Raw genomic sequence first — 57,002 nt, forward strand, 5'->3', positions numbered from 1 at the left:
ATGCCTTCTCGCCCAGGGCCAGGGTCTGCGCATAGGAAGTGCCCCAGTCCGGCACGTCCGTGTGATAGAAGGTCGGTTCGAAGAACTTGTACTCCAGCACCAGGCGCTGGTCCTCGCCCAGGGCCGCGTAAATCTCCCGCAGCGACTCCGCCAGCCGGTCCTGCCGGCCGCGCATGTCATCCTGGCCCGGGTAATTCGTGCCGTCCGCGAGCCAGATCTTCAAATCCCTCGACCCCGTGGCATCCATGATCCCGATGCACTCCAAATGATGCTCAACCGCCCGGCGCCGCACCGCCTCATCCGAGGACGTCAGGGACCCGAACTTGTACTCATCATCCTGGAACGTGTTCGAATTAACCGTCCCCAACCCCACGCCCAACCCCGCCGCGTACTCCCGCAACGCGGCGTAGTCATCGACCTTGTCCCACGGAATATGCAGCGCCACCGTCGGCGCCAGACCCGTCAGCTCGTGCACCTTCGCCGCGTCCGCCAGCTTCTCCTGCACCGTCCGCGGCGTCCCCGGAGTGCCAAACACCCGGAACCGCGTCCCCGAATTTCCATACGCCCACGAAGGGACCTCAATCGCAAGCTCCGAAAGCCGGGCCAAGGCCGATGCTGTGTTGTTCATGATCTTTCTTTCTCGAGCAGCTCCGAGTGGACTGACGAGCGGAAACACGCCAGCGTGACCATCTTGTGGATTATTGAGTGAAGCCTGGTTGCTGGTCCGGGATGCATTCCTGTCACCACACGGACCAGCAATCAGTTAGAAGTTGAACTGATCAACGTTCTCTGCGGTGAAGACCGTGGGATCTCCGAGCAGGACAACCCCGTTGGCTCCCACTTCGAATTCGCCCATGTCGCCGGCCTTGAACTTTTCTCCTTCAGCGCCAGTGATCTGGCCGGAAGCGAGGGCTGCACCGGCGTAGGCGGTGAGGTAGCCAAGCTTTTCGACGTCCCACAGGGCGAAGGACTTCATGGTGCCGTTCTTGACGAACTCCTTGAGGTGGCTGGGGAAGCCGAGCCCGGTGAGCTGGACCTTGCCCTTGTATTCGGATCCGGAGAGGTACTGTGCTGCGGCGGCTACACCCACTGTGGTGGGGGAGATGATTCCCTTGAGGGTGGGGTGCTGCTGCAGCAGCGCCTGGACTTCCTGCTGGGACTTCTGGGCGTTGTCATCACCGTAAACCGTGGCCACCAGCTTCAGCTTGGAGTACTCCGGCTTTTCGAGTTCCTTCTTCATCAGCTCGATCCAGGCGTTCTGGTTCGTCGCGTTGGCAGTGGCGGACAGGATGGCGATGTCGCCGCCGTCGGCTCCGATGGCTTCGGAGATGAGCTTCACCTGGGTTGAGGCGATGCCTTCTGCCGTTGCCTGGTTGACATAGATGTCGCGGCATTCCGGGTCGGTGTCGGAATCGAAGGTCACAACCTTGGCCCCGCCGTTGCGTGCCTCGTCCAAGGCGGAGCAGATGGCCTTGGGGTCGTTGGCGGAGGTTGCGATGATATCCGCTCCCTGCTGGGTGAGCGTGTTGATGTAGCTGACCTGGCTCGAGGCGCTGGCCTCGGACGGCCCGACCTCGGAGAAGGTGCCCTTGAACTCAGATACGGCAGTCTTGCCACCACGGTCTGTGACCGTGAAGTAGGAGTTGTTCAGCTGCTTCGGAAGGAAGGCGACCTTCAGGCCTTCCTTCAGCGGCGCATCCGGGTTCGCCGACGCCGACGCGGTGTTCTCGCCGCCGCCGCTGGATCCTGAATTGACGGTCGTGCCGCCGCACGCTGTGAGTGCCAAAGACAGCCCGGTGACGAGGGTGACGAAAACCGGGGCGGCCTTGCGCGTTCCGGACTTGGAACTGAGTTTCATTGGTTTGCCTTTCAACTGAACGTCGTTGTTGTTGTGGGTGGTGGGGTGGTCTCAGGTGATGCGGGGGTGCCGGGAAAGCGTGCGGGCCCAGGTGATTGCGTTGGGGGCCACAACCGCCAGAATCAGGAGGCCTCCAGTCAGCATGGACAGCGTGTCTTCGGGGACGCTGGCCAGCTGGAGCGCGTTCCGGAGTATGGCGAGCAGCGCGACGCCGGCGATGACGCCGGGAAGGTTGCCCTTGCCGCCAAAGATGGAGACACCGCCGAGGAGAACGGCTGCGATGACGGACAGCTCCAGGCCCGTGGCGTTGTCACCGCGGGCGCTGCCGTAGCGCAGGGTCCACCAGATGCCCACCAGCGCGGCTACTGCGCCGGAGACGAGGAAGAGCCAGAACTTGGTTTGCGCCACCCGGATGCCGGCGAAGCGGGCCGCCTCTTCGCTGTAGCCGATGGCAAACAGTGACCGGCCGAATCCGGTGAAGTGGAGGATGATTCCGAAGATGATGGCGAGGATTATTACCGGGATGATCCAGACCGGTATGCCTGTCGCTCCGATTTTGGCCTGCAGGCCGCTGGTGATGGCCCGGGGGAAGCTGGTGACAGCTTGATCGCCCAGGACGACGAATGCCAGCCCGCGGTACAGTGCCAGGGTTCCAATCGTGACTGCGAGGGAGGGCAGCCCCAGCACGGAAACCAGGAGGCCGTTCACCGCACCTGAGATGGCTCCCAGGACGAGGCACAGGGGGACGATGACTTCCAGCGACAACCCTGCATTCCACAGTGCACCGAAGACGCAGCTGACAAATCCTGCGATGCTGGCCACCGACAGGTCAATCTCCCCGGTGAGGATGATCAGCGTCATGGGTAAGGCGAGCAGGAGGATGGGGATCAGGTCGATAAGGAGGAAGCCGGCGTTGCGGGGGGAGGCGAACCCTGCCACCGTTGCTGCCGCGACCGCGATGCTGAGGAGGACGGCGATGATGATCGCGGTGTCCCAGCTGCGGAGGAAGCCGAGGCGGGGGGCTGCTTCACGGACGGGGACGGGCCGTGTGCTTTCAGCCAGCATGTTTGTCGTGTCCTCTCAGGCGGCGCTCGGTGCGCAGAGCCAGGTATCGGTCGAGGGCGATGGACGCCAGGATGAGGGCGCCGATCATAGCTCGCTGCCAGAACGGTGAGACTCCCAGAACCGGCAGTGCCGAGGTGATGGTCGTCAGGAGGACGGCACCAATCGCCGCCCCGTAGACGGTGCCAACGCCGCCCGCGATGGCTACGCCTCCGACGACGGCCGCTGCGACGACGTTGAGCTCAAGGCCTTGGCCTGCCGTGGCGTCGAGGTTGCCGTACTTTGCCGCATAGATGACGCCGGCTAGTCCGGCCAGGGCTCCGGAGATGGCGAAGGCGGCGAAGACTTTCCGGCCGACGCCGATTCCGTACAGCCGTGCTGCCATAACATCTGAGCCGATGGCGTAGAACTCGCGTCCTGACCGATAGTTCCGCAGGTAGAGTCCGAAGGCGATGACGACAACGAGGGCAATAAGGGCCAGGTAGGGCAGGCCGAGCACGGCGCCGCTGCCGAGGGCCAGGAAGGCCTCGGGCAGGTTGGACGGGCTGATCTGCTGGCCCTGTGCCCAGGCGAAATCGACGCCGCGGAAGATGTACAGGGTTCCGAGCGTGACGACCAGGGACGGCACCTTAGCCACCGCGATCAGGGCGCCGTTGACTGCTCCGAGGAGGGCTCCAAGGCCGATGCCTATGGCCAGCATGGCGATGACTGGAAGGTCAGGCAGTACGACGAAGATCTTGCCGGTCGCGAAGGCAGTCAGCCCCAGAACAGAGCCGACGGAAAGGTCGACGTTCTTGGTGACGATCACGATGGCCTGCCCAACGGCGAGGATGACAAGGATCGAGGAATTGAGGAGCAGGTCCTTGGTGCTTTGTGCGCTGAGGAACCGCGGATTGGCCGCCACTGTTGCGGCGATAAGGATCGCAAGGGCCAGGAACACGCTGAACTCCCGGGAGCGGGTCAGCGTTCCAAGCCACGCCATCGAGGGCTGGCGGTTCAGGGCTAGTGTTGTCACGCGGGTGTCTCCTTGCCGGATGACTCAGCTCCGGTGGCAGCAGTCATCACCGTTTCCTCTGTCGCTTCGCTGCGGCTCAGCTCCGCGGTAATCATTCCTTCGTGCATGACCAGCACGCGGTCGGACATGCCCAGGATTTCCGGAAGTTCGGAGGAGATCATCAGGACTGCCAGACCTGTGCCGGCGAGCTCCGAGATGAGTCTGTGCACCTCGGATTTGGTGCCGACATCGATGCCGCGGGTGGGCTCGTCGATGATCAGGATCCTGGGCCCGGTGGCGAGCCATTTTCCGAGCACCACCTTCTGCTGGTTGCCGCCCGAGAGCGTCGAGATCGGGGAAGTGGGCGCTCCTGCCTTGATCTGCAGTTTCCTGGCCCATTCCTTGGTGGACTGGGCCTCGGCCTGGTTGGTTAGGAGCCCGAACCGGCTGAGTTTCTTGCGCAGCGTCAGGGTCAGGTTGCGGCTGACGTTCAGTTCCATGACCAAGCCCTGCTTGCGCCGGTCTTCGGGAACGAAGCCCAGGCCGGCCGCCATGGAGTCGCGCGGGGAGAGCGGTTTCAGGTTCTGGTTGCGGACCAGGATTTCGCCGGAATCGTATTTGTCGATGCCGAAGATGGCGCGGGCAACCTCAGATCGCCCGGCGCCGACGAGGCCACTCAGCCCCACGATCTCGCCGGCCTTGACGTTGAAGGAGATGTCGGAGAACACGCCCTTCCGGCTGAGCCCCCTGACCTCAAGGGCGACGTCGCCGATGACGGTTTCCTGTTTGGGGAACAGTGATGCGACGTCGCGCCCGACCATTTGCCTGATGACCTCGTCGACGGCAAGCTCAGCCGCCGGAGAGGTTGCCACGTGGGCGCCGTCGCGCATTACGGTGATCCAGTCCGCCAGCGCGAAGACCTCTTCGAACCGGTGCGAAATGAAGAGAACCGCCGCCCCTCGTTCCTGCAGGGTGCGCGTCACGGCAAAGAGTCGGTCCACCTCCACTCCGCTGAGCGCCGCCGTCGGCTCGTCCATGATCAGGACCCGGGCATTGAGGCTGATGGCCTTGGCGATTTCCACGACCTGCTGGTCAGCGATGGACAAACCCTGTGCGGCCCGGTCGGGATCGATTTTGACGCCGAGCTGGCGGAACAGCTCAAGGGCCTGCTGGTGCATTGCTTTCCGGTCGATGCGCCGAAGAGACCGGACAGGCTGACGGCCCATGAAGATGTTTTCGGCGACCGTTAGATCGGGAAACATTGTCGGTTCCTGGTAGATCACTGCAATTCCGGCCTCACGGGAATGGAGCGGGTCGCGGAAGGACACCTCTTCACCGTCCAGGAAGACCTGTCCGCGGTCCTGCTGATGAAGGCCGGCGAGTGTCTTGACCATGGTTGACTTGCCGGCGCCGTTCTCGCCGACCAGCGCCGTGACCTGTCCCTTGTGAAGGCTGAGATTTGCGCCCTGCAGCGCCTTAACGGCGCCGAATGACTTATGGATATCGCGCAGCTCCAGCACGGGGACCCCGGGGGCTGCGGTTTTCGGGCTGCTTTGGAGGTCGACGTCGTAGGTGTCGTCCATAGCCTTACTCCTTTTTATGAATCGATTCATCTGTGAATCTCCTCACACGCTAGGGCACCTCTCGTGCGCCTGTCAAGAGTCCGGACATCAGGGGAATCGGCAGCGATTTTCGGCGGCTCTATCGGGAAAGCGATTGCCCGTGCTTACTATGGTGCGCAGAATGATTCGATTCATAAAGGAGTTTGCCGATGTCGACGGGGCCGAGCGTGAAAGACGTTGCAGCGCTGGCGCAGGTCTCGGTGGGAACGGTTTCGAATGTGCTGAACCGTCCCGATCAGGTCACGCCGGACAAGAGGAAGCGCGTTCAGGCGGCCATCGCCCAATTGGGTTTCGTTCGCAACGAGTCTGCAAGGTCCCTCCGCTCGGGCTCGAGCCGAAGCCTGGGAATGCTGGTTCTGGATGTGCGCAATCCGTTTTTCACCGATGTTGCCCTGGGCGCCGAGGATGTTGCGGAGGACCACAAGTACTCGTTCATTCTGGCCAACAGCAGTGAGGACGCGCGAAGGGAGCAGACCTACCTGGATTTGTTCGAGGAACAGCGTGTACAGGGCATCCTGATTACTCCTTTTGGAGATGTTCTCCAGCGATTGGAGGCGATGCGTGCGCGGGGCATACCGTCGGTGCTGGTGGACCGGTTGGCGGGTTCCGAAGATTTCTGCTCCGTGTCCGTCGATGATGAAGCCGGGGGCAGGACAGCCATGGAACATCTCATCGCTAGCGGAGCCGAGCGGCCGGCCTTCGTGGGGGGTCCCTTCACGCTCCAGCAGGTGGCCGACCGCCACGCCGGCGCCCTTGCGGCCGCGGAAGCCGCCGGTGTCGCTTTACAGGTGTTTGAAACCCCGAACCTGAAATTTGAACGCGGGCGGCAGATTGGCGACATCATCGGCGATCTTCGCCAGTCCAGACGCCCCGATGCTGTTTTTGCCGCAAATGACCAGCTCGCGCTGGGCCTCCTCCAATCCTTTACGGCCAAGGGAATACGGGTACCTGACGAGATTGCCCTTATCGGGTTTGACGACATCGACTTCGCTTCGCAATCAAGCATTCCGCTGTCCTCAATACGGCAGCCGCGGCAGCTGATAGGGGAGCGGGCCGCCCAGTTGCTGTTCGATGAGATCGAGAACCCGGGCGGGCACGGACACCAACAGATCGTGTTCACACCCGAACTCGTTGTGCGGGCAAGCAGCCGCCAGGGGTAGGGCCACCAAGGATCAGCTACTGCGGGTCCGGAGTCACGGCCCGGCACCTACACGAGCGGCCACGGGTAACGCATGCCGGTCGGGTCAACAGGCAGCACCCCTTCCTGCAGCAGGCGCCGCACCCGCCGCTTCAGGGCGGTCACCTCCGCGTCGTCGAGGAGCCCGGCCACCGCGGGCGGCACGGCCTCCGCGAGCGGGGTGATGTCCTCGAGCAGCGCACCGGGGATGGGTTCGCCCGCGAAGTCCCAGATCACGGTGCGGAGTTTGAAGCCCGCCGAGAAGCACAACCCGTGGTCGATGCCCCATACCCGTCCGTCGTCGCCGCGCAGGACGTGTCCGCTCTTGCGGTCCGTGTTGTTGGTGACGCAATCGAACAGGGCGATCTGCAGCAGGATGCGGTGGGTCTCGGGTGAGTCTGCGTAGAGGGTGAAGTAGTGCTCATGCTGGTCGCCTGCAACGAACCACTGCAACGATCCGATCCCCAAGGGAGCTTCAGCGCGGATCACGGTGGGCGGCACGATTCCCCACTCCAGGTACTCACTCAGCAGGTAGGCAGCGCGTTCCCGACGGTACAGCCCCGGCTCGAAATCGTAGAGCGGCCGTTCCCCGGCCTCCGGCTTGTACACCGCCCACGCTGCCTCGTCGCCGCAGGAGACCTGGGCGAGGAGCGTCGCATTGCTGCCGCGCGGGATGCGTCCGAGCAGCTCGACACGGCCCTCGGTGAGCAGCGTCAGCTCCCGCCCGGACACCGTCTGCCTCTCGTCACGGCGCCCTCTTCACGAGGCCCTCAGCCGACTCAGGGGTTCCGACGTCGAATTCACCATGAGCACGGCGGGCGCCTGACCCTCCACATACGAGATGGCCGAAACCGACCCGGGGCTAATGACAATCCGCTGGAAGAGGTCCAGATGAGTGCCCAGGGCGTGGGCGACGGCGGCCTTGATCGGGTCGGCGTGCGAAAAGCACGCAACCACGCCTCCGGCGTGGGCCGCACACACTGCCTCGAGCGTTCCGACCATCCGCGCCTGCATCTGGGCGAAGCTTTCCCCGTTCGGGAAGCGGAAGGCTGACGGCGTGTGTTGCACGGTCTGCCACTCCGGAAGGCTCACCAGTTCCGCGAGCGCGGCGCCGGTCCACTCGCCGAAGTCGCACTCGATCAGGCCGGCGTTTTCGTTCACCCCGAGCCCGGCGGAGGTTGCGGCGGGCTCTGCAGTCTCCCGGGTGCGCTCCAGTGGTGAGGAGTAGACGGCGTCGACCGTAAGGCCCAGAAGCCGTTCCGCGACCCGTTCGGCCTGGGCCCGGCCCCGGTCGGACAGATGCAGTCCCGGTGCCCGCCCGGGCAGCACCGCGCCCGTGGTGGGAGTTTCCCCGTGGCGCACCAGAAGGAGGAGGGTGCTCTCCGGTCTCCGGGGTGCCGGCGCTGTTGGTGCAGTCATCAGAATCAAGCGTAGCGGCTCTGTTGCAGCAGCCCGGGCGGGGGAATCTTGGGGATTTCCTCGATTCGCCGCACGTTCGAGGACTACCGTAGAGGGGTGAGTGATCGTCCCGATATCTTCACCGTTGGAGAACTGCGTGCGGCCGGCCACGTCCACAAGGACCTGCGCCACGAAATCCGCGATAACCTGCTCGCCGCGCTCGCCGGCGGCCGCGATCCCTGGCCCGGAATGTTCGGGTTCAGCCGGACCGTCCTGCCGCAGCTCGAGCGTGCCTTGATCGCCGGGCACGACGTCGTCCTGCTCGGCGAACGGGGGCAGGGCAAGACCCGGCTGCTCCGCACCCTGGCCGGGCTGCTGGACGAGTGGTCGCCGGTGATCGAGGAATCGGAGCTCAACGAGCACCCGTACGAACCAATCACCGAGCAGTCCCGCGCCCGCGCCCTCACCGAAGGGGACCGGATGCGCGTGGCCTGGCGCCACCGCACGGAACGCTACGTCGAAAAGCTCGCGACGCCGGACACCTCTGTTGCCGACCTTATCGGCGACGTCGACCCCATGCGCGTGGCCGAGGGCCGCCGGCTCGGGGACCCCGAAACCATCCACTACGGCCTCGTCCCGCGCTCCAACCGGGGGATCATCGCCATCAACGAGCTGCCCGATCTCGCAGAGCGGATCCAGGTGGCGATGCTCAACGTGATGGAGGAACGCGATATCCAGATCCGCGGCTACGTGCTGCGGCTGCCGCTTGATGTGCTCGTCGTCGCGTCCGCCAACCCGGAGGACTACACGAACCGCGGCCGGATCATCACGCCCCTGAAAGACCGCTTCGGCGCGGAGATCCGTACGCACTACCCGATCGAACTTGAAGACGAGGTGTCCGTCATCCGGCAGGAGGGGAAGCTGGTGGCCGACGTCCCGCCCGTCATCCTCGAGATCCTGGCCCGCTACACACGGGCGCTGCGGCAGTCCCCGGCCATCAACCAGACCTCCGGGGTCTCCGCACGGTTCGCCATCGCGGGCGCCGAAACCGTCGCCGCGGCGGCCCTGCGCCGGGCAAGCATACGCGGCGAGGACGAGGCCGTGGCGCGGATCATCGACCCGGAGCCCGCAGCCGAAGTCCTCACAGGGAAGATCGAGTTCGAGTCAGGTGAGGAAGGACGCGAGCAGGGCATCCTCGACCACCTCCTGCGCACAGCCACCGCCGAAGCCGTGCGGGCGCACTTCCACGGCATCGACATGGGCCCACTCGTCGCGGCACTCGACGGCCACACGACCGTGACCACCGGGGAACAGGTCACGGCACGGGAGTTCCTCGAGAATCTCCCGCCCCTCAACGGATCCACTCTCTACGACAAAATCAGTGAGCGCCTTGGCGCGAAAAACGACGGACAGCGCGCCGCCGCCGTCGAACTTGCATTGGAAGGGCTTTACCTCGCCCGGCGGATCTCCAAGGAGTCCGACGACGAGGAAACGGTCTACGGCTAACTACAGTTTCGGCTCGGTACAGGAGGCATCATGAGCGTTCACAACCGGTCCAGATACGGCCGGTACGCCGGAGGGCCGGACCCGCTCGCACCGCCGGTCGACCTGGCAGAGGCGCTGGACGCGATCGCCGAGGACGTCATGGCAGGGTACTCGCCCCGGCATGCCCTGCAGGAGTTCCTGCGGCGCGGCGGCCGGGACCGCGAAGGGCTCGACGACCTGTCCAGGCGCGTTCAGCAGCGCCGGAGTGAACTGCTGGGCCGCCACCGGCTGGACGGCACCCTCAACGAAGTCCGGAAGCTGCTGGACACTGCGGTGCTGGAGGAGCGCAAGCAGCTGGCCCGCGACGCCATGATGGACAACACCGACCGCGCCTTCCGGGAGCTGCAGCTGCAGAACCTGCCCAAATCCACGGCAGCGGCGGTCAACGAACTGGCCTCCTATGACTGGCAGTCGAGCACCGCCCGGGAAGCCTACGAGCGGATCAAGGACCTGCTGGGCCGCGAAGTCCTTGACCAGCGGTTTGCCGGCATGAAGCAGGCGCTGGAGAACGCCACCGACGAGGACCGCGCGGCCGTGAGCGAGATGCTGCGCGACCTCAACGAGCTGCTCGGCAAGCACCGGCGCGGTGAAGACACCGACGCCGATTTCCAGGAGTTCATGGCCAAGCACGGCAGCTTCTTCCCGGAGAATCCGCAATCAGTCGAGGAGCTGGTGGACGCCCTCGCCAAGCGCGCGGCCGCAGCCCAGCGGCTCCTGCAATCCATGTCCCCCGAGCAGCGCGATGAGCTGATGCGGCTGTCCGCCGAGGCGTTCGGCTCACCCGAGCTGATGGCCCAGCTCAATCAGCTCGACGACAGCCTGAGGGCGCTTCGCCCAGGCGAGGACTGGTCCGGCTCCGAGCGGTTCGAAGGCCAGGAAGGACTCGGGCTGGGTGACGGAACCGGGGTGCTGCAGGACGTGGCCGAGCTCGACGAGCTGGCTGAACAGCTCTCGCAGTCGTATAACGGTTCGCGGCTCGACGACCTGGACCTGGATGCCCTCGCCCGCCAGCTGGGGCAGAACGCCGCCGTCACCGCACGTACCCTCGCTGACATTGAGCGGGCCATGCAGGACGGCGGCTACCTGCGGCGCGGTGCGGACGGCGATCTCCGGTTGTCCCCGCAGGCCATGCGGCGGCTCGGAAGGTCACTGTTACGGGACACTGCGAAGCAGCTGTCCGGGCGGCAGGGGCGCCGGGACACGCGCGTCGCGGGCGCCGCCGGTGAGCAGACCGGCTCCAGCCGCCAGTGGGAGTTCGGCGACGCCGAACCGTGGGACGTCACCCGCACCATGACAAACGCGATCCGCCGCACGATGGCAGACGGCGGTGATCCCGGACGCGGAGTGCGCCTGGGGGTGGGTGACATCGAAGTGGCCGAGACCGAGGCGCACACCCAGGCCGCCGTCGTCCTGCTTGCTGATGTGTCGTTCTCGATGGCCGCGGAGGGGCGGTGGGTGCCGATGAAACGCACCGCGCTTGCCCTGCACCATCTCGTCTCAACGCGGTTCCGCGGGGACCGGCTGCAGCTGATCACGTTCGGCCGTTACGCGCAGTCCATGGACATCGGCGAGCTCACGGCCCTGCCGGCCCTGCGGGAGCAGGGGACCAATTTGCATCACGGCTTACTGCTGGCCAGCCGTTTCTTCCGCCAGCACCCGTCGATGCAGCCTGTCCTCCTCGTCGTGACCGACGGCGAACCCACCGCGCACCTGCTGGCCGACGGCGAATCCTGGTTCTCCTGGCCACCCGACACGGAGACCATCCGGGTCACGGTTGCCGAGCTCGACCGCCTCGGGCGGGCCGGTACGCAGGCCACCTTCTTCCGGCTCGGCGATGACCCCGGCCTCGAGCGGTTCGTCCAGCGCATGGCCCGCCGGATCGACGGCCGGGTTGTTACGCCGGAGGCCGGGGACCTGGGGGCGGCCGTTGTGGGGGAGTACCTCCGCGCTCATTTCCGCGGCCGCCCGTACGACGACGCCGACTGGGCTTTATAGATACGTATCGGCCACAGAGAGTGCTTCGTCGAGGATGGTCAGGCCCGCGGCGGCGTCGGAGTCGGTCACGTTGAGGGGCGGGGCGACATGGAGGCGGTTGCCCAGGACCAGCGGCAGCAGCCCCCGTTCCCTGCACGCTTTGGCCACGGCGACCATCGGCGCGTTCCCGGCTGCCGTGGCGCCTGCGGGCACGAGCGGCTCCTTGGTCAGTCGGTTACGGACCAGCTCGAGGCTCCAGAGGCCGCCGATGCCGCGCACGTCCCCGACGGATTCGTGCTTCCCCGCAAGCTCCCGCAGTGCCGGCCCCAGGATGTCAGTGCCGAGACGGGCAGCTGCCGCAATGGTGTGTTCTTCGTGCATGGCGTTGATGGCGCCGACGGCTGCCGCGCAGGCAAGGGGGTGGCCGCTGTAGGTCATGCCTGCCGGGTAGGGGCGTTTGGTGAACAGCTCGTAGATCGCGTCGCTGACCAGTACGCCTCCCAGTGGAACGTACCCGGAATTTACACCCTTCGCGAACGCCATGAGGTCAGGTGCCACACCATCGTGGTCCACGCCGAACCATGCTCCCGTGCGCCCGAAGCCGACCATCACCTCATCGGCGATGTAGACCATGCCGTGGCGGTCGCACAGCTCGCGAACCCCGCGCAGGTAGCCGGGCGGCGGCACAAGAACACCCGAACTGCCGACGACCGATTCCAGGACCAGGCCTGCGATCGTCGAAGGGCCTTCCAGGAGGATCACCTGCTCCAGATGGGCCAATGCGCGCTCGCACTCTTCCTCGGGAGTCCTTGACCCGAACGCCGATCTGTACAGGAAAGGACCAAAGAAGTGGACGGCGCCCGCCGCGCCCGTGTCGGAGGCCCAGCGGCGCGGATCGCCCGTGAGATGAATCGAGGTGGTCGTCGAGCCGTGATAGGAGCGGTAAGCCGCGAGCACCTTGGGCCGGCCGGTGTAAAGACGCGCCATCCGCACCGCATGCTCAATGGCCTCCGTGCCGCCGGTGGTGAACAGCACGTGCCCCAGGCGCTCCGGTGCGACCTCAACGATCAGCCGTGCTGCTTCGCTCCGGATATCCGAGGCGTGGCCGGGTGCAAGGGTGCACAGACGGTCAGCCTGCGCCTTGATCGCCGCGACGATGCGCGGATGCTGGTGACCGAGGCTGGTGAACACCAGCTGCGAGCTGAAATCCAGGTAGCGCCTGCCGCTTTCGTCGACGACGTAGCTCCCGGAGCCGCCGACCAACGTGGGCACGTCGCGCGGCCCCTGCACAGCCCAGGGATGGAAGACCAGATCATCCGGATCCATGACATCCTCCGTTGCTTGAGGGCCGCACCGTTCACCCCATTGCTTCACATTCGCACCTCCCGCCAGCAGCGTCCAGAGCATAGTTGTCCTGATCCCGCCGGCCTGGCGAGACGCGCGAAGCGCAGGCCACCCAACGCAATGCACCGACCACCCCTGTTGACGCCGGGCTGTAACGCAGGTTACAGTTTCACCTGTCGGTTATACGAATAACTGATACGAATAACCCGAGGCCCGAGGAGGTGCCCATGGCCCGCATTAAACGATCGTCAGGCCCCACGATGCATGACGTGGCGGCCGCGGCTGGCGTGTCGCAGGCCACCGTGTCCCTGGTCCTGAACTCCGCCTCGGGTGCCCGCTTTTCCGAGGACACGAGGCAGCGGGTGAAGGACGCCGTGCAGCAGCTCGGTTACCGGACCAACGCCCACGCCAAAACCCTGCGCGAGGGAGTGTCGGGCATCATCGGCTTTGTAGGTGACGCCGTCGCCACCACGCCCTTCGCCGGAAAAATCATCGAGGGCGCCCAGGAACGGGCCTGGGAGGACGGGCTTCTCCTGCTCACCATGAACACGGGCGGCGATAAGGCGCTGGAGGCAGCCTCGCTGGATTCCATGCTGTCCTACAAGGTCGCAGGAGTGGTCTATGCAGCCATGTATCACCGCCGCCTTGAAGTCCCGAAAGCACTGGCCGGCGTACCTTCGGTGGTGCTGAACTCGCAGGACAGGGACCGCCGGCTGCCGAGCGTGGCACCGGACGAGGAGCTGGGCGGCTACGCCGCTACCCGCCGCCTGCTCCAGGCGGGGCATGAGCGGGTGGGGATGATCAACATTGAAACGCTGGAAAGCGGCCTTCCTGCCGCCGTCGGACGTTACGCCGGCTACGTGAAGGCAATGACCGAAGCGGGCCTCCCGGTCCGGCCGGAACTGGTGCGGTTCGGCAGCGGCAACGAACTGGACGGTTTCACGCATGGCACCGAACTGCTGAGCGCCGGCGACCCGCCCACCGCCATCTTCTGCGCAAACGACCGCACCGCCTGGGGCGCCTACCAGGCCGCCACCGAGCTGCATATTTCGATTCCGCGTGATGTATCCATTATCGGCTTCGACAACCAGGAGACCCTGGCCCAGCACCTGCGGCCGGGGCTCACAACCCTCGAGCTGCCCTTCGTGGAAATGGGGCGGCGCGCGGTTGACCTCATACTGCAGGGCGCCGAGCCCGACGGGCGGGTCGAGTTCATGACCTGCCCGCTGATTGAACGAAATTCAGTGACACATCCAAAGGAGAAGCAATGATCCGCACATTGGCTGGGCGCACACCGGCATCGCCGCCGGCGTCCCCGCCGGGGCCGAGGAGCAGGAAGCCTCTTTCGCTGCGCCTAAAAAGGGCCGGCAGGTCGTGGCAGTTATACGTATTACTAGTTCCGGCGCTGGTCTACATCGCAGTCTTCAAGTACTGGCCTATGTACGGGGTGCAGATCGCCTTCCGCAACTACAACCCCGTGGACGGTTTCACCGAAAGCCCCTGGGTGGGCCTGCAGCACTTCGTCCGGTTCATCAACTCGTACCAGTTCGGCCAGGTAGTGGGGAACACGCTCTGGATCGCCGTCCTCGGACTGCTGGTCGCCTTTCCCATTCCCATCATTCTTGCCCTCCTGGTCAACCAGCTGCAAAGCGAGCGGTTCAAGAAGTTCACCCAGACGGTCCTGTACTCGCCGGCGTTCATCTCGACGGTGGTTGTGGTCGGCATCATGTTCGTGCTCCTTTCACCGCGGTCGGGTCTGGTAAACAACGCCATCCAGCTCGCAGGAGGCGAGCCCGTCTTCTTCATGGGTTCCGCCGAGTGGTTCAGGCCCATCTATGTGATCTCGGATGTCTGGCAGAACGCCGGCTTTGCCATGATCGTCTACCTCGCGGCACTGTCAGGGATCGACCCCGCGCTGCACGACGCCGCCAAGGTGGACGGCGCCTCCAAGCTGCAGCGGATCCGCCACATCGACCTGCCAGGCATCATGCCGGTCATCACGGTCCTGTTCATCCTGGCCATCGGCAACCTTCTCAACGTGGGTTTCGAAAAGGCCCTGCTGATGCAGACCAACCTGAACCTGCCGACGTCGGAAATCATCCAGACGTACGTTTACCATGCGGGCCTGCAGCAGGCGCAGTTCAGCTACTCGGCCGCCATCGGCCTGTTCAATTCCGTCCTCAACCTCGTGTTGCTGCTGACCTTCAACTGGGTAGCGCGCCGGGCCAACCAAGCAACCCTCTGGTGATGCCGCTATGTCTCTGAACACCAAACCGCTGGCCGCCCCGGCCCCCGCCACCCAGGCCGCTCCTGCCCCGAAGCGCACCTTCTCGTTCCGCGACAGGTGGGCGGACTCGGCCTTCAACGTTGCCGCTGTCACCATCCTCACGGCGTCGATCATCGCGGTGGTCTACCCGCTGTATTTCATCGTCATCGCGTCCGTCAGCGACCCCAACGCCGTCTATGAAGGCAAGGTGTGGCTGTTCCCCTCCGGCGTCACCCTTGAGGGATACCAGCGGATCTTCGCGGACAGCCGGATCTGGAACGGGCTGGGCAACACCATCGTCTACACCGTCCTGGGCTCGGCGATCAGCGTGACCACCATCCTTTTCGGTGCCTACGCCCTGTCCCGCAAGGACATGCCCGGGCGGAAGATCCTCATGCTGCTGTTCGTCATCACGATGTTCTTCGACGGCGGCCTGATCACCAAGTACCTGGTGGTCCGTGACCTGGGCATGCTGGACACGGTCTGGGCGGTTGTCCTGCCCGGAGCGGTGGGCGTGTGGAACCTGATTATTGCCAGGTCGTTCTTCGAGCACACTATCCCCGGTGAGCTCCGGGAGGCCGCCCAGATGGACGGCGCCAACGATTTCACCTTCTTCTTCAAGATGGTTCTGCCACTGTCCAAACCGCTGATCATGCTGATGATCATGGTCCATGTGGTGGCGCACTGGAACTCGTTCTTCGACGCCCTGATCTTCCTTAACGACGACACCAAATACCCCCTGCAGCTGGTGCTGCGAAACATCCTCATCCAGTCCGATGTCTCCTCTGCCGGCACCACCGGCGGCGACATCGAGTCCTACGCGGCGGCGCAGAGAATTGCCGAACTGACCAAGTACGCCATGATCGTCGTCTCCAGCCTTCCGCTGATGATCGCGCTTCCGTTCATGCAGAAGCACTTCACCAAGGGCACCATGATCGGTGCCGTCAAGAGCTAGCGCTCAGCCTTAATAGAACGCCCGACGGCGGAACCGCTTCCGCCACCACCCCACCCTCCTCCCCGCAACCCAGAAAAGGAACGACCCATGGCTACCAGCCGCAAACTCGCCGTCCTCGGCGCCGTAATGGCAGGAACAATGCTGTTCACCGCCTGTTCAGGCAGCTCCAAGGGCACAGCCGAAATCCAGGACGCGTCCGCCGACTTCGGTTTTCAGGAAACCGGCCTCCCGATCGTCAAGGACACGCTGACCCTCAAGTTCTCCGGCACGAAATCAGCCCTCGCCCCCGACTACAACACCATGTCCCTGGTGCAGCAGTGGGAGAAGGACACCAACATTCACGTCGACTGGGAGAACCTCCCGGAGACCGTGTTCAAGGAAAAGAAGAACCTTATCCTCGCGAGCGGAGACCTGCCGGACGCCTTCTTCAACAGCGGCCTCACTGATGCGGAAATCGGCACCTACTCCGCCAGCGGCACGCTGATTCCCCTCGAAGGCCTGCTCGAGAAGAACGCCCCCAACCTCTCGAAAATCCTCGCAGACCGGCCGGACATCAAGGCCGCCATCACCTCCTCTGACGGGCACATCTACTCCCTGCCCTCCATCGAGGAGCTGGGCCTGGTCCAGTTCCCCAACGAGATGGCCATCAACACCGCCTGGCTGGACAAGCTGGGCATCGCCATGCCCAAGACCGTGGATGAGCTACACGATGCCCTGCTGGCCTTCAAGACCCAGGATGCGTCCGGCACCGGCAAGACAATCCCGTTGAGCTTCATGCCCGGATCCTGGTGCGGGGACATCGTTGACCTGATTGCCGCCTTGGGCGGTGTCCCGGACAATATGGACCACCGCATTGTCCAGGACGGAAAGGTCATCTACACGGCCACGCAGGACGGGTACAAGAAGGCCATCCAGACCCTGCACGAGTGGTACCAGGAGGGCCTGATCGACCCGGAGTCCTTCTCCCAGGATGACAAGGCCTACCTGGCCAAGGGCAAGGCAAGCACTGAAAACCTCGGCTCCTTCGTCTGGTGGGAAATCAAGGAAATGGTCGGCGCCGACCGGGCCGGCAACTACGGGCTGCTGCCAGTGCTTGAGGGTGTGGACGGCAAGCGGCTCGCCAGCCAGTCCAACAACCAGGAAATCGCGCGCGGCGCCTTCGCCGTTACCCGTGCCAACAAGTACCCGGCCGCAACCGTCCGTTGGGCCGACAACCTGTACGACCCCATCCAGTCCGCGCAGGCCAACTGGGGCCCCATCGGCGAAACCCTGCAGAAGGACGCAGCCACGGGACTGCTGACCCAGATCCCCGCCCCGGCAGGGACCAGTGAAGGCGAGCGCCGCCAGAAGGTGGCGCCGGGCGGGCCCAAAGCCAACACGGCCGAAAACTTCGAGAAGGTAGTGGCTCCCGAGCCCCGGGCGGCCGAGCGGCAAAAGACCGTTGAGGACAACTACAAGCCCTTCGCAGCCAACGACGCCTACCCGCCCGTTCCCCTCTCCAACGAAGAACTCCAGCAGATCGGCACCATCGAGACGGACGTCGCAGCCCTGGTGAAGCAGAACACGGCCAAGTGGATCGTTTCGGGCGGCATCGACGGCGAGTGGGACGGGTACGTCTCCCAGCTGAAGAACATTGGCGTCGACACGATGATCGAGGCCTACCAGCAGGCTTACGACCGGTTCCAGCAGAACTCCTGACCAGCCCCCACGAAACGAGATACCGATCCATGAACACCGTCACGTCCACCCTTGAGGCTTATCGGCCGGCGATGCACTACGCCAGCAAGGACACTTGGCTGAACGACCCCAACGGCCTGGTCTTCCACGAGGGCATTTACCACCTGTACTACCAGAACAACCCGTTCGGGAACGTCCACGGCAACCTGTCCTGGGGCCACGCCACGTCTACTGACCTGGTGAGCTGGGAGGAACAGCCGGTGGCCATCCTGTGCGACGAAACGGAAGAGATTTTCTCCGGCAGCATCGTGGTGGACCACGGCAACACCTCGGGCTTCGGGGAGGACGGCACTGCGCCGCTGGTTGCCGTTTACACGAGCGCCTACAAACCCGGCTCCCTCCACCAGGGCACGCAGGCCCAGTCGATCGCCTGGAGCACCGACGGCGGCTACACCTGGACCAAGTACGCCGGAAACCCGGTCCTGACCAGGAACTCCCCGGAATTCCGCGACCCCAAAGTCTTCCGCTATGAAGGCCCGGCGGGCAGCTACTGGGTGATGGCCGCCGTCGAAGCACTGGACTTTGCGGTGCTGCTCTACCGTTCCGATGACCTCAGGAACTGGAGCTACCTCAGCACGTTCGGTCCGGCGAACGGCACCGGAGGCGTCTGGGAATGCCCGGACCTCTTTCCGCTTCCGGTGGACGGTGACGCAGCAAACACCAAGTGGGTCCTCACCGTCAACATGAATCCCGGCGGCCCCAACGGGGGATCGGCCGGCCAGTACTTCGTGGGGGAGTTCAACGGCGTGAGGTTCACCTCCGAAACGACAGTCACCGAAGGACTTCAGGACGACGCCCGCCTGGCTGAGTACGACTGGCTCGACTGGGGCCGGGACTACTACGCCGCAGTGTCATTCAGCAACGTCCCGGACGGACGCCGGCTCATGATCGGATGGATGAACAACTGGCAGTATGCGAACCACATTCCCACCGCCCCGTGGCGCAGCCCCATGAGCCTGGTGCGGGAAATCTCCCTCACCTCTGCGGACGGTCGGCCGCGGCTGGTACAGCAGCCCGTGCATGAAGGCGCCGCCGGTTCAACGGCCGGACAGGCGCAGTTCCTGAGCGTGGACGGTAGCCGCACGCTCGACGGCGGCACGGCGGTGCAGCTTCTGGAGGTCGCCTTCACGCCCGGAACAGCAGGCGAGTTCGGCCTGGTGGTCCGCGGCTCCGGCGACGGATCCACGGGAACCCGGATCGGGATCCGGCCCGGCGCCCACCAGCTCTTCGTGGACCGGACCGCTTCCGGAGACACCGCCTTCCACGATGCCTTCGCTTCAGTGGATAGCGCTCCGCTGCGCCTCGTGGATGGGCAGTACGCCCTGCGGATCTTCGTCGACCACTGTTCGGTGGAGATCTTCGCCGAGAACGGGCAGGTGGCCCTGACCGACTTGATCTTCCCGGATCCGGCGAACACGGCCGTTTCGCTGTACTCCACGGGAGGCACCACCGAAGCGTCCCTGAAGCTCACCGCACTCGCATCAGGACGGTACTGACCGAGACCGGAAGTCAGCTCTTGATGGTTTTCATGGTGAATCGGGAGCTGACTTTCGGGATCAAAGCGGGGGCCGGTCCACGGTGACCGTCCGCGGCGCCTGGAAGGACAGAAGCCTGATCCACTCGGGCTGGTGGTCCCGCAACCGGATCCCGGGCAGCGCAGCAGACGCTTCCTGGACGATCACCGCCGCTTCCAGTTCCGCAAGCTTGGCTCCGAGGCAGCGGTGGATACCGGAGCCAAAAACCAGACCGTACGCCGCTTTTTCAGCGCTCCCGGCCGCCTGCCCGGGCGGCCAGGAACGACCCTGTCCTGGAGCCGTTACCTGGTTGCCACTCAGCTCGAGGAGGATCTCGGTGCCGGCCCCTACCGGCATGCCGCCAAGGTCCGTCTCGAGGGCTGCCACGCGGCGCCAAGTGGGAACGGATGATTCGGTGATGAGCACGTGCCGGACCACGGACCGGGAGCCCGCCTCCGTGGCGGCGTCATCCCAGCCAACCGGCGCTGATCCCTCCAAGAGCCGGAACAGGGCGGTGCTGATCAGCTGGGTGGTTGTTTCCTGGCCGGCGATCAGCAGGAAGTAGCCGAGCGAACACATCTCCGGCCCGGACAGGCCGTGCTCCGCCAGTGATTTGAACAGGTTGCGCCCCGGAGCAGCCAGGGATTCTGCCACGAGCTTGCGCAGCCAGACGTAGAAATCGGCCGCGCTGCGGGCCAGTTCCAATTGCCGGTCCTTGCCGGGCCAGCCCCAGAACAGTTCCATGGAATCCAGACCCCACCGCTTGAGTGCCGGAATATCGCGGACGGGCAGGCCGAGGAGTTCGAGCATCACGACCGCCGGGGGAAACGCCGCCACTGCCTGGACGAGGTCCGCGTGGCCGGACCCGTCGAGCTGATCGGCCGCATTGTGCGCCGCTTCCCGGGCAAGTTCCCGGATCCGCGGCTCCATGCCGGCCACTGTGGCCGGCGTGAAGAATCCCGCCACCACCTTGCGGATCCCGGCGTGCGTCCCGGTGTCATTGCTGGCCAGCACCGGAGGCAACGCAAAGCCCACCCGCTGCAGCACGCGCAGGGCCGGCCCTTCCAGCGGGGTCACCGCCTCGAGCGCATTGGCGGGACTGAAGTCCGCGGCCCGGTGCAGGACTTCCCGCACCGTGTCCGGCTCACGCACCACCAGGTAGGGGCACCGGGCCTCGCCCGGACTTTCAGTCAGCTTCTCTGCGGGTCCCGCCGACCCGACAGCGGTCATCGCCGGGTTCATGCGGGCAGGCCGTTCAGCCAGGCTGCTGCGCCGGCACGGAAGTCAACCGGGGACAGTTCCGAGGCCCGCTCGGGGAGGGCTCCGAGAAGGGGCACCGGCAGCGACCCGAGCACCTGCCGGTTGCTGTGGTGCACGGTGTCCGGGATGCCCGGCCAGGCTCCCAGGACGACGCCCAGCACCTTCAGCTTCCGCGCCTTCAGTGCTTCGAGGGTCAGGGCCGTGTGGTTCAGGGTGCCGAGGGCCGGCCGGGCGACGAGCACAAATGCCGCCGCCAGGAGCGAGCCAGCCAGCGAGCCGGCCAGGACGGTTCCAAGGTCAGCGAGGGTCCCGCCGTCGGAATCCAGCTCCACCAGCAGGCCGCCGGCGCCCTCCACCAGGACGTGGTCGTGGGATCCGGCAAGTTCGCGCACCCGCCGGGCGTGCGCCGCCACCGCGGGGAGCAGGGTTCCGTCGACGGCCGCAGCGGCCACGGGCGCCAGGGGCTCCTGCAGCACAACACCCGCTTCTGCTGTCACGACGCCGGCGAGCCGGACAATTTCGGCCGCGTCGGAATCGCCGGCCGCAGCACCTGACTGGCACGGCTTGTATACCGCGACGCTGCGCCCAATTCCGCGGAGGACGGCGGCGAGCGCGGCCGTCGTGATGGTTTTGCCGACGCCGGTGTCCGTCCCGGTGACCAGGATGATGGGGGGCAGTTTCATGAAAGTTCCTCCAAAATACCGCGCAGCACTGCGCAGCTCTCTTCGATTTCCTCGGGCTTCAGGGTGGCGCGGGCGGTGAGCCGCAGCCGCGAAATTCCGTCGGGAACGGACGGCGGGCGGAAGCAGCCGATCCGGACGCCGGCAGCATGCGCGGCCTCAGCGGCGGCGAACGCCGATTCAGCCGACGGCATCGCGATGGACTGGACAGCCCCCGCTGTCCGCTCGGCATTGGCGCCGAGGACTGCGAGTGCCGGAGCGAGCCCGGCGGCAAGCGCCGCGGCGTTGGCTTGGACGGACGCCGCCCGCCAGGGTTCGTCGCGGACGATCCGCACGCCGGCGAGGGCCGCTGCGGCGGAGGCGGGCGCCAGGCCGGTGTCGAAAATGAAGCTGCGGGCCCGGTTGACGAGGTGTTCGCGCAGCAGGGCGGACCCCAGCACAGCTCCGCCCTGGCTGCCCAAAGCCTTGGACAGCGTCACCGTAACGATCACGTTCGGATGCCCGGCAAGGACAGTTCCCGCCACGGACCCGCGGCCCTGAAACTCACCGATGCCGGTGATTCCGAGGCTGTGGGCCTCGTCGATGAGCAGCACGGCGTCGTACTCCTCGGCCACGGCCAGCAGGTCAACGAGCGGTGCTTCATCGCCGAGAACGCTGTAGAGGGATTCGACGGCGATGACGGCCCGCGGTTCCGACCGGCCGGCCAGCAGGCGGCGGGCTTCCGCCACGCCGTTGTGCGGGAACGATTCGATGCGGGAGCGGCTGAGCCGGAACCCGTCGATCATCGAGGCGTGGCAGTGTTCGTCCGCGATGATCAGGGTCCCGGGTCCGCCGAGTGCCGTGATCACACCGATGTTTGCCAGATACCCGGACGAGAACACCAGCGCGGCCTCCATGCCCGTCAGCCTGGCCAGTTCCTGCTCCAGGTCCAGATGCAGCCGGGTGGTTCCGGCCACCAGGCGCGAGGAGGTTGCGCCGGTTCCCCACAGCGAGGCAGCCGCCGCGGCCGCCCCGGTGAGGCGCGGATCCGCGGACAGGCCCAGATAGTCGTTGCTGGCCAGATCGATGGAGCGATCGTCGGCAGCCCGGGTGAGCGGGCTGCGGACCAGGCCGCGGCGGTCGCGGACTGCGGCCTGCCGCACCAGCCATTGGTTCATCGAGGCACTCATGCCGCGCCCCCTGACCGGGCCGGGACGCGCTCGTGGACTTCGGCGACGGCCGCTGTCATGCCCGCCGTGATCTGCTCAACATCCGCTGCGCTGCTGATGTACGGGGGCATGGTGTAGACGAGGTTCCGGAACGGCCGGACCCAGACACCGTGCCGAATGGCGGCAGCGGTGACCGCGGTGACGTCCACGGCGTCGTGCAGTTCGATGACCCCGACGGCGCCCACCGTGCGGACATCCCGGACGGCCTCCAGTTCCCGCGCGGGGGCGAGCCCCGAGGCCAGGCCGGCGTTGATCCTGGCAACCTGTGTCCGCCAGCCGCCGTCGCCGATGATGCCCAGGCTCGCGTTGGCCACCGCACACGCCAGCGGGTTGCCCATGAAGGTCGGGCCGTGCAGCAGGGCTCCCGCACCGCCGTTGGTGACTGCCATAGCAACGTCTGCGGTGCAGAGCATGGCTGCGAGGGTCAGGTACCCGCCGGTCAGGGCCTTGCCCACGCACATGATGTCGGGAACGACGCCGGCATGATCGGCCGCGAACAGCTCGCCGGTGCGCCCGAAACCGGTGGCGATCTCATCGAAGATGAGCAGCAGACCGTGCCGGTCCGCCACCTGCCGCAGCGTTGTCAGGCATTCCGCCGGGTACGCGTGCATCCCGCCGGCGCCCTGGAGGACCGGCTCGACGATGATCGCGGCCAGCTCCCCGGAATGCGCTGCCGCGATATCCCCGAGCTCTGACGCCCATGCCCGCACGGTATCCGGCGTCGCGGTCGCCGCCGCCGGGGGACGGGGAGCAAATACGTTGCCGGCCAGCAGCCCCGGGAAAGCGGAGTGCATGCCGTCCACGGGGTCGCAGACCCCCATCGCGGCGACGGTGTCGCCGTGGTATCCGCCGCGGATGGTCAGGAACCGCTGGCGCCGCGGATACCCGGACGCGGTCTGGAACTGCACGGCCAGCTTCAGCGCGACCTCCACGGCGACCGAGCCCGAGTCCGCCAGGAACACCCGCTCCAGGCGGGACCGTCCCGGCGCGGCAGGAACCATCTCCACCAGCCGCTCGGCCAGTTCCACCGCCGGCGCATGCGTAAGCCCACCGAACATGACGTGGCTGAACCTCTCCAGCTGCGCCTTGGCAGCAGCATCCAGCACCGGGTGGCGGTAGCCGTGGACCACCGACCACCACGAGGACATCGCATCGACCACCTCGTGGCGGGTGCCGTCCTCGCCGCGGAGCCGGAGCCGCACGCCGTCGGCCGCCTCCACCTCCCACAGCGGAAGGTCCGGCGACGCCGGCGCGTACGGGTGCCACAACCGTGCGCGGTCCCGCTGGATCAGGTCCGTCTGCTGCGCATCCTGCGTCACGGGACCAGCACCCCGTGGCGGGAGCATTCCGCCGACCAGCCCAGCGGCGTGACCTGGACCTTCATCCGACGGCGGCAGCTGGGGCAGTAGCGCGGAGGTTCCAGCGCCATGAGCTCACCGCAGCGGCGGTGAATGCACGACGCCGGACCGGTGCCGCCGTCGTCGGGCTCGCCGCAGTGACCGCAGAAGCCGCCGGCTTGGCTCCCGGCGGTGGTTCGTTTGGGGAGGGCTGCCGCGTTCATAGCGTCTTCTGGAGTTCCTTGATGGGCATGTTCAGTTCGACGAGCAGGTTCAGGTCCGCCGTCGCCGGGCGGCCCAGCGTGGTGAGGTAGTTGCCGACGATGACCGCGTTGATGCCGCCGAGGAGGCCTTCGCGGGTGCCCAGGTCGCCGAGGGTCAGTTCACGGCCGCCGGCATAGCGCAGAACAGTCCTGGGCATGGCGAGGCGGAAGGCGGCGATGGCGCGCAGGGCGTCCCTGCCGTCCATGATGCCCTGGTTCTCGAGCGGCGTCCCGGGGCGCGGGTTGAGGAAGTTCAAGGGGACTTCGTGGGGTTCCAGCGCCGCGAGCTGGGCGGCGAGTTCGGCGCGCTGCTCGAGGGTTTCGCCCATGCCGATCAGGGCGCCGCAGCACAGCTCCATACCGGCGGCCTTGACCATGTTGCAGGTCTCCAGGCGTTCTTCGTAGCTGTGCGTCGTCACGACTTCAGGAAAGTAGCTGCGGGCTGTTTCCAGGTTGTGGTTGTAGCGGTGCACCCCCCACTCAGCGAGCTGGTCCACCTGGCGCTGCGTCAGCATGCCGAGTGAGCAGGCGATGTTGATGTCCACGGCTTCGTTGATGCGGTCGATCGCGAACTTGATCTGGTTCATCAGCTTGATGTCGGGCCCGCGGACGGCGGCGACGATGCAGAACTCGGTAGCGCCGGTCGCGGCCGTCTCCTTGGCCGCATTCACGAGTTCGGGGATGTCGAGCCACACACCGCGGACGGGGGAGTCGAACAGGCCGGACTGGCTGCAGAAGTGGCAGTCCTCCGGGCAGCCGCCGGTCTTGATCGAAATGATGCCTTCCACTTCGACGTCCTCGCCGCAGTGCTTCAGGCGTACTTCGTGGGCCAGTTGGAGGGCTGCGGGCAGTGCCTCGTCCGGGAGGCGGAGCACCTCCACGAGCTGTTCCTGGGTCAGGCCTATGCCGTCTTCCAGGACCTGCCGGCGGGCGGTGTCCAGGATTTCATAGCGGGCCTCAGTGGTGTTCGCGTCGCCTGTGTTTTTACTTGTGTTTTCGCTTGTGGGGGCGTTGGCCTGGATCGTCATTGATGGGGTCCTTTGCGCTTGCTGGCTGCGGATGTTTCCTCCGAACCGACGCTAGTTCCCCGTTTGGGGCAAGATTTTGTCGGGTCCCGACAAACAGAGGGACCTGACATTGGACGGACTGACCGGCCGCCCGGGCGGATGCCCTGCCGCCGGGGCGGCCCCCACAGTCAGGCGCGGGCCAGCGCCGGGTAGTCGGTGTAGCCGGTTGCGTCTCCCCCGTAGAACGTGGCGGGGTCCGGTTCATTAAGCGGCGCGTCGCTGAAGATACGCTCGGCGGCGTCGGGGTTGGCGAGGGCCCACCGGCCCAGCGGCACAACGTCGGCGAGGCCGTTTTCAACGTCGTGGGCGAGTTCTTCGCGCGAGCGGCCCACCCGGACCACAAGCAGGGCGGTGGGCCAGGCGGCGCGGAACTCGCGCAGGAGTTCGTCGTCGCCCACGTGGAAGACATCGAGGAAGGCCAGATTCAGCTTGGCAAGTTCGGGTACCAGATGGCGGTATTGGTCCCGGACGCCGTCGCCCTCCTGGATACCGCCCAGTGGCATGCCGGGGGAGAGGCGGATCCCCACGCGGTCGGCGCCTATCTCGTCTGCAACGGCCGTTGCCAGTTCGATGATGAACCGGGACCGGTTTTCGACAGAGCCGCCATAGGCGTCCGTGCGGTGGTTGGCGTTGGGTGAGAGGAACTGATGGAGGAGGTAGCCGTTGGCCCCGTGGATTTCGACGCCGTCTGCACCGGCGGCGATCGCCGAGGCCGCAGCATGGCGGAAGTCGGCGATGGTCTGCCGGATGTCCTCGAGGGACATTTCCCGCGGCAAGGCGGACTTTTTCGCGCCGTCCGCCGTGTACATGTCCTGGTTGGCTTTAATGGCCGATGGCGCCAGCGGCGGGCGGTGGTGCGGAGTGTTGTCCGGGTGGGACATGCGCCCTGCATGCATGAGCTGAATGAAGAGGGATCCGCCGCCCGCGTGAACGGCATCGGCCACTGTCCGCCACCCGTCGATATGGGCCTGGGTGTAGATACCAGGGGTGTTCGGGTAGCCCTGGCCGTCGCCCGACGGCTGGCTTCCTTCGGTGATGACCATGCCCAAGGAAGCCCGTTGTCCGTAATAGGCCGCGGCGAGCGGGCCCGGGGTGCCGTCCCTTTGCGCCCGGTTGCGGGTCATGGGTGCCATCGCAAGGCGGTGCGGTAGCTCCACTCGGCCGACGGTGAGGGGCTGCTGGAGGTGCTTGGTGGTCATGCTGAAGTTCCTTTGGTTAGTGAGGTTCAAGCCGTCGACGAGACGGGGATCCCAGTTGTCGAGGTTGGCGGCCAGATGAGTCAGGAAAACGACCGGGACGCCGGTGCCGGTGCCCAGTTCACCGTAGGCGTAGTCCACTCCGCCGGCCGTCACGGTCTTGGTTGTGGCGTGCTGATAGGAGGTGGTGCTGGCATTGGTGCTCATGGCAGTTTCCTTTAGATGGCCGGTCGGGGCCCCGGCGCGGGAGGGTGGGTCAGCTGGCGTAGTGGGCGGTGACGGGGCCAGCCAACGCTGCCCTCACCTGACGGGTAAGGGCATCGGCAAGTACCTCGTCTGCACCTTGCAGCAGCCCCGCAAGGATGTCGCGCACCACATCAGCGGGGTCATTCACGTCGGCGGAGTTGCCGGGGTTCATGGCCGTGTCCGTCTGGGCAAGGTAGGCGCCAAGCACCTGCACTCCGAAGGGTGCCAGCTCAAGACGCATGGCATTGGTCGCGGACCAGAGGGCGGCCTTGGACGTGCTGTAGCCCTGTCCGACGGCGTACCAGCTCAGCACGGAACCGATGTTGATCAGGGCGCCCTTGCGCTCGCGGAGCTGCCCGGCGAAGGCACGTGCCACCAGGACAGGGCCGAAGAAGTTCGTTTCCATCTGGTCCCGAGTATCTTCGATGGGGCCGCCGAGCAGCCCACCCGGGCGGCGATTCCCGCGTTGTTGATGACAATCGACGCGTCATGGGCGGTGGCAGCAGCGGCCGCAATGGATTCGGAGTCGGTGACATCCAGCGGCAAGGGGATAATGCGGGAGTCGTCCCCGTCCCGCGGCGTGCGTGCCGCCGCGTAGACGCGGGACGCCCCCAAGGCGAGGGCCTGGTTCACGAACTGGGTGCCCGGTCCGCCGTTGGCGCCCGTCACGAGGACAACCGCACCGGATATTTCAGTCATGTCACGTACTCACTTTCAATGCCGGCCCTTGGCCGACTTCGAGATGATGCGTTGGGAACGGAAGTTAACGAGAGTCAGGGCTGGACCGCTTCATGGATGCCAGCCTGCTGTGCTCCCTGAAGAAGGGTGTTCAGGCCGAATCCCGCGACGGGTCCGTGAACCCCTGGAGTAAGCCCGGTGGCTGGGCTGGCGGCATGGATGGCGCCCCAGGCCAGCAGGGAGCCCGTCATGACATAGGGGTCAGGGCCGGTCAGCGCCGTGGTCGCGAGCTTGCGGCCGCTGTGGTCGCGGGCCACGGCAATGATGAGGGAGCGTCCGTCGCCGTCCGGTTCCCGGCTGGCGCCGGGCAGGTTCTCGGCCATCTTCGCCAGGCGCAGTTCGGACTTGGTGAGCCGCACCAGAGGGGTAGTCAGAGCGGCGGCTGCCCGCATCACCCTGGTCCAGCGGCCGAACCAGCCGAGGTTCACGTCCACGCTCTCGAGGCCCGGGAAGACCTCCGGTAGGCCAAAGTGCTCCGAACCGCCCACGGTCATGGCAGTTCGCTTCACTCCGGCAAAGTCGAAAGTGTGGACCCGTCTGCCTGCCGGTTCCTCGATGAGTGCGGCGGGAGCCCCGGGACGGGGAGCGCGGTAGCCGAGGACGTTTTCAGCGGAGGATGCCGCGATGGTTTGACGGGTGCCTCCGGTGGTCAGGGTGTAAGCGTCGCGGAGGGTGCTCTTGTACTGAAGCTCGTCGCCGTGTCCGGGCCTCGTAAGGAAGTACCCGATTTCCACGTGGCGCGCCTCCGCCCCGGCTCTATTGAGGGCCAAGGCGCCGGCCAGGTTCCCTGGCACGTAGTCGTAACCAAAGGCCGGGACGATGCTTGCGCCACGGGACGCAGCGATGGAGTCCAGCTCGAAGGCGCGGCGAACAAACTGCGCCTCGCCGGCAGAGTCGAAATAGTGTGCACCGGCGTGCGCGGCTGCGGTAACCGTTTCCAGTCCCAGCTTCATGAACGGACCAACAGTGGAGATCACTACATCGTTGCCATTGAAGAGCCGCCCCAGGCTGTCAGCGGAGCTGACATCGACCTGGGCGACAGGGAGGTCCACCCCGTGTGATTCGGCAAGCGTCTTCATTTTTGATTCGTTGCGACCGGCGAGCGTGGGGCGCTCTCCCTTGGCCAACAGCTCGATGAGGACCTTGTTGCCGGTGTAACCGGTGGCCCCTACAAGTACTATCCGTCGCTTGGGCACGATCTTGACCTGCTCCTCAGTTGACTCGGGTTCATTCATTGACCCGTAGTCACTGACTATACAATTGGATCCATGAAGCTGACAACCAGGCGGCAGATGTATGCCGACCAGACCCGCGAAGCGCTGCTGGCATCCTCCCGTGAGCTTTTCGTGAGCAACGGCTTCACGGCCACTTCCGTGGAGGCAATCACGCAGCGGGCCTTGGTCAGCAAGGGCACGTTTTATCACCACTTCAAGGACAAGAAGGCGATTTTCGCCGAGCTCTATGCCGAGCAGCTGCAGCACATTGCCGCAGTAGGCGAAGAAGCTGCCGGTGCTATTGCGGCGTCCCCGGAGGCGCCGGCGCTTGCCGCTGTTGCCGAGCTCACCTTGAAGGTCCTGCGCCGCACCGTGGACGATTCCCTGCACCGGGAGGTGATGGCCCTTGCACCGTCCGTGCTAGGCGAACAGTTCCGCCGGATCAACGAGGAAGTGGTACTTCCGCCGCTGGAGCGCCTGCTGGAGGTGCTCTCAGACCGGGGTGATTTGAAGCCCGATGTGCCGCTGGCGACAATGGCGCAGCTCCTGCTGGCCAGTCTGTGCGAGGGCAACCACATCATCGCAGGGTCCGCCGACGCCGAACTGGAACTGGAAAGGACAAGCCGCGCCCTCAATCTCATGGTGTCGGGCATCGCCAACTAGCACTGGCTGCTGGCGCCCCGGCACCTCCGCATCGCTGCCGCCCGTTTCCCTGCCGCCGTCTCACCGCCGCCGGCCCGGCGGCATCAGGTTCCGTCCAGCCACATCCGGGATACTGGAAAGTTGTGGGCCTCGACTGCCTGACATTCATGCCAACAGGCAACTGCCGGTTCTTGCCTAGTTCAGCTGGCACGCGGACCGGCGGGAGAGACCAGGAGGTCATGTGACATTGCTGATTGCTGATCCCGTTGTGAAGGCCGACCGGAAAGACACCCGGCCGGGGCGGTTGGACGGCCTGGATGTTCTCCGGGGCGCTGCCGTGGGTGCCGTTTTGCTGGGACATTCCTGGCCTGGGGTATTTCAAGGTGCCGGAATCGTCGGCGTCATCGTCTTCTTCGTGCTGAGCGGTTACCTGATCACGGGCGTACTGGCCAACGACGTCGAACGGCATGGCAAAGTGCGGTACGGCCGTTTTTACGCACACCGCGCCTTGCGCCTGTTGCCGGCCCTCATTGCGTTTCTTGGCGTGTATGCGATGGTGGAATTTGCGGCCGACGTCCTCGGCGATCGCTCCAAGGGAATCATCGGATATACCCTTCTTGCCGGCTTCGGCTACCTGAAAGACCTACCGTTGCCGTTTGATGTCAGCATGGCCATCGGGCCGCTGTGGACGCTGGCCGTCGAAGAACAGTTCTATCTCGTCTGGCCGGCACTGTTGGTGCTCGCCCTGCGGCGGAACCGCCAGTCGCGCCTGATCGGCTGGTCCGCCGCCGTCGTGTACTCCCTTATGGCCGCGAGCGTGCTGGGGATGCTGATCCTGGCGCCGCACCTTCACTCCCTGGTCTACGCTCTTCCGACGACGTGGGGCCTTGGGCTGATCATCGGTTCCGGACTGCGCCTGTTCAGGGAGCGAGTGTTCAGCTGCTTCGCCGGGCCTCGTGCCCGGTCGGCGGCTTGGTTTGGCTCGGTCCTTGTCCTGGCCGCCTTGGCGTTCGTTCCCCGGGCCAACGAATCACCGGCCTTCTTCTTCGTGGGAGGCCCGCTGGCCATGGCTGCCGCCGGCGTCCTGGTGGTACTGGCTGCCTCCCGTACACGCGCCATGCCGAAGTGGACGCGCACGCTGCAGCTCCTGGGCACGGTTTCCTACGCTGCCTACCTTTGGAACTACATCGTCATTCTCTGGCTCAACGGCGGATCCACGGCTGATCTGCCGCCCGGGGTGGCCGTGTCCGCAATCCTGCTGACGCTGCTGCTGGCGGTCATCAGCTGGCACACGGTCGAAAAGCTGGGACGCAGGGGCCGCGACCGCTTCGATAGGTACTATCAGGAACGGATCGACGACGGCGACACTACGTTTCGTGGGTCGTAGCGATGTCGTGCGAGGCGGCCCATTCGCTGACGTCCCGGCGCTCGATCGCGGCTGCCATCAGCTCGGGAAACAGATCCGGGGTGCAGGCGAAAGCGGGGACGCCGATTCCGGCGAGGGCCGCGGCGTGGTTCGAATCGAACGTGGGATGGCCGCTGTCGCTCAGGGCCAGCAGCGCGATCAAGCTGGCCCCGGATTCGACGATTTCGGCGGCACGCCGCAGCATCTCCTCCGCTATTCCGCCCTCGTAGAGATCGCTGATCAATACCAGAATCGTCTCCGCCGGCCGGGTGATCTGCGCCTGGCAATAGGCCAGCGCCCGGTTGATATCGGTACCGCCGCCGAGCTGCACGCCAAAGAGCACGTCCACCGGATCATCCATTTCATCAGTCAGGTCCACCACCTCGGTGTCAAAGACCACCAGCCGGGTGCGCACCGCCGACAGCGAGCTCAACACGGCGCCAAACACGCTCGAATACACCACCGATTCGGCCATGGAACCGGACTGGTCGATGCACAGGATGATCTCACGCTGCACCTCGGTGCTGCGCCGGGCGTAGCCGACCAGCCGCTCGGGCACAACTGTGCGGTAGTCGGGCTGGTAGTTCTTGAGGTTCGCCGCGATGGTGCGGTTCCAGTCAATGTCCCGCTGCCGGGGCCGCCGGGTGCGGGCCGCCCGGTTCAATGCTCCCTCGACAGCCTGAACCGTCTTGGCGCGCAGGCGTTCCTCCAACTCACTGGTCACCTGCCGGACCACCGCCCGGGCAGTCTCGCGGGAATGCTCGGGGATAACCCGGCCCAATCCGACCAGCGTGGTGACCAGGCTGATATCGGGCTGCACTGTGCGCAGCATCTCCGGTTCGAGGAGGAGCTGCCGCAGGCCGAGCCGCTCCATGGCGTCGGCCTGCATCACCTGAACCACGGTGGAGGGGAAATAGCCCCGGATGTCGCCAAGCCACCGGGCTACCCTCGGGCTGGACGCGCCGAGTCCTCCCGGTCCCGTTTTCGTGGTCCCGTACAGGTCCTCCAAGGCACTGTCGCGGCGGGCATCGGCGGCGGAGAGCTCCACGTACTGACCGTCCTCCGTGGTGATGCCGTCCGCCTCGTGCGCGCCGAGCACCAGGCGCCAGCGGCTCAGCCGGTCGCGGCCGTCACGTCCATCAGTGTCCGCGTCGGTCACGCGATCGCCTCCCATCCCAGATACCCGGCCATTCTGCGGACAGCCGGGCCCGCACCTTGCAGATCAAGCGTGGCCTCACCCGGGCCTTGCGCGGGTCCGGGTCCGCGGCTCACCTGCTCGCCGATCTCCCGCCGCTCAGGACGGCTGAACGCGGAAAATGTCCTGCGCAGCAGTGGAAGGACGTCGTCGAAGACTTCGTCCCGCACTCCGGTAAGCCAATCATCAACGATCTGCAGGATGTGTCGATCGTGAATCAGCAGCACTGCGTCGCCGGACAAAAGTCCGTCCAGCCACGCCGCGGCTTCGGGGGCAGGCGTGGCGACCGACAGCCGGCGACTGAGCCGGGCTGCAACCTCATCACGCTCGACCAGGCCCGCGTCCAGGAGCAGGCGCGTGGCCCGGCCGGCGATCGACCCGTGGATCCGGTCCGAACCGGCAACGGCAGCCAACGCCCGGTGCCAGTCATCCAGGGTCAGCTCCGATAACAACGACAGGCCGTACTGCGCGGAGTCGACAGCGCGCCGCATGGCTGTCGCGGCGGCATCGTCCAGCCCGGCGCAGGCAACGGGCAGGCCGACGCAGGCCCGTATCAGTGTCGCGTCCAGGATTCTTTGCACCCCGGTGACGTCCACTCCGCGCACATTGCCGTACCGGAGGGTCCGGGCAAGCGGGGCTATGGTTTCCAGCAGCGGGCCCACATCCTGCTGCAGCGCTGTCCGTTCTGCCAGCACCGCTACCACGGCGCTGATTCCGTCCGGCAGGTCGGCGAGCAGGCAACTGGCGAGCAGTTCGCTGAGGTCGGCCAGGCTTCCGGCAACCCGGGCGCGTTCCGCCACACAGGCCGCCGCTGCCGCCGCCAGGGTGGTGCCGTAGCGGCTGGCGTCCACTACAGCGACAGTCAGTTCCGGCTGCCAGAGGAGAGTCCACACTTCCTTGAAGGTCCCCGTGGTCCGGCCGGTGTCCGCAGGCGTGCCCCAGTTCACCCCGAGCAGGGCCAACCGGTGCAGCAGGACCGAACGGGCCAGCTGAGCCGGCTTGCGGAGGTCGATCGTGAGGAACTCCTCCAGCGCACTGGGTTGCAGGCGCAGCCTGCGCTGGGTCGCGGCGAGGTCAGCGGCCAACGGGACGCTGGGCGTGGACTCCGGCACGCTGCCTAGACCGTGCCCAACGGCAAGCTCGCGGTGCACTAATGCCAGGGGAAGAGCTGAGCCGTCGCAGAGAACGGCTTGGGCGGCGTCGTCCAGCTCCGCCAGGCCAGGGCTGGGCCGGCCGCGGACGGCGGCCAGCGCGTTCGCCATGCGGCTGGCCTCCACCACCGAAGCCGTCGAAGCGTCGAGCTTTTCCCGACGCAGCGTTTGTGCGACCCGGACCAGCCAGGTGGTGGCCACATCAGCCGTGGAATCCGGGGCCGTCCAATGGGCGAACAGATGCTGATACCAGCCGGGTGCGGCGACGCCTGCACCGTACCCGGTCTGCAGGCGGAGCCGATCCGAGGTCCACGGCACCCACGTGACAGCGACCTTGGTCCTGGGCAGACCGGCCAGGACCTTGTTGTCTGCGGACGCCGGGGGGAAGTGCGCCGGAACCAGCGCGGGGGCGTGATAGGCCCCGCACACCACGGCTATGCGCGCATGCCCTTCGCGCATGGCGGCCCGCAGCAGCCGCCGCATCCCGGCTTCGCGCCGGTTGTTCTCGACGACGTCCGGGTGGTCGGCGGGCCGGTTGTTCTCGACGACGTCCGGGTGGTCGGCGGGCCGGTCGTCAACCGCGCGGATTTCCGCGATGGCCTCGGTAATGGCCGCGAACCTCTCGAGGGGGTCGGCAGTGCGGTGCTCGACGGCGTCCTCCCACCAACGCTCGGCGTCGCCGTACCCCGCAGCCTGGGCCATCATCGCAATCGCATCGGGCCGGTAGGGCTGCTGCGGCGACGCAGCGGGTTCGGCGGCGGCGGCCAGGTCCAGCGCGAAGCTGTGCCCCGCGGCAAGGTCGATGGTCCGCGCCGGAGTTCCCGTCGAAGCAGCCCAGCGGAAAGCCACCCACTCCGGGGAGAAGTCCGCCAGCGGGTAGAACGAGGCCAGCCTGGGCTGGTCGGACACATAGATGAGCCCCGCCACGGGCGGCACCATCGCCGGATCGGAAAGCAACGGAACAACCTGGTCGAGCTCGGGCGGGCCTTCGATCAGCACCAAGTCCGGGCGGAGGGTTGACAGGGCCTCCGCTACAGAGCGCGCTGAACCGGGCCCATGGTGCCGGATCCCTAGGACGTGGACGTCTGTCATGAATCAGTTCGGGGTCTCGAAGTCGCGGCAGGCCCTGTAGAGGTCCTTCCACTCGGGTCGGTTGCGGACCACGGTTTCCAGGTATTCCTGCCAGATCACCCGGTCCTGAACCGGGTCCTTAATCACCGCTCCGACCAGGCTGGCCGCCACGTCCTCGGCGCGGACGCTGCCGTCGCCGAAGTGGGCTGCCAGAGCCAGGCCGTTCGTCATGACCGAGATCGCTTCCGCTGTGGACAGGGTTGCTGACGGCGATTTGAGGGTGGTGCGCTGGTCCTGGGTCACGCCGGCGCGCAGTTCCCGCATCACTATGACCACCCGGCGGATCTCCGAGAGCGCCGAAAGATCAGCCGGAAGCTCGAGTGCTGCGCCAAGGCTGCGCACCCGGGTGGTGACAATCTCGACCTCCTGGTCAAGGCTGTCCGGCAGCGGCAGCACCACGGTGTTGAACCGGCGGCGCAGCGCAGATGACAGGTCGTTGACGCCCTTGTCGCGGTTGTTCGCGGTGGCGATCACATTGAATCCCTTGATCGCCTGCACCTCCGTATTAAGTTCGGGGATGGGCAGGGTCTTCTCGCTCAGGATCGTGATGAGGGAATCCTGTACGTCCGACGGGATCCGGGTGAGCTCTTCCACGCGCACCAGGCTGCCGGACTCCATGGCACGCATCACCGGACCTGCCACCAAAGCCGCCCGGGATGGGCCGTCAGCGAGCAGTCGTGCATAGTTCCAGCCGTACCTCAGCGCCTCTTCCGGCGTGCCTGCTGTGCCCTGCACCACCAGCGTGGAGGTGCCCGAGATTGCCGCCGCAAGATGCTCGCCGAGCCAGGTCTTCGCGGTACCCGGCACGCCGAGCAGCAGCAGCCCGCGATCGGTCGCAAGGGACGCCACGGCCATTTCCACCAGCCGGGCCGAGCCCAGGTATTTCGGGCTGACCTGGGTGCCGTCCGGCAGCGTGCCGCCAAGGATGTAAGTGGCCACTGCCCAAGGGGAAAGCCGCCAGCTGGGCGGCCGGGGACGATCGTCGACGGCGGCAAGGGCCCGGAGTTCGTCGGCGTAGGCGGTTTCCGCGTGGGCGCGGAGAATCCCCGGAGCAGCAGTCTGGGCATCGGTCATCGGAAGGCCTCCGTCAGCGATTGTCGGAACGATTGGTATTGCACGACGTCACGAAACACGCGGCGCCGCGGGGCGTAGTCGTCGGAACGTTGGAGCAAGCGGCGGCACTGATCGGCCGTGTCCGACGGCAGCGCCGTCGGCAGGACCGCGGACAGCATTGTCGCCAGCTGGGCGCCGTTCTTTGCGGCGAGCAGCTCGAGGACCGCGTTGGCAAGTGGCGCGCTCCACGGCCTCTGCAAGTCGCGCAGCAACGGGACCAGTGCCATCGGCTGGGCCGTTCCGCTGCGGATATGGCGCAGCAGCGCCTGCTCGCGTTCGGCCGGCGCCAGGCAACCAAGCAGCCGCGCGTCGGTGCGGACACCGAGCAGCGCGCGCACCCACTCGGCGTCGTCGCGGAGGGCCGCTGTCGCGACTATTGTGTCGATGACGCGCGTTTCGCCGTCGAGCATTGCCAGCGTCGCGGCAGTGCTGCGGTCGGCCGCCGCCGTCCAAACCTCGAGCGGGGCCCCGCGGATGATCGTGGCCAGCCGCCCCAGCCGGTCGGGTTCGCCGGTTCCGGGGGCAGGGGAAATCCCGTCGCGCAGGCCTGAGGGGTCAGGATCGGGCGGCAGGTCGATCTCGAACTGCTTCCGCAGCAAGCCTTTGACGCGCAACAGTGTTTTGAGCCGGGCGGCCATGCGGCTGGCCCGGGCGCTCGTCGGGAGCCGGTCGAGCAGGCCGGCGGCGACATCCCGCACGCTCTTTGCCTTGTCGTCCAAGGCTTTTTCCAGCAGGTCTTCGTCGGCGGGTTCGAGGTTGATGGCGAAGACGGCCAGATGGGCGGCGCGTTCCCTGGCGCCGAGCGTATCCCAGTGGGTGTGCAGCCGGTCGCGGGCGGCGGACGGGTCGCTGCCCCGGAGCCGTTCCAGTTCCGCAGTGGCGTCAGCCGTCCTCAGCCCGGCCCAGTCGACCGTCGCCGTGGGATTCGCGCCGGAGTCCCCGGGCCCGGAACCGTCTGGAGCGGGCCCCTGCCGCCCGGAGCCCTTTTGCCGGAGGCCCTGGAGCCAGCGGCCCCGGACTCCGATGGCCGGATGTGCATGCTCCGCCACGGACGGCCTTGCGTCAGCCAGGGCGAGCAGTGCAGGGAGCAAGCCGTGTGGAACCCGCTGTCCGGACGCAGCCGCGAGCTGCAGCCAGTCTGCCACCAGCTGCGTGCGTAGCTCGGGTCCAACCGGGGGCTGGTTGAGCAGCAGGTCCAACAGCCGCGCGGCGTCAGCGGAGGCCAGCGGGGCATCGTCCGGGGGTGCCGGATCAGGCAGCCTGCCGGTATCCAGCAGATCGGGGCGGCGGGCAGCACGGGTGGCGACATCGACCAGTGCCGCCTGGTCCAGCAAAAGCTCCTCGCGCGAAAGGCCCTCGGGCGGGCGGAACTCCAACTCCGAGGGTGGAGCCGGCACCGGGTGCCGGCCGGTGCCAACGAGCGCCGAACTGCGGATGTCTGCCAGCCAGGTCACGGCGTCACCACCGCTCCCTCGATGACCACGGACAGGGGCCGCACGCGGCCCTCCTCGAGTTCTCCAAAAACGTTGACCGGGTGGCTGCCGGTGAGCGCCAGCAGGGAGTCCATGGCCGCGCCGACCAGCGGGAGGGCGTCGCCGGAACCATCCCGGAGCCAGCCAGCCTCACCCGGGCAGACGCGGACTCCGGCGAACAGCACAGGGTGGCGCTCGCGCCAGGGTGACAGCGCCACCGCGGCCGATTCCATATCCAACGCTTCGGCAATGCTGCAACCCTCACCGAGGCTGCCGGCCAGTCCACGCGGGGCCAGGGGACTGGTGAACATTGCCCGCTGCGGCGCGGAGCCGGGATACCGCGCCACCGTGACGTCCAACAGGGCGCCCGCGAGCTGGGGTGTCGCGAGTGCTTGACCCTGGGCAGCGAAATCGAGCACGACCACCACCGTTCCGTCCGGGCCGCGAAGCCAGGTGCGCTGCTGCTGGAGCCGTCCGTCATCGCTGCGGTGGGCGCCGAGCACCAGCCATGGACCGGGAAGTGATTCTGCGGCATGGACCTCGGCCGACGCCGTCGCCCATCCGACTGCCACCCGGAGATCGGCAAACTCGTCGGGGGTCAGTTGGTCCCGTCTGCTCCAGGCCTTGGTCATTGCCCACCAGCGGCCGCTCCGCAAGAGCAGGTGGTCCGCCCAGTCGGCCCGCGCATGGATGTCCGAACCCATGGCCCGCACCTGTTCGGCCAGGCCCGGGAGCTGGGCGTCGACCAAGCGCCCGGCGACGCCGTCCCACCAGGAGTACGGCTGGTTGTGCGCAGAGGCCAGCCCGGTCCGGACGAGATCGGTCAACCAGCGGGCGAAGTCGGCGATCCCCGCGTCCATCAGCGTGAGCCTGTCGGAAAGCCGCTTGGCCTGTGCCACGGGATCCGTCTGCTGCTCCGACTGGCGGCGCTCCCGGGTGGCGGCCCGGTCTGCACGCTGGGCTGCCCATTCCTCAGCGAAGCCGGCAGTCTCCACGCCGGCGGCGGCAGCTTCCTCCCGGGCCCACAGAAGGAGGAGCGCCAGCGCGTGTTTGCACGGGAACTTCCGGCTGGGGCACGAGCATCGGTAGGCGGGGGCGGCAATGTCGACGCTCACCTGATAGGGAGTCTTTCCGCTGCCCTGGCACTTACCCCAGACCAGGACGTCATTGCTGCCCGTATCGGACCAGGGGCCCGGACGTGCCAGCTTTCGGGCGGCCGCCAAGGAAGATGCGTCGGGCGCTGCGCCGATCACCCTCTCCTCGCTCCAACGCCCCATAAAACACATTCTGCCCGACGTCCGGCGCTATGCAAGATATACGTTGCAACCACACGAATCCGTGTCAGGATCAGTTATGCCACACCGCCTGATGCTGCTTGATACCGCGTCGTTGTACTTTCGTGCCTTCTACGGCGTGCCGGATACGATCCGCCGCCCGGACGGCACGCCGGTGAACGCCGTCCGCGGCCTGCTGGACATGATCGCCCGGCTCACCACCGACTACGGGGCAACGCACCTTGTGGCGTGCTGGGACGATGACTGGCGTCCGCAATGGCGTGTGGACCTCCTCCCGAGCTACAAATCCCATCGGGTCGCGGAGGTGGTGGCAGGAGCGCCTGATGTGGAGGTGGTGCCGGATGCGCTTGAGGCGCAGCTTCCGATGATCCGCCGGGTGCTCTATCTTGCCGGCATCGCCGTCGTGGGGGCTGCTGAACACGAGGCCGACGACGTCGTCGGAACCTATGCGAGCCACGCCCGGCTCCCGGTCGACGTCGTAACGGGGGACCGCGATCTCTTCCAGGTCGTTGACGACGCCCGGCAGGTGCGGGTCATTTACACTGCGCGCGGCATGAAGAACCTTGAAGTCATCACGGACGTTGTCGTCGTCGGCAAATACCGCGTGCTGCCCCAGCAGTACGCGGACTATGCGACCCTTCGGGGCGACGCCTCCGACGGGCTGCCGGGTGTCGCCGGGATCGGCGAGAAGACCGCCGCCTCGCTGCTCGCCGAGTACGGCACCCTTGACGGGCTGCTTGCGGCGGCCTCGGCTCCCGACCGCGGACTGTCCGCATCTGTGCGGTCCAAACTTGCTGCGGCTGCCGATTACCTCGCCGTCGCCCCGGCGGTTGTGAAGGTGGTGCGCGACCTCGAACTGCCCACGCTCGAAGAGGCCGGTGCGCAGCTGCATCCTGTCGCGGCGGGTTCGCGCGCCGAACTTGAACGCCTAGCGACCGAGTGGAACCTCGGGGGCTCGGTCAGGCGGCTCCTCGCGGCCCTCGACTCACGGAACTGACACTGGGTGGACTCTCCGGGCTGGCTCCGGAGTGTGTGACTCGTGGTCCCACAAGGGGTAGACGCCGCGGGCCCTGCTTGGGCCCGCGGCGTCTGGCGGGTACTAGCGGCGGGTGTCCCTGTCCCTGATGCCGTCGGTGTCGACCTGCTCCTTGCGGACCTGTTCCGTGACTGTTTCCTCGTCCGTGACAGTTTCCTTGCCGAGGCGGACCCGTTCGACCGGAACGGTTTCCTTTTCGACCACCGGGCGCTCTTCGTGGAGGGTCACCTCGTGCTCCTCCTCGCTGATGTCAGGGCCGGAGAGGGCATCGCCGCGGTTGGCGTCGGTGATCGGTTCCCGGTCGATCCTGACTTCCTCCCGGCTGACGGGTACGGTTTGGGTCACGTTCTCGGTGACCACATATTTGCGCAGCCTGGCCCGGCCGGTGGCTTGCCGTTCGGTGCCGACATTCACGCGTTCCTCCGAGCGGGTCATGGCGTCGTCCGTCGTGGGGCCGGAAGTATCCCGGCCGACAGTGCCCGCAGCGTCCCGGTCATCAAAGCCCGTGCCGCGCCCTGTGGCGTAGTCATCGTCCCGTCCCTCGACCGCGTCGGTGTAGGAGCGGCCGCCGCCGAGCTCGTAGTGCTGGTAGAGCCGGTCCTCTTCGCCGGGTTCGAGGTGTCCGTCGACCTCTACCCGGGGAGCGTCCTTGACCTGTTCCTTGGTGTAGGGGACCACGACGTCGTTGCCTTCGGTCCGCGCGGCAGTAAGCGGAACGAATGATTCGGAAGTCCCGAACAGTCCGGTCTTGACGGTTACCCAGTTGGGTTCGCCGGTTTCGTCGTCGATGTAGACCTGGCCGATGGAACCGATCTTGTCCCCGTCCTGGGAGAGGACGTTTCCGCCCTTTTCGAGCAGACTGTCAATGTTTTCCCTGGTGAACATGGTGTCTCCTTCTGATCTTGGTGATGAACTGGCCTGAACGGCCCGCAGGCCTGGAAGGGTGGTGCGCTGGCCGGGTGCTGGCATTCCCGCTGTTAGCAGTGGCGGGCTCCGGACGTTGGACCTCTGCTTGATCCATCCGCCGCCCGCACTCACGGGGTGTCTTCCGCATGTGCCTTGGATCACCTTCCAGTCATCTACTTAGCCATACATTCCACCCAAATAGCAAGCATGCTTATTGATTTTCTGGGCGGGCCGTTACGTGGCGTCTGCTGCAACTGGTTGCAACGGCCAAGGCGATGCCCAGCGGGATGCCAGCCTGGTTCCGAAGGGCTTCTCATGGGGGTCGGAAGAAGAGGATGCGCTCGATCTCGCCGGGGCGTCCCGTTGATTGGGCTGCCCTGCTGGCGGGACGCCCTGCGTTAGCTGCTCAGGCCGTCGGTGCCGGAGCGGTGCTCCTGCGGACCACCAGCCGGGGGGGCAGTACGTGGGTGCGTTGCGGCAACGAGGGATCATCCATGCGTTCGAGGAGCAGTTGGGCGGCCCGGATGCCGACGTCGCGGCTTACGGGGTCCACGCTGGTCAGCGAAAGGTGCCGGATTGCGGCCAAGTAGGTGTTGTCGTACCCGATCAGCGAGAGCTGTGAAGGAACGTCGATGCCGTGATCGTCAGCAGCCGAAAGTGCTCCGACGGCCAGGATGTCGTTGGCGGCGAGGACCGCGGTTGGCGTGCGGCCGCCGTCGATGAGGCTGTTCATCGCCTCAAAACCGGAATGTTCGCTCAGGTCCGTCTGCACCACCCGGATGAACTCTTCGAGGCCCTGGCGACGCATAATGTCCTGATAGGCGCTGGCCCGCAAGGCAGCGGAGCCGGTGGGCGCGCTTAAGTACGCAATGTCGCGGTGGCCGAGACCGATCAGGTGTTCCACCGCCGAGCGTGCGCCGGCGACGTCGTCGTTGGTCACCAGATCCGCCGTCGGTAGTTCGAAGGCGCGGACCCCGGCGACTACCGTCGGTGTGTGTGCGGTGGCGCGCAGAAGGTTGTCATCGGGCCGGACGTCCCCGGCGATGATGAGGCCGTCCACGCGCAGTTCCATGAAGGCGGACACCGGACTCTCACCGGGCCTGGCAAGGTACGTCGGGTCGCCGAGGACCATCCTGAGGTTCTTTTCGCCGAGGACGCTCTGCAGCCCGTCGAGCATCTCGACGAACCAGGGATTCGCCAGGTCGTCGAGCAGAACTCCCACAATCCGGGTGCGCCCGCTGGCGAGCCAGCGGGCCGCATTGCTGGGCCGGTAGTCTAGTGCCGCTATCGCCTCCTCAACCGCCTGCTTTCGTTCGGCGCTGACCTTGGGGGAGCCGCGCAGCACCAGCGAAACGAGGGCTCGCGAGACGCCGGCTACCCGTGCGACGTCGTTGATGGTGGCGCGTTTGGCCGCTTCCTGGCGTTTCAATTCACTTTCCGACAACTGGCCCCCGTTCTGCCAGCAAGCGTATCGCGGATGGGACGGCTGGCTGTGGCAGCCTGCCGTCCCATCCGCGATATTCGTGTGCAGAGGTGTTACGTCAATTTCACCGGGTTGACGCCTTCTCGCCCGACGACGCCGGGGGTGTGATGACGGGGAGGCTGCCAGTGCGGAAGTGCACCTCGAGTTCTTCCAGCGACTGCCCCTTGGTCTCGGGAACGAACTTGGCCACAAAGAACAGGGACACGATGTTCACCAGGACGAAGACGGTGAAGGTTCCGGTCGAGCCGAGGGCGACGACAAGGATCGGGAAGACGAAGGAGATGGCCGCATTGACCGTCCACAGGGCAAAGACGGCGATGCCCATGGCGAAACCGCGGATGGCCATCGGGAAGATTTCCGAAAGAAGAAGCCACACGCACGTGCCGATGAAGCACTGCACGAAAGCGACGAACAGCATCATGGCGCCGAGGATGGTGTAGCTGACGAAGTCTGACTGGGGCAGTGTGAAAACGACGGCGAGGAGCGCCTGGGAGCCGACGACGCCGGAGAACCCGATGACCAGCATGCGGCGCCGCCCGACAAAGCCGAGCAGGTAGATGCCCAGGATCGTCATGACCACTGAGGTCACGCCGACGGCGATGGTGGCTACCAGTGATGCACTGACGCCCAGTCCGCTGCGTTCCAGGATCGAGGGCGCGTAGTAGTTCACGGTGTTGATGCCCGTGGCCTGCTGGACTACTGCGAGGCCGATGCCGATCCACAGGAGCTTGCGCATCCAGGGATTGTTCTTGAGGTCACGCCAGGCATGGGACCGCTCATTCCGGGCAGTGTTGGCGGCGTCCACGATCTCCCTGTATTCGAAATCGGCTTCCTCCGGGCTGCGGCTGAGGTCAAGGATGCGCCGGCTGTCCGCAAAGCGGTCCCGGATCGCGAACCAGCGGGGCGATTCGGGCAGGAGGAGCATGCCGATCAGCAGCGCGATCGCAGGAATGGATGCCACGCCCAGCATGAAGCGCCAGACCTGGGGATCATGGATGAGGGCGTCGAGCAGTGCGTTGATGGCAAAGGCGAGCATCTGCCCGGTCACGATCATGAGTTCGTTGATGGTGACCATCCGGCCGCGAAGATGTGCCGGGGCCATTTCGGCCAGGTAGAGGGGACAGGTGACGGCTGCGGCGCCAACGCCGAGGCCGAGGATGACGCGTGCCACCACCATGAAGCCGACTGTCGGTGCGACTGCACAGCCAAGTGCGCCCACCAGGAAGAGCAGCGCGCAGATGAGGAGCGTGCCGCGGCGGCCAAGGCTATCAGCCAGCCGGCCGCCGCTGAGTGCGCCGACAGCCGCACCGGGGAACAGCAGGGCGCTGACCACGGTGGCTTCCTCGACAGGGTTCATGTTCAGCGAGTCCTGCATGTAGAGCAGGGCACCGGAGATGACGCCGGTGTCGTAGCCGAACAGGAGTCCGCCGAGAGTGGAGATAACAGTGAGGCGGGCGAGATACCCGCGATGTTTGGAGCCCGGTTTGTTGTGCTGGGCACTGGGGCTTGCTGCATGCAACGACATTGTTGATTCCTCGGATCGTTCGGCCCGAACGTCTTGGACCTTGGGTAGGGGATTCCGGCGAGTGCGCCAGGTCACGTGCAACTACGTTAGAGCGCTCTAACGCGAGAGTCAATACTTTGTTCTGACATAAGGTCAAAGTTGCGGCCGGTTCCACTCAGACCGGGGACTCCGAGGCGGCCTGCCGGTCCGGACCGGGGGACAATGGAAGCAAAGCCAACGAAACGAGACATCATGAGCACCCTGAAAGAACGCCTCCACGGCGACGTTGTGATCCATATGAAAGACCGGAACAAGGTAGCCCTCACCACGGTGCGCAACGTCCTCGGTGAGATTGAAACGCGTGAGAAGTCCGGCAAGGAACCCGTCGAGCTGGACGATGCCCAGGTGACGGGCCTGCTCCAGAAGGAAGCCGCCAAGCGCCGCGACACCGCGAAGACTTACACCGAAGCCGGCGAAGCCGACCGCGCGGCCGCAGAAATCGCCGAAGCCGAGGTCATCGAGGCCTACCTGCCCAAAGCCCTGACCCGGGATGAGGTCGAGGCCATCGTCGACGAAGCCATCGCGGCGCTGAAGGCCGAGGGCCAGGAGCCGTCCATGCGCCAGATGGGCGCGGTGATGAAGCCGGTCACAGCCAAGGTGGCCGGACGCTTTGACGGCAAGACCGTCAGTGAGATCGTCCGGAGCCGCCTGGCCTAGTCAGCACGTGTTTACCGGAGCCGCCTGGCCTAGTCAGCACGTGTTTACCGGAGCCGCCTGGCCTAGTCAGCACGTGTTCTCTGGTGCCGGCAGGCTCGCGGGGCGAGAATGGAGTCGTGTTCACGCCGCGCACCAGCGGGGACGACGTCACGATGAACGCCGGCGCCCGAAAGATTCAGCGCATCTACCTTACGTTGACGCTGGGCAATACGGTTGCCGCCTCCTTCATCTGGGGGATTAACACGCTCTTCCTGCTCGACGCCGGGCTCAGCAATTTCGAAGCGTTTGCCGCCAACGCCTTTTTCACGGCAGGCATGGTGGTGTTTGAGGTGCCGACCGGTGTGGTCGCGGACGGCTGGGGTCGGCGCGTTTCCTTCCTGCTGGGCACCTTGACGCTGGCCGTCTCGACCTACCTGTACTTCCTGCTGTGGCAGCTATCCGCCCCGTTCCTGTGGTGGGCGGTGGTGTCCGTTTTGCTCGGCCTTGGCTTCACTTTCTTCTCGGGGGCGGTGGAGGCCTGGCTGGTGGACGCGTTGCGCTTCTCCGGCTACGAGGGCGGGCTGGAAGCAGTGCTCGGCCGCGGGGTCATGGTGTCGGGTGTCGCGATGCTGGTGGGCTCGGTGGCCGGCGGCGTGATCGCGCAGGCAACCAACCTGGGCCTGCCGTTCCTGTTTCGTGTGGGCGTGCTTGTGGCCATGTTCGTCGTGGCTTTCTGGCTGATGCACGACGTCGGTTTCACCCCCGAGCGCTCGTCCCATCCCCTTCGGGCGACCCGCGCTGTACTCTCCGCCTCCATCGAGAATGGCCTGAAGAATCCGCCGGTGCGCTACGTGATGCTGGCGGCGCCGTTCAGTGCCGGCGTCGGAATTTATGTGTTCTACGCCCTGCAGCCCTACCTGCTTGAGCTTTTCGGCGATCCCCGCGCGTACTCCATCGCGGGGCTCGCCGCGGCCATCGTGGCCGGCGCAGAGGTGGCCGGCGGGTGGCTGGCGCCCCGGATCCGGCGCCTCGTCCGCAAGCGCACAACGGTGCTGATCCTGAGCATGGGCGTGGGCGCACTGATTCTGGTCCTGCTTGGTTTCACCCGGGTGTTCTGGGTGGCTCTGGCGCTGCTGGCACTCTGGTCCGTGATCGACGCAGCCGGCCTCCCCGTGCGGCAGGCCTACCTGAACGACATGATTGCCTCGAAGCAGCGGGCCACTGTCCTCAGCTTCGACTCGCTCATCGGATCAAGCGGCGGCGTAGTGGTGCAGCCGCTGCTCGGCCGCGCAGCCGACGCCTACGGCTACGCTGCCTCGCTGGCGATCGGCGGCGTGATCCAGTTGGTTGCCGTGCCGTTCCTGCTGGCGAGTCGCCGGCAGCAGGCCCGGGCCGACCTGGCGAACACGCCGGCTGGTACCCCGGAACAGGAGTCCCCGCCGTCGTCACTCAGTTGACCGGTGCAACGGCAGCTAACCGCGGTTAACCGGCGCTCGGGGCGGTTCAGTTTGCTGTTGAGTGTCACTCTGGGGCGGAGTATGGTGACCCTCACCTCAACCTTGCAGCACGCTGACTCGGGAGCGACCATGCCTAACGTGAGACGTCCAATTGCTGCCCTCACGGCGGCTCTGGCCATGACAGTGACGGGCGGTGCGGTCATGAACCCCGCATCAGCCGGTTCGCTGGAGATTGAAAAGAAGGCGACGGCCACCGGGTACGGCGGGGCGGTAAGCACCGTTGATCCGGAGGCATCCGCTGCCGCGATCGAAGTCCTTCGCGAGGGCGGCAATGCGGCGGACGCCGCCGTCGCCGCGGCGGCCACCCTGGGCGTCACCGAACCGTACAGCGCTGGAATCGGCGGTGGCGGCTACTTCGTCTTCTACGATGCGGAGACCGGCGATGTCAGCACCATCGACGGCCGTGAAACTGCACCGGCAGCCATGCCGAACGATGCGTTCATCGATCCTGTAACCAAAGAGCCCTACCCGTTCACGCCGGAGCTCGTCACAAGCGGCGTCTCGGTGGGCGTTCCCGGCACGCCGGCCACCTGGGAGCGTGCGCTCGAGCGCTGGGGCACTCTGGACCTCGGCGAGGCCCTGGAACCGGCCATCGACGTCGCCAGCCGGGGCTTCCTGGTAGACGAAACATTCCGCCAGCAGACCCTGGAAAACAAAGTCCGCTTCGAGGCGTTCACCTCGACCAGCAGCCTCTTCCTCCCGGGCGGCGACGCCCCCGCCGTCGGCAGTGTCTTCCGAAACCCCGATATTGCCGAGACCTACGGGCTCCTCGCCAACGAGGGCACGGACGGCTTCTACAGCGGACCGCTCGCGGAAGAAATCGTTGCCGCTGTGCAGAACCCGCCCAAGACCGCCACGACAACGCTACCGATACCGGCCGGTCACATGACGACGGCGGACCTGGCGGCCTACGCGGCCCTTGACCAGGATCCCACGCACGTCGAGTATCGCGGCCTGGACGTGTATGGCATGGCACCCTCAAGCAGTGGCGGCACCACGGTGGGCGAGGCGCTGAACATCCTCGAAACGTTCGGCCCTTCCGAGATGCGCAAGCCCAACCGCAGCGATCCTGGCGCCCTGCACCCCTACCTTGAGGCGAGCGCTCTCGCCTTCGCGGACCGCGGCAAGTACGTGGGCGATCCGGCGTTCGTCGACGTTCCCACCGAAGAACTCACCGACCCGGTATTCGGCAAGGAACGCGCCTGCCTGATCGACCCGCTGAAGGCGGCCACGAAGCCCGTCCCGGCGGGTGATGTCTCCTCGTACGACGGCGCGTGCCCGGCATCGCCGGCAGCGCTCGCCGACGAAAAGGATACCGAGAACATCTCCACGACAAACCTGACGGTCGCGGACAAGTGGGGCAACGTGGTGGAGTACACCCTCACCATCGAGCAGACCGGCGGGTCCGGAATTGTCGTCCCGGGTCGCGGCTTCATCCTCAACAATGAGCTCACGGACTTCTCCACCGTCTACAGCGAGACCGACCCGAACCGGATCCAGCCGGGGAAGCGCCCCCGGTCCTCGATGTCGCCCACCATCATCCTGAAGGACGGCGAGCCGTTCCTCGCGCTGGGCTCGCCCGGCGGATCGACGATCATCACCACCGTCCTGCAGACCATCCTGAACCGTGTAGATCTGGGCATGAACATCTCCGAGGCGATTGCGGCGCCGCGTGCCTCGCAACGGAACACGGCCAAAATCAGCGCCGAGCAAGAGTTCATCGACGCCTATGCTGCCGTCCTGGAGCCACTCGGCCATGTGTTCACCAAGGCGGGGGATTCATTCACCTCGCTACCGGAGATCGGCGCGGCGACCGCAATTGAGTTCAGGCCCGACGGCCGGATGGTGGCTGCGGCTGAGCCCGTGAGGCGCGGCGGCGGTTCGGCAATGGTGGTCAAAGAACGGCGCTGAGTTAGTAGGTTGGCGGTCGTCATGGGCAGCGCGGACTATGAATTCCTGACCGTCTGGCGGGTTGCCGGCACGTCCGATGACGTGGTGGCCATCCTTGGCGACGCCAGCTTGCTTCCCCGTTGGTGGCCGTCGGTCTATCTTGCCGTCGAACCCGTGGGCGCGATATCGAAGAGCAGCCTGGCCCCCGGCATCCCAAGTCCCGTGCTCCTGCATACGAAAGGCTGGCTGCCCTACACACTTCGCTGGACCATGACGGTCACTGAGCCTGTCACCAACCACGGGTTCGCCCTTGCCGCGGCCGGGGACCTGAATGGAACAGGCCGCTGGACGTTCGAGCAGGACGGGCCGGAAACAGTGATCACCTACGATTGGCGGGTCAGTGCCGCAAAACCGCTACTGCGGCGGTTGAGTTGGCTGCTGAAACCGGCCTTCGCCGCCAACCACCGCTGGGCCATGGCCCGCGGCCAAGAGAGTCTCGCTCTTGAGCTGCGTCGACGGCGGCACCGCGATGACCCGCAGTCCGTTCCGCCGCCGCCCCGCGCCACGTTCCGGCAGCTGTCGCACAATAAAACCTAGCGGCGCGGGCGCTGCCGACGTCCAGTGCGTGACTGCGGGAGTAGGGTTTGCCTTAGCTGACGAAGGGGTCCATATGAGCTACAAATTCCGTACCGTCCGGGTTCGCGGCACCGACCTGGTTGGAACCATTGCGCGCAAACACGGGAGCGGGTCCGAGATCTACGAAACCTCAAAGGATCCGAGCACTTCAGTTGTTCCGGTGTTCTTCCAGGCAACGGGCGAAGTCCGTTTCTTCGACAGGTCAATCCTCGAGGACGTGGTGACGCCTGCCGGCGAGCACTCCTAAGGCATCCTCAGGCCCGGCACCACGGCACGTAGCGTGGCCGTCATGACGGAATCTGCCGGAAGCTCCAGGGCGGCGATGGCATCCCACAGTCATCTTTCCCCAGGTGCAGTCATCCGTGGATTGTCGCCGAGAGATCTTTCCGCCAAGGCGCCCTGAACCTTCGCATCGGCCGCAGGCTTCCCCTTGCTATTCCCGGGGACCCGATCTGAGTACATAATGACGGTATGAACGCCGGGAAGACTCTCGTGCAGGCCGTTGCCAAGGCCGCGAAGAACCCCGGCGGCTGTCCCGGTGCCGCGCGACGATTGCGTGAGCCGGGCGCCGGCGAGGGCCGGCAAAGCTGCCTCGCAGGCGCCGCCTTCGGGGCGGGTATCTCCACCTTCAGATGAGGAGAATTCGAAATGCTCAAGGACTGTGAAGTGGCCGCGGTGCTCCCTGCCAAGGACATTGCCAGGGCACGTGATTTCTATCAGAACGTGCTGGGACTCGATGAACCGCAGGTCATGGACAACGAAAACCTGATGTATCGCTGCGGGAACGGAACAGGTTTCCTGCTCTATCAGACCGATAACGCGGGCACCGCGAAAAACACCCAGATGGGCTGGCTCACGGACAACCTCGAAGCCGAGATGGAAGAACTGCGGGGCCGCGGCCTCACCTTCGAGGAATACGACTTTCCCGGCCTGAAAACTGAGAACGGCATCGCCACCAACGCCGTGGGCAAGGGCGCCTGGTTCACGGATCCGGAGGGAAACATCTTCAGTATCTACCAGAACCTGTAGCCGTATTGCCCTGCGTCCGGCGTTCCAGGGGAATTTCCCCGGGTCACGCCTCCCGCCAGAGAGGCAGGGGCACCACACTGCGGCTGCGCCCGGACTCGTCCAGCAGGTGGCCGAGCCTCTTGTAGGTGCGCACCACTGCCTGGCGGGCAACCACCGTACTTCCCGGCGCCCTGGCTGCGAGTTCACGTTCGTGCCCTTGGACCTCCAAGTAGTCCCGGACCCACAGCGTGACCACCAGGTTCTGGGCACCCAGAACCTGCTGGCCGCTGGCAGTCCACTGTCGGCTTTGAGCTTGCCGGCAAGACCCTAGGGGTCCTTGGTTTGGGCAAAATCGGGACCCGGATCGCCGCCTACGGCCGGGCCTTCGGCATGGACGTCGTCGCCTGGAACCCCAATCTCACCGGCGAGACAGCCTCCCAGGCCGGCGCCACGAAAGTTGACAAGGACGCACTCTTCCGGGATTCGGACGTGGTCTCGGTGCACGTGCGTCTTTCGGAGCGCTCGCGCGGAGTCGTCGGCGAAGACGAACTCCGGCTCCTGGGGCCAACGGGCATACTGGTCAACACCTCCCGTGGACCCCTCGTCGACGAGGATGCCCTGGTCCGCGGACTGAACGATGGCTGGCTCGGCGGCGCCGCCCTCGACGTCTACGACGTCGAGCCGTTGCCCGCCGGCCATCGCCTGCTGTCTGCACCGCGGACTGTCCTGACGCCACACTTGGGATACGTTACGGAGCAAAGCTACCGGCAGTTCTACGGCGGCGCGTTCGAGGACGTGCTGGCCTGGCTCAAAGGCAGTCCGATACGGCTGCTGACGGCTTCGGACCGCTGATGCCGGGTTACTGTCACCCATGACGGAGGTTCGGCTGGCCTCGGTTCTGCTGGGCGTGATCATCCTGTGGATCTGCGAACCGGTGCCCGTCCCCGTGGGAGGCCTGGGGGTGGCCGCCGTGGTGATCCTCGGTGTGGCCCCGGCCAGTGCAGCCGTGGCCCCGTTCGGCTCTACGACGATCTTCACCTTCATCGGCGCGCTCATCCTCGCCCAGGCGATGCTCAACACGGCATCGCGCAACGGCTCGCTTTTGCCGTGCTCTCCATCCCGGGCGTGGCCAGGTCCACCTATCGCGTGATCCTCGCCTTCGGCGTCATCACCTGCCTGTTGTCCGCCTTCGTGTCGAACACGGCAACTGTGGCCATGCTCAAGCCCACCGCCCTGGGCATCCTCGCGGTCATCAACTCATGCAGGACCGCGGCATGGTCCGGGCCGACTTTGATCCGCTTCAACTGCGGGTCGGAGCGGCGCTGATGCTGATGCTGGCCTACGGCGCCAGCGTCGGAGGCCTACTCACGCCGGTGGGGTCGCCGCCCAACCTCATCGGCCGGGGCCTCATCGAGGAGGCCACCGGGGAACGCATTTCCTTCGCCCAGTGGACCGCCACTGCAGCCCCCAGAACCTCAACATCACCAACCTCGTAGCCATCACCGCCTTCTCCGCGATTTTGGCCGTCCTCATCTCTGAAACGAACAGCAACACTGCCTCCGCCGCCGTCGTCGTACCGATCGTCATTCCGCTGTGCCAAGCGATGGGGATTGATCCGTTCGTGCCCGCGCTGGGCGACGACCCGTTACAGGAGGCTGGATGCGATGTCTTTGCCGATCCGGCGGAGCAGCGCGGCCGAAAGTCGGGAGTCCTTGGAGGAGTCCTGATCGGTGTATTCAGCCAGCGTGTACACCCGGGTGAGGGCCATTTCGGACCACCGCTCCTCCGGGAGCAGGGAGCGTCCGGCGACGCCGATGATCGGCAGGGTTCCGGACCGGCGGGCGACGGCGGCGGGCAGCTTCCCGGCCAGCGTCTGTTCGTCGATGCTGCCCTCGCCGGTGATGACGACGGCGCAGCCGTCCATGCGCGCGTCAAAGTCCAGCAGGTCCAGGAAGTAGTCCGCCCCGGAGACCTGCTGTGCGCCCAGCAGCAGGCAGGCATAGCCAATGCCGCCGGCGCTTCCAGCGCCTTCGTGCCCTGCCAACGCCGCGGCATCCGTGAATCCGGCGCCGGACAATGCGGAAACCAGGTGCTCCAGCCCGGTGTCGAGCGCTGAAACGTCCGCAGCCGAGGCGCCTTTCTGGGGTCCGAACACCGCCGGTGCTCCCTGCGGGCCGGTCAGCGGGTTGTGGACGTCACTGGCAAGGATGAGTTCCGTGCTGGCAAGCTCGGGAAGGACGCTGCCCGATAGCGAGTGAATCAGGCACAGGTTCCGGCCGCTGCCCTCGAGGGTGTGGCCGTCCGCGTCATGGAAGCTGTAGCCGAGTGCCGTGAGCATTCCCATCCCGCCGTCGGTGCTGGCGCTGCCGCCCAGGGCCAGGACGATCCTGGCAGGGTTCAGGCTGAGGGCGAACAGGACGGCCTCGCCGAATCCGCGGCTCGAGGCGTCCAGCGGCTGGGGCTTTCCGTCCGGGAAGAGCCCAAGGCCGCAGGTGTTGGCGACCTCAACGACGGCGGTGACGCCGTCGAACGCGATACTGGCTGGCACGTGCTGGCCGGTGGGGCCGGCGACGGTGTAGCTGCGCCGGGTGAAGCCGGAGGCGACGGCGGCGTCAACGCTGCCGTCACCCCCGTCTGCGAGAGGAAGGATCTCGCAGTGCACCGTCCCGTTCCCGGTTCCGGCGGCGGAGCGGAGGCCCGCTGCCAGGGCGTCCGCTACTTCGCCGGCGGTGAGGCTGCCTTTGAATTTATCGGGGGCGATGAGAGCCCGCACGGTTTTGGGGGTGGTTGTGTTGGTCATGTCAAACGGTTTCCGAGTACGCGCGGCGGCGGTCAGCGGAGGGGGAAGGTTCGACGTCGGCAGCGTGCCTGGGTGTCGGATCTGCGGTTCCATGGGGGTTCCGTGAGTGATGCCCATACTCTGTCAGGTCATCGTCGATGTCGGTCACCTCGTCGAGGTGGATGGGGTCCTCTGCCGGCATGGGCTCGACGGTTTCGCCGTTGAAGACGCGGCGGGCCCGGTCGGCGTCGAGGGTGCGGTCCCACCAGGCGATGAACAGGGTGGCCACGGCGTTGCCGGTGAAGTTCACGATGGCGCGGCACTCGGACATGAACTTGTCGATGCCGAAGATGAGCATGATGCCGGCGGCGGGGATGGTACCGATGGTGGTCAGCGTGGCGGTCAGGGCGATGAAGCCGCCGCCGGCGACGCCCGCCGCACCTTTGGAGGTCAGCAGCATGACGGCGAGCAGGCCCAGTTGCTGGCCGAGGGTCAGGTCCGTGTTGGTAGCCTGGGCAATGTAGAGGGCAGCGAGGGAGAGGTAGATGGCGGCGCCGTCAAGGTTGAAGCTGTAGCCGGTGGGGACGACGAGGCCGACGGTTTCCTTCTTGACGCCGGCGTGCTCGAGCTTGCGCATCAGGCCCGGGAGGGCCGGTTCGGCGGTGGAGGTGCCCAGGATGAGCATGTATTCCTCTTTGAGGTGGCGGATCATCTTGAAGATGTTCAGCTTGAGGAAGGCCATGACGGAGCCGAGGACCACCACGATGAAGAGGATGGAGGTGATGTAGAACAGTGCGATAAGCCCGCCCATGCTGGTGAGCGAGGAGACGCCGTACTTGCCCACAGCAAAGGCCATGGCGCCGAAGGCGCCGAGCGGGGCAGCCTTCATGATGAAGCCCAGGATCTTGAACATCACGCCGGTCAGGCGCTGCACGCCGTCCAGGACCGGTGCTCCCACCTTCCCCATGGCGTTCAGGGCGATGCCGAAGACGACGGCGATGAAGATGATCTGGAGGATGTCGCCTTCGACGAAGGGGCCGACGATGCTGTTCGGAATGATGTGGGTGAGGAACTGCCACCATTCCTGGTGGGCGCCGGCGTCGATCAGCTTCGCTGCGGAGTCCGACGTCTTGATGGTGCTGGCGTCAGCGTTGACGCCGTCTCCGAGGCGGAAGATGTTGATGGCCACCAGGCCGAAGATCATGGCGAAGATGGTGCCGATCTGGAAGTACGTGAGGGCTTTCAGACCCGTCATGCCGACCTTTTTCAGGTCGGCGACGCTGGCGATGCCGCCGACGATGGTCAGGAACACAATTGGTCCGATGAGCATCTTCATCGAGTTCACGAAGGTGGTGCCGATTGGTTCCATGGCGATGCCGGCGGTCGGTGCGAGCCAGCCGACGAGAATGCCGATGAGGATGGCAGTCAGTACCCAGAAGTACAGCTGCTTGTACCAGCGTGTCTTGGGGGCCGGTGTTACGGTGCCGGCCGTGGTGATGTGGTCCATGATTCCTACCTCGTTGTGGAATGTAACTGGAGCGGGCTTGATGATGGGAGCATGACGGAGTGGACGGCGGCGGTGTGTTGAACCGCCGTCCACTCCGGGCTGTGTACTGACCGCCGGGATTGGTCCGGCTGGTCGCGCGTTCTGGCTAGACGGGGGCCAGGGTGTGGGTGAGGGCCTTGATGATGGCCTCGGTGACGTCATCGGTGTTGGCTTCGCCGCCGACGTCGCGGGACAGGTACCCGGCGGCCGTGGTCTGCTCGATGGCGGCCTCTACCTGGCGGGCTTCCTCGTGCAGGCCGAAGTGGTCCAGCATCAGGGCGGCGCTGGCGATCGCACCGATCGGGTTGCTGATTCCCTTGCCGGCAATGTCCGGGGCCGAGCCGTGGACCGGTTCGAACATGGACGGGAAGCGGCGCTCCGGGTTCAGGTTCGCGCTGGCCGCCAGGCCGAGGCTTCCGGCCAGCGCCGAGCCCAGGTCCGAGAGGATGTCGGCGTTCAGGTTCGATGCCACGACGACGGAGAGGTCTTCGGGACGCAGGATGAACTTGGCGCTCATGGCGTCCACCAGGACGCTTTCGGTCTGCACGTCCGGGTAGTCCAGCGCGATGCGGTTGAAAACTTCGTCCCAGAGGACCATGCCGTACTGCTGGGCGTTGGACTTGGTGACCGAGGAGACCTTTTTGACGGTGCGGGTCCGGGCGAGGTCGAACGCGAAGCGCATAATCCGCTCGCAGCCCTTTTCGGTGAACAGGGCGGTCTGCAGGGCGACCTCGTTGCCGGGGCCGCGGCCGCTGAGGTTCCGGCCGCCGAGGCCCGCGTACTCGCCTTCGCTGTTCTCGCGGACAACGATCCAGTCGAGTTCGGTGTTGTCGGCCTTTCGGAGCGGTGACTGGATGCCGGGAAGGAACTTCACCGGGCGGATGTTGGCCCACTGGTCAAAGTTCTGCGTGATGTTCAGGCGCAGGCCCCACAGGCTGATGTGGTCCGGAACGTTTTCCCAACCGACCGCGCCGAAGTAGATGGCGTCGAAGTCCTTGAGGGCCTCCAGCCCCTGGGGGTCCATCATCTGGCCGGTCTTTTCGTAGTAGCCGCAACCCCACGGGAACTCCGTCCATTCAAAGCCGAACTTGCCGTTGGAGTTCTCTGCCAGGGCATCCAGGACGCGGCGGCCAGCGGAAACGACTTCCTTGCCGACTCCGTCTGCGGGGATTGAAGCGATGCTGAATTTCTGGGTGGCGCTCATGTGCCTACCTCCTCGTTGAGTCTGTTAGCAGCGTCACACTGCCCTTCCTCTTCAAGTAGAAGGCCTGCCCCTATACGGCGTCCAAGACCAAGATTCGATACGGCAAATAGGTTGAGCCTATTGGTCGGACGCGTTATGGGACCGGACCGGTGCATCCCCAGGGCCGGCTGCAACGTGGAGCTCCGCCACCTTCAGGAACGCCCGGGCAGCGGGCGTCAGGTCTTCCTTGCGGCTCAGGATGGCGACGTCGAGCTGGGAGACCGGTTCGATCAGGAGCGTGCGCAGCCCGGCCTTCTGCGCCGTGGGCGCCCATGAGGAAGGCATCACGGCATGTCCCACGCCGGCGAGCACCAGCGGCAGGATTGAGGTCCGGTGCGCGACCTCGACGACGATCTCCGCGTTGACGCCGTGCGCCAGCGCGTCGTCCACGAGCCACCGCATCAGCGATCCACGCTGGCTGACGATCAGCCGGTGCCCGCCCAGGTCCTGCCGCTGGATCCCGGCTCCGGGCTGGAAGGTGTCGGCCTGCGGATTGACGATGAGGATCAGCGGCTGGCGCTCCAGGTCCAGGACCTGGACCCCCGGGACACGGATGGGCGTTGAGGACCCTGCCAGTCCAATTTCGGTGCTGCCCGTGCGGACGGACTCAATCACTTCCTCCGGCGTAAAGGCGGCGCTGATGTTGAGCCGGATGGAGGGATGCAATCGAGTGAAGCCGGCGATCATCGAGGTCAGCGGCTCGATTCCCGGTGAGGGCATGGTGATGATGTCCAGGCGGCCGCTGCGTACCCCCTGCAGTGCCCGCACCGCGGACTGTGCGGCGTCAAGGTCCCGCATCACCAGGCGCGCCGGCCCCACGAGTTCCTTGCCGGCCTCGCTGAGGACCGCCCTGCGGCCGATACGGTGGAAGAGCGGCACGCCGAGGTCCTTCTCCAGGCCGGCGATGGTCTGCGACAGGGAAGGCTGGGCGATGAGTAGATGCTCGGCCGCACGGTTGAATCCGTCATGGTCAACAACGGCCAGGAAATACTTCAGCTTCCGTGTGTCCACGCCGGCCCCTTCATTGATTAGCTCCTTTGGGCTCCCCGCGCGACGCACCGGATGGTTACGTGCGCGCCGCGCGGAAGCATAGACAGCCTACGCCCGGCGGAACGGCTACACGATGAGCCCGCCCAGGTCCCGGTATTTTGCCAGCCGACGCGGCAGCAGTTGGTGTATTCCGGCGGAGGACAGGCTGGCGAGCTCATACTCGATGGCCTGTCCCATCCGCTGGCAAAATGCTTTTCCCTCGAGGGAGGCGTCGCCGCGTTCGTCCACGATGTGCTCCACCAGGCCGCTGGCGTGGAGCGACGCGACGTTGACGCCCTGGGCTTCGGACATGGCAGCCGCGAAGGCGGTGCTCCGATGGACGATGGCACTTGCGCCTTCGGGCGGCAGCGGGGACAGCCACGCGTGCTGGGCTGCGATGGTGCGGTCCGCGGGCAGGAGGGCAAGCGCCCCGCCCCCGGCACCCTGGCCCAGGAGAACCGACACAGTGGGCGACTTGAGTCCGATGAGGTCGTGCAGGGACCGGGCGATCTCGCCGGCCAGCCCGCCTTCCTCGGCTTCCTTGGACAGTGCCGCCCCGCCGGTGTCGATGACCGTCAGCAGAGGCAGTCCCAGTTCCTCGGCCAGCCGCATCCCGCGCCGGGCCTCCCGCAGGGATGCGGGTCCCATCGCCGTCTGCTGCGAGGGCCTGGGCCGGGTGTGGCCGATGACGACGCAGGACTCCCGCCCGAAGCGGGCCAGCGCAAGCTGAAGGCCGGGGTCTTTTTCCCCCTGCCCGGTGCCGTTGAGCGGCAGCACGTCACGGGCGCCGTGGGCGAGCAGTTGACGAAGGTCCGGCCTGCGCGGGTTCCGGGAGATTTCGATTGATTCCCATGCGCCGGCGCCGGACGGTTTGACCGACAGGCTGGCGGGACGCGCCGGCCGCCCGGGCGCGCCCGTGACCAGGATGCTCAACGCGCGGTCGACGACGTCGGACAGTTGCCAGGGCGGGACCACCGCGTCGATGAGCCCCTTGTCGAAGAGGTTCTCGGCCACCTGGACATTCTCCGGAAACTTTTTGCCGTACAGGGCCTCGTAGACGCGCGGCCCGAGGAAGCCGAGCAGGGCGCCGGGTTCGGCGACAGTAATGTGGCCCAGCGATCCCCACGACGCCATGACCCCTCCTGTGGCGGGGTGCCGGAGGTACACGAGGTAGGGCAGCCCGGCCTGGCGGTGGGCACGCACTGCCGCGCTTATTTTCACCATCGAGAGGAAGGCGATGGTTCCTTCCTGCATGCGCGTGCCGCCCGACGCCGGTCCCGCCAGGAGCGGCAGTCCCTCCCGGGTTGCCCGTTCGACGGCGGTGGTAATGCGTTCCGCTGCGGCGAGGCCAATGGAACCGGCCAGGAAACGGAATTCACTGACGATGACGGCCACCCGGCGTCCGCGGATGAGGCCCTCGCCGGTGAGGACGGATTCGTCCACACCGGTTTTTGCCCGGGCTTCTTCCAGTTCCTGCCGGTATTCCGGGCTCGGATCGGGGTCCGCCACGGGTGCGTCCCAGCTGCGGTACGAACCCGGATCGAGCACGGCAGTGATAAGTTCCGTTGCGTCCAGGTGCCGGACCTTTTGTTCCGTCAGCATGTTCAGCGCCCTTCCCTGGCCGACCCTGCGGCTGTGCCGGTAACGGCGGCCGGCACCAGTCCGAGCCA

The 57,002-nt window shown here is 66.1% G+C and carries 51 protein-coding genes and 2 pseudogenes (1 of these 53 running past the window's edge); 20 read left to right on the forward strand and 33 right to left on the reverse strand.

The features are described 5' to 3' along the window. The 5 genes and pseudogenes from J7I92_RS17940 to J7I92_RS17960 form a co-directional block, all read right to left on the reverse strand. Positions 1-628: pseudogene (locus J7I92_RS17940) on the reverse strand (rhamnose isomerase); the annotation flags it as partial. Positions 629-763: 135 nt separating this feature from the next. Then, positions 764-1,858, reverse strand: coding sequence for a rhamnose ABC transporter substrate-binding protein (rhaS, locus tag J7I92_RS17945; RefSeq protein ID WP_214842741.1), 1,095 nt, complete (start codon positions 1,856-1,858; stop codon positions 764-766). A gap of 51 nt (positions 1,859-1,909) precedes the next feature. Then, entirely contained in the window at positions 1,910-2,923 is a 1,014-nt protein-coding gene (locus tag J7I92_RS17950) for an ABC transporter permease (protein WP_214842743.1), read from the reverse strand. Further along, a complete protein-coding gene (locus tag J7I92_RS17955; RefSeq protein WP_214842744.1) occupies positions 2,913-3,935 on the reverse strand; it encodes an ABC transporter permease in 1,023 nt (340 codons plus the stop codon). Before J7I92_RS17955 ends, J7I92_RS17950 begins: the two co-directional genes overlap by 11 nt. After that, entirely contained in the window at positions 3,932-5,497 is a 1,566-nt protein-coding gene (locus tag J7I92_RS17960; RefSeq protein ID WP_214842746.1) for a sugar ABC transporter ATP-binding protein, read from the reverse strand. The genes J7I92_RS17955 and J7I92_RS17960 overlap by 4 nt, the downstream gene beginning before the upstream one ends. 188 nt (positions 5,498-5,685) lie before the next feature. Here J7I92_RS17960 and J7I92_RS17965 point away from each other — a divergent pair, with 188 nt between their 5' ends. Next, positions 5,686-6,696 (forward strand): LacI family DNA-binding transcriptional regulator, encoded by a 1,011-nt coding sequence (locus J7I92_RS17965; RefSeq protein WP_214842748.1) that lies wholly within the window; start codon positions 5,686-5,688, stop codon positions 6,694-6,696. 47 nt (positions 6,697-6,743) lie between these two features. On the opposite strand, the gene J7I92_RS17970 is transcribed toward J7I92_RS17965, so the two are convergent. Continuing rightward, positions 6,744-7,445 carry an SCO1664 family protein gene (locus J7I92_RS17970; RefSeq protein WP_214842750.1) on the reverse strand — a complete coding sequence of 234 codons (702 nt, stop codon included), beginning with the start codon at positions 7,443-7,445 and terminating at the stop codon, positions 6,744-6,746. A gap of 27 nt (positions 7,446-7,472) precedes the next feature. Beyond that, the gene (locus tag J7I92_RS17975) at positions 7,473-8,132 is read right to left on the reverse strand and encodes an MSMEG_4193 family putative phosphomutase (protein ID WP_214842753.1); all 660 of its coding nucleotides are present in this window, start codon (positions 8,130-8,132) and stop codon (positions 7,473-7,475) included. A 96-nt stretch (positions 8,133-8,228) separates the two neighbouring features. Between J7I92_RS17975 and J7I92_RS17980 the strand changes: the two genes are divergently transcribed. Both J7I92_RS17980 and J7I92_RS17985 read left to right on the forward strand, forming a co-directional pair. After that, the gene (locus J7I92_RS17980) at positions 8,229-9,617 is read left to right on the forward strand and encodes an ATP-binding protein (RefSeq protein WP_214842754.1); all 1,389 of its coding nucleotides are present in this window, start codon (positions 8,229-8,231) and stop codon (positions 9,615-9,617) included. 30 nt (positions 9,618-9,647) lie between these two features. After that, positions 9,648-11,651: a VWA domain-containing protein gene (locus J7I92_RS17985; protein ID WP_214842756.1), complete on the forward strand. Its 2,004-nt coding sequence runs from the start codon at positions 9,648-9,650 to the stop codon at positions 11,649-11,651. Here the strand turns inward: J7I92_RS17985 and J7I92_RS17990 are convergent. Further along, the gene (locus J7I92_RS17990) at positions 11,646-12,956 is read right to left on the reverse strand and encodes an aspartate aminotransferase family protein (RefSeq protein ID WP_214842758.1); all 1,311 of its coding nucleotides are present in this window, start codon (positions 12,954-12,956) and stop codon (positions 11,646-11,648) included. The two genes, J7I92_RS17985 and J7I92_RS17990, sit on opposite strands and share 6 nt — an antisense overlap. A 245-nt stretch (positions 12,957-13,201) precedes the next feature. Here J7I92_RS17990 and J7I92_RS17995 point away from each other — a divergent pair, with 245 nt between their 5' ends. From J7I92_RS17995 to J7I92_RS18015, 5 genes are all read left to right on the forward strand, one after another. After that, complete coding sequence (locus J7I92_RS17995) at positions 13,202-14,245, forward strand: LacI family DNA-binding transcriptional regulator (RefSeq protein WP_251040116.1); 1,044 nt, start codon at positions 13,202-13,204, stop codon at positions 14,243-14,245. 167 nt (positions 14,246-14,412) lie between these two features. Continuing rightward, positions 14,413-15,222: a sugar ABC transporter permease gene (locus tag J7I92_RS18000; protein ID WP_251040117.1), complete on the forward strand. Its 810-nt coding sequence runs from the start codon at positions 14,413-14,415 to the stop codon at positions 15,220-15,222. Between the two features lie 7 nt (positions 15,223-15,229). After that, positions 15,230-16,195 carry a carbohydrate ABC transporter permease gene (locus J7I92_RS18005; protein WP_214842762.1) on the forward strand — a complete coding sequence of 322 codons (966 nt, stop codon included), beginning with the start codon at positions 15,230-15,232 and terminating at the stop codon, positions 16,193-16,195. Positions 16,196-16,282: 87 nt separating this feature from the next. After that, complete coding sequence (locus J7I92_RS18010; protein WP_214842764.1) at positions 16,283-17,893, forward strand: ABC transporter substrate-binding protein; 1,611 nt, start codon at positions 16,283-16,285, stop codon at positions 17,891-17,893. Positions 17,894-17,922: 29 nt separating this feature from the next. After that, positions 17,923-19,428 carry a glycoside hydrolase family 32 protein gene (locus J7I92_RS18015; RefSeq protein ID WP_214842766.1) on the forward strand — a complete coding sequence of 502 codons (1,506 nt, stop codon included), beginning with the start codon at positions 17,923-17,925 and terminating at the stop codon, positions 19,426-19,428. Between the two features lie 60 nt (positions 19,429-19,488). On the opposite strand, the gene J7I92_RS18020 is transcribed toward J7I92_RS18015, so the two are convergent. The 10 genes from J7I92_RS18020 to J7I92_RS18060 all read right to left on the reverse strand — a co-directional run bounded on the left by J7I92_RS18020 (position 19,489) and on the right by J7I92_RS18060 (position 28,676). Further along, positions 19,489-20,676, reverse strand: a complete 1,188-nt coding sequence (locus J7I92_RS18020; RefSeq protein ID WP_214842768.1) for a cytochrome P450 — start codon at positions 20,674-20,676, stop codon at positions 19,489-19,491. A gap of 8 nt (positions 20,677-20,684) precedes the next feature. Continuing rightward, entirely contained in the window at positions 20,685-21,389 is a 705-nt protein-coding gene (gene bioD / locus J7I92_RS18025) for a dethiobiotin synthase (protein ID WP_214842770.1), read from the reverse strand. Further along, entirely contained in the window at positions 21,386-22,543 is a 1,158-nt protein-coding gene (locus J7I92_RS18030) for an 8-amino-7-oxononanoate synthase (protein ID WP_214842932.1), read from the reverse strand. The genes bioD and J7I92_RS18030 overlap by 4 nt, the downstream gene beginning before the upstream one ends. Positions 22,544-22,551: 8 nt before the next feature. Beyond that, on the reverse strand, positions 22,552-23,940 hold the full coding sequence (locus J7I92_RS18035) for an adenosylmethionine--8-amino-7-oxononanoate transaminase (protein ID WP_214842772.1): 1,389 nt from the start codon (positions 23,938-23,940) through the stop codon (positions 22,552-22,554). After that, entirely contained in the window at positions 23,910-24,155 is a 246-nt protein-coding gene (locus tag J7I92_RS18040) for a hypothetical protein (RefSeq protein ID WP_214842774.1), read from the reverse strand. The genes J7I92_RS18035 and J7I92_RS18040 overlap by 31 nt, the downstream gene beginning before the upstream one ends. Continuing rightward, entirely contained in the window at positions 24,152-25,222 is a 1,071-nt protein-coding gene (gene bioB, locus J7I92_RS18045; RefSeq protein WP_214842776.1) for a biotin synthase BioB, read from the reverse strand. The genes J7I92_RS18040 and bioB overlap by 4 nt, the downstream gene beginning before the upstream one ends. A gap of 167 nt (positions 25,223-25,389) precedes the next feature. After that, complete coding sequence (locus J7I92_RS18050; RefSeq protein WP_214842933.1) at positions 25,390-26,460, reverse strand: alkene reductase; 1,071 nt, start codon at positions 26,458-26,460, stop codon at positions 25,390-25,392. A 253-nt stretch (positions 26,461-26,713) separates the two neighbouring features. Beyond that, a complete protein-coding gene (locus J7I92_RS24415; RefSeq protein ID WP_311380414.1) occupies positions 26,714-27,109 on the reverse strand; it encodes an SDR family NAD(P)-dependent oxidoreductase in 396 nt (131 codons plus the stop codon). Next, positions 27,031-27,402, reverse strand: coding sequence for an SDR family NAD(P)-dependent oxidoreductase (locus J7I92_RS24420; RefSeq protein ID WP_311380415.1), 372 nt, complete (start codon positions 27,400-27,402; stop codon positions 27,031-27,033). Before J7I92_RS24420 ends, J7I92_RS24415 begins: the two co-directional genes overlap by 79 nt. A gap of 74 nt (positions 27,403-27,476) precedes the next feature. Then, positions 27,477-28,676, reverse strand: a complete 1,200-nt coding sequence (locus J7I92_RS18060) for a saccharopine dehydrogenase NADP-binding domain-containing protein (protein ID WP_214842778.1) — start codon at positions 28,674-28,676, stop codon at positions 27,477-27,479. A 33-nt stretch (positions 28,677-28,709) separates the two neighbouring features. On the opposite strand from J7I92_RS18060, the gene J7I92_RS18065 reads away from it, so the two are divergent. Both J7I92_RS18065 and J7I92_RS18070 read left to right on the forward strand, forming a co-directional pair. After that, positions 28,710-29,318, forward strand: coding sequence for a TetR/AcrR family transcriptional regulator (locus tag J7I92_RS18065; protein ID WP_214842780.1), 609 nt, complete (start codon positions 28,710-28,712; stop codon positions 29,316-29,318). Positions 29,319-29,538: 220 nt separating this feature from the next. Then, positions 29,539-30,684 carry an acyltransferase gene (locus J7I92_RS18070; RefSeq protein ID WP_214842782.1) on the forward strand — a complete coding sequence of 382 codons (1,146 nt, stop codon included), beginning with the start codon at positions 29,539-29,541 and terminating at the stop codon, positions 30,682-30,684. Here J7I92_RS18070 and J7I92_RS18075 read toward each other — a convergent pair. From J7I92_RS18075 to J7I92_RS18095, 5 genes are read right to left on the reverse strand one after another with little or no spacing between them, the layout of a single operon-like run. Then, a complete protein-coding gene (locus tag J7I92_RS18075; protein WP_311380417.1) occupies positions 30,665-31,861 on the reverse strand; it encodes a VWA domain-containing protein in 1,197 nt (398 codons plus the stop codon). The genes J7I92_RS18070 and J7I92_RS18075 overlap by 20 nt on opposite strands. Then, the gene (locus J7I92_RS18080; protein WP_214842786.1) at positions 31,858-34,140 is read right to left on the reverse strand and encodes a DUF5682 family protein; all 2,283 of its coding nucleotides are present in this window, start codon (positions 34,138-34,140) and stop codon (positions 31,858-31,860) included. Before J7I92_RS18080 ends, J7I92_RS18075 begins: the two co-directional genes overlap by 4 nt. Positions 34,141-34,143: 3 nt before the next feature. Further along, positions 34,144-35,253 carry an AAA family ATPase gene (locus J7I92_RS18085; RefSeq protein WP_214842788.1) on the reverse strand — a complete coding sequence of 370 codons (1,110 nt, stop codon included), beginning with the start codon at positions 35,251-35,253 and terminating at the stop codon, positions 34,144-34,146. Then, positions 35,250-36,746, reverse strand: a complete 1,497-nt coding sequence (locus J7I92_RS18090; protein ID WP_214842790.1) for a DUF5691 domain-containing protein — start codon at positions 36,744-36,746, stop codon at positions 35,250-35,252. The genes J7I92_RS18085 and J7I92_RS18090 overlap by 4 nt, the downstream gene beginning before the upstream one ends. Next, positions 36,743-38,041 carry an SWIM zinc finger family protein gene (locus J7I92_RS18095; RefSeq protein ID WP_214842792.1) on the reverse strand — a complete coding sequence of 433 codons (1,299 nt, stop codon included), beginning with the start codon at positions 38,039-38,041 and terminating at the stop codon, positions 36,743-36,745. Before J7I92_RS18095 ends, J7I92_RS18090 begins: the two co-directional genes overlap by 4 nt. A gap of 76 nt (positions 38,042-38,117) precedes the next feature. On the opposite strand from J7I92_RS18095, the gene J7I92_RS18100 reads away from it, so the two are divergent. After that, positions 38,118-39,056 carry a 5'-3' exonuclease gene (locus J7I92_RS18100; RefSeq protein ID WP_214842794.1) on the forward strand — a complete coding sequence of 313 codons (939 nt, stop codon included), beginning with the start codon at positions 38,118-38,120 and terminating at the stop codon, positions 39,054-39,056. Positions 39,057-39,158: 102 nt separating this feature from the next. On the opposite strand, the gene J7I92_RS18105 is transcribed toward J7I92_RS18100, so the two are convergent. From J7I92_RS18105 to J7I92_RS18115, 3 genes are all read right to left on the reverse strand, one after another. Next, positions 39,159-39,980, reverse strand: a complete 822-nt coding sequence (locus J7I92_RS18105; protein ID WP_214842797.1) for a PRC and DUF2382 domain-containing protein — start codon at positions 39,978-39,980, stop codon at positions 39,159-39,161. Between the two features lie 427 nt (positions 39,981-40,407). Then, the gene (locus tag J7I92_RS18110; RefSeq protein WP_214842799.1) at positions 40,408-41,430 is read right to left on the reverse strand and encodes a LacI family DNA-binding transcriptional regulator; all 1,023 of its coding nucleotides are present in this window, start codon (positions 41,428-41,430) and stop codon (positions 40,408-40,410) included. Between the two features lie 118 nt (positions 41,431-41,548). Beyond that, positions 41,549-43,009 (reverse strand): sugar porter family MFS transporter, encoded by a 1,461-nt coding sequence (locus J7I92_RS18115; protein ID WP_214842801.1) that lies wholly within the window; start codon positions 43,007-43,009, stop codon positions 41,549-41,551. A gap of 231 nt (positions 43,010-43,240) precedes the next feature. Here J7I92_RS18115 and J7I92_RS18120 point away from each other — a divergent pair, with 231 nt between their 5' ends. The 6 genes from J7I92_RS18120 (at position 43,241) to J7I92_RS18145 (ending at position 48,756) form a co-directional block, all read left to right on the forward strand. Next, positions 43,241-43,705, forward strand: a complete 465-nt coding sequence (locus J7I92_RS18120) for a GatB/YqeY domain-containing protein (RefSeq protein WP_214842803.1) — start codon at positions 43,241-43,243, stop codon at positions 43,703-43,705. A 152-nt stretch (positions 43,706-43,857) separates the two neighbouring features. Beyond that, the gene (locus J7I92_RS18125) at positions 43,858-45,141 is read left to right on the forward strand and encodes an MFS transporter (RefSeq protein WP_214842934.1); all 1,284 of its coding nucleotides are present in this window, start codon (positions 43,858-43,860) and stop codon (positions 45,139-45,141) included. A gap of 129 nt (positions 45,142-45,270) precedes the next feature. Further along, entirely contained in the window at positions 45,271-47,112 is a 1,842-nt protein-coding gene (gene ggt / locus J7I92_RS18130) for a gamma-glutamyltransferase (RefSeq protein ID WP_214842806.1), read from the forward strand. A 21-nt stretch (positions 47,113-47,133) separates the two neighbouring features. Then, positions 47,134-47,688 (forward strand): SRPBCC family protein, encoded by a 555-nt coding sequence (locus tag J7I92_RS18135; RefSeq protein ID WP_214842808.1) that lies wholly within the window; start codon positions 47,134-47,136, stop codon positions 47,686-47,688. 73 nt (positions 47,689-47,761) lie between these two features. Beyond that, positions 47,762-47,974 (forward strand): hypothetical protein, encoded by a 213-nt coding sequence (locus tag J7I92_RS18140; protein ID WP_214842810.1) that lies wholly within the window; start codon positions 47,762-47,764, stop codon positions 47,972-47,974. 401 nt (positions 47,975-48,375) lie between these two features. Next, positions 48,376-48,756 (forward strand): VOC family protein, encoded by a 381-nt coding sequence (locus J7I92_RS18145; RefSeq protein ID WP_214842812.1) that lies wholly within the window; start codon positions 48,376-48,378, stop codon positions 48,754-48,756. Between the two features lie 43 nt (positions 48,757-48,799). Here the strand turns inward: J7I92_RS18145 and J7I92_RS18150 are convergent, their stop codons facing one another. Continuing rightward, the gene (locus J7I92_RS18150; protein WP_214842814.1) at positions 48,800-48,991 is read right to left on the reverse strand and encodes a hypothetical protein; all 192 of its coding nucleotides are present in this window, start codon (positions 48,989-48,991) and stop codon (positions 48,800-48,802) included. Between the two features lie 23 nt (positions 48,992-49,014). Between J7I92_RS18150 and J7I92_RS18155 the strand changes: the two are divergent. The 3 genes and pseudogenes from J7I92_RS18155 to J7I92_RS24020 form a co-directional block, all read left to right on the forward strand. Next, a pseudogene (locus J7I92_RS18155) lies at positions 49,015-49,587 on the forward strand (NAD(P)-dependent oxidoreductase); the annotation flags it as partial. 19 nt (positions 49,588-49,606) lie between these two features. Beyond that, a complete protein-coding gene (locus tag J7I92_RS24015; protein WP_251040120.1) occupies positions 49,607-49,885 on the forward strand; it encodes an anion permease in 279 nt (92 codons plus the stop codon). A 124-nt stretch (positions 49,886-50,009) separates the two neighbouring features. Then, positions 50,010-50,231, forward strand: coding sequence for an SLC13 family permease (locus tag J7I92_RS24020; protein ID WP_251040121.1), 222 nt, complete (start codon positions 50,010-50,012; stop codon positions 50,229-50,231). A 149-nt stretch (positions 50,232-50,380) separates the two neighbouring features. Here the strand turns inward: J7I92_RS24020 and J7I92_RS18165 are convergent, their stop codons facing one another. The 6 genes from J7I92_RS18165 to J7I92_RS18190 all read right to left on the reverse strand — a co-directional run. After that, positions 50,381-51,535 carry a glycerate kinase gene (locus J7I92_RS18165; RefSeq protein ID WP_214842816.1) on the reverse strand — a complete coding sequence of 385 codons (1,155 nt, stop codon included), beginning with the start codon at positions 51,533-51,535 and terminating at the stop codon, positions 50,381-50,383. A 1-nt stretch (position 51,536) separates the two neighbouring features. Continuing rightward, on the reverse strand, positions 51,537-53,021 hold the full coding sequence (gene dctA / locus J7I92_RS18170) for a C4-dicarboxylate transporter DctA (RefSeq protein WP_214842818.1): 1,485 nt from the start codon (positions 53,019-53,021) through the stop codon (positions 51,537-51,539). Positions 53,022-53,166: 145 nt separating this feature from the next. After that, positions 53,167-54,264 carry a tartrate dehydrogenase gene (locus J7I92_RS18175; RefSeq protein WP_214842820.1) on the reverse strand — a complete coding sequence of 366 codons (1,098 nt, stop codon included), beginning with the start codon at positions 54,262-54,264 and terminating at the stop codon, positions 53,167-53,169. 117 nt (positions 54,265-54,381) lie between these two features. After that, positions 54,382-55,314 (reverse strand): LysR family transcriptional regulator, encoded by a 933-nt coding sequence (locus J7I92_RS18180; RefSeq protein WP_214842822.1) that lies wholly within the window; start codon positions 55,312-55,314, stop codon positions 54,382-54,384. A 105-nt stretch (positions 55,315-55,419) separates the two neighbouring features. After that, positions 55,420-56,934 carry a carboxyl transferase domain-containing protein gene (locus tag J7I92_RS18185; protein ID WP_214842824.1) on the reverse strand — a complete coding sequence of 505 codons (1,515 nt, stop codon included), beginning with the start codon at positions 56,932-56,934 and terminating at the stop codon, positions 55,420-55,422. 2 nt (positions 56,935-56,936) lie between these two features. After that, on the reverse strand, positions 56,937-57,002 hold the final stretch of the coding sequence (locus J7I92_RS18190; protein WP_214842827.1) for a CaiB/BaiF CoA-transferase family protein. It continues 1,182 nt past the right edge of the window; 66 of the gene's 1,248 nt are visible here — the last part of the coding sequence; the start codon falls outside the window, past its right edge; its stop codon occupies positions 56,937-56,939.

Origin of the sequence: Arthrobacter sp. ISL-72, from assembly GCF_018613755.1 — a bacterium.
GTDB lineage: Bacteria > Actinomycetota > Actinomycetes > Actinomycetales > Micrococcaceae > Arthrobacter.

Bases quoted from the DNA above. Each gene is read 5' to 3' on its own strand.
- J7I92_RS18065 (WP_214842780.1), top strand. From the start codon at position 28,710: ATGAAGCTGACAACCAGGCGGCAGATGTATGCCGACCAGACCCGCGAA.
- bioD (WP_214842770.1), bottom strand. From the start codon at position 21,389: ATGAAACTGCCCCCCATCATCCTGGTCACCGGGACGGACACCGGCGTC.
- J7I92_RS24020 (WP_251040121.1), top strand. From the start codon at position 50,010: ATGGTCCGGGCCGACTTTGATCCGCTTCAACTGCGGGTCGGAGCGGCG.
- J7I92_RS18165 (WP_214842816.1), bottom strand. From the start codon at position 51,535: ATGACCAACACAACCACCCCCAAAACCGTGCGGGCTCTCATCGCCCCC.
- J7I92_RS18060 (WP_214842778.1), bottom strand. From the start codon at position 28,676: ATGAATGAACCCGAGTCAACTGAGGAGCAGGTCAAGATCGTGCCCAAG.
- dctA (WP_214842818.1), bottom strand. From the start codon at position 53,021: ATGGACCACATCACCACGGCCGGCACCGTAACACCGGCCCCCAAGACA.
- J7I92_RS18010 (WP_214842764.1), top strand. From the start codon at position 16,283: ATGGCTACCAGCCGCAAACTCGCCGTCCTCGGCGCCGTAATGGCAGGA.
- J7I92_RS17985 (WP_214842756.1), top strand. From the start codon at position 9,648: ATGAGCGTTCACAACCGGTCCAGATACGGCCGGTACGCCGGAGGGCCG.
- J7I92_RS18080 (WP_214842786.1), bottom strand. From the start codon at position 34,140: ATGACAGACGTCCACGTCCTAGGGATCCGGCACCATGGGCCCGGTTCA.
- J7I92_RS18140 (WP_214842810.1), top strand. From the start codon at position 47,762: ATGAGCTACAAATTCCGTACCGTCCGGGTTCGCGGCACCGACCTGGTT.
- rhaS (WP_214842741.1), bottom strand. From the start codon at position 1,858: ATGAAACTCAGTTCCAAGTCCGGAACGCGCAAGGCCGCCCCGGTTTTC.
- J7I92_RS18105 (WP_214842797.1), bottom strand. From the start codon at position 39,980: ATGTTCACCAGGGAAAACATTGACAGTCTGCTCGAAAAGGGCGGAAAC.
- J7I92_RS18175 (WP_214842820.1), bottom strand. From the start codon at position 54,264: ATGAGCGCCACCCAGAAATTCAGCATCGCTTCAATCCCCGCAGACGGA.
- J7I92_RS18020 (WP_214842768.1), bottom strand. From the start codon at position 20,676: ATGACCGCTGTCGGGTCGGCGGGACCCGCAGAGAAGCTGACTGAAAGT.
- J7I92_RS17950 (WP_214842743.1), bottom strand. From the start codon at position 2,923: ATGCTGGCTGAAAGCACACGGCCCGTCCCCGTCCGTGAAGCAGCCCCC.
- J7I92_RS17965 (WP_214842748.1), top strand. From the start codon at position 5,686: ATGTCGACGGGGCCGAGCGTGAAAGACGTTGCAGCGCTGGCGCAGGTC.
- J7I92_RS18050 (WP_214842933.1), bottom strand. From the start codon at position 26,460: ATGACCACCAAGCACCTCCAGCAGCCCCTCACCGTCGGCCGAGTGGAG.
- J7I92_RS18000 (WP_251040117.1), top strand. From the start codon at position 14,413: ATGTACGGGGTGCAGATCGCCTTCCGCAACTACAACCCCGTGGACGGT.
- J7I92_RS18120 (WP_214842803.1), top strand. From the start codon at position 43,241: ATGAGCACCCTGAAAGAACGCCTCCACGGCGACGTTGTGATCCATATG.
- J7I92_RS18185 (WP_214842824.1), bottom strand. From the start codon at position 56,934: ATGCTGACGGAACAAAAGGTCCGGCACCTGGACGCAACGGAACTTATC.
- J7I92_RS18100 (WP_214842794.1), top strand. From the start codon at position 38,118: ATGCCACACCGCCTGATGCTGCTTGATACCGCGTCGTTGTACTTTCGT.
- J7I92_RS18035 (WP_214842772.1), bottom strand. From the start codon at position 23,940: ATGCTCCCGCCACGGGGTGCTGGTCCCGTGACGCAGGATGCGCAGCAG.
- J7I92_RS17975 (WP_214842753.1), bottom strand. From the start codon at position 8,132: ATGACTGCACCAACAGCGCCGGCACCCCGGAGACCGGAGAGCACCCTC.
- J7I92_RS17995 (WP_251040116.1), top strand. From the start codon at position 13,202: ATGGCCCGCATTAAACGATCGTCAGGCCCCACGATGCATGACGTGGCG.
- J7I92_RS18030 (WP_214842932.1), bottom strand. From the start codon at position 22,543: ATGAACCAATGGCTGGTGCGGCAGGCCGCAGTCCGCGACCGCCGCGGC.
- J7I92_RS18115 (WP_214842801.1), bottom strand. From the start codon at position 43,009: ATGTCGTTGCATGCAGCAAGCCCCAGTGCCCAGCACAACAAACCGGGC.
- J7I92_RS18125 (WP_214842934.1), top strand. From the start codon at position 43,858: ATGAACGCCGGCGCCCGAAAGATTCAGCGCATCTACCTTACGTTGACG.
- J7I92_RS18145 (WP_214842812.1), top strand. From the start codon at position 48,376: ATGCTCAAGGACTGTGAAGTGGCCGCGGTGCTCCCTGCCAAGGACATT.
- bioB (WP_214842776.1), bottom strand. From the start codon at position 25,222: ATGACGATCCAGGCCAACGCCCCCACAAGCGAAAACACAAGTAAAAAC.
- J7I92_RS18005 (WP_214842762.1), top strand. From the start codon at position 15,230: ATGTCTCTGAACACCAAACCGCTGGCCGCCCCGGCCCCCGCCACCCAG.
- J7I92_RS18015 (WP_214842766.1), top strand. From the start codon at position 17,923: ATGAACACCGTCACGTCCACCCTTGAGGCTTATCGGCCGGCGATGCAC.
- J7I92_RS24420 (WP_311380415.1), bottom strand. From the start codon at position 27,402: ATGACTGAAATATCCGGTGCGGTTGTCCTCGTGACGGGCGCCAACGGC.
- J7I92_RS17960 (WP_214842746.1), bottom strand. From the start codon at position 5,497: ATGGACGACACCTACGACGTCGACCTCCAAAGCAGCCCGAAAACCGCA.
- J7I92_RS24015 (WP_251040120.1), top strand. From the start codon at position 49,607: ATGACGGAGGTTCGGCTGGCCTCGGTTCTGCTGGGCGTGATCATCCTG.
- J7I92_RS18040 (WP_214842774.1), bottom strand. From the start codon at position 24,155: ATGAACGCGGCAGCCCTCCCCAAACGAACCACCGCCGGGAGCCAAGCC.
- J7I92_RS18095 (WP_214842792.1), bottom strand. From the start codon at position 38,041: ATGGGGCGTTGGAGCGAGGAGAGGGTGATCGGCGCAGCGCCCGACGCA.
- J7I92_RS18085 (WP_214842788.1), bottom strand. From the start codon at position 35,253: ATGACCGATGCCCAGACTGCTGCTCCGGGGATTCTCCGCGCCCACGCG.
- J7I92_RS17990 (WP_214842758.1), bottom strand. From the start codon at position 12,956: ATGGATCCGGATGATCTGGTCTTCCATCCCTGGGCTGTGCAGGGGCCG.
- J7I92_RS18135 (WP_214842808.1), top strand. From the start codon at position 47,134: ATGGGCAGCGCGGACTATGAATTCCTGACCGTCTGGCGGGTTGCCGGC.
- J7I92_RS24415 (WP_311380414.1), bottom strand. From the start codon at position 27,109: ATGGAAACGAACTTCTTCGGCCCTGTCCTGGTGGCACGTGCCTTCGCC.
- ggt (WP_214842806.1), top strand. From the start codon at position 45,271: ATGCCTAACGTGAGACGTCCAATTGCTGCCCTCACGGCGGCTCTGGCC.